This is a genomic window from Segatella buccae ATCC 33574 (genome assembly GCF_000184945.1).
Classification (GTDB): domain Bacteria; phylum Bacteroidota; class Bacteroidia; order Bacteroidales; family Bacteroidaceae; genus Prevotella; species Prevotella buccae.
The window spans coordinates 714,768-764,367 of sequence record NZ_GL586311.1 but is presented as its reverse complement, the minus strand read 5'-3'; the positions used below and the strand labels follow the sequence as shown (position 1 = coordinate 764,367).

The window sequence follows — 49,600 nt, the reverse complement described above, 5'->3', positions numbered from 1 at the left end:
GGAAGGTGAGTGTGGAAAAATTGCGTGTAAGCTTTTTTCGAATTCTTTAATAGTTCATGCTATATGTGTTGTTGGGTCTTGAGATGGCGTGTTCTGTGACTTTCCGGCCTTGTTTTTGTCCATGGACACCATGCGGACAATGGCAAAATTTAACGTTATAGCAATGTGAAAGTAACACTTCCTTTTTATAATAATGAGCCCGGTATGATGCCGGGCTTATTATTTTTCTCTCCTTTATCCTTGCTACATTTCCCCTTTAGTCTTACCTTTGCATCCATGCAGCGCAATCAGGCTACTCTTGACTTTGTGAGCAGCCACCGCACGGAAGATGTCCGGCAGTTGGCTTTTCTCGGCAACAGGTTTCCCGAGGTGGACATGCCGTGGGCACTCGACCAGATAGGCGGATGGCAGCGGGCCCGTCGCAAGTTGCCCTCGTGGGCGGCGCGGGAGGGCATCGTCTATCCGCCCCATCTCGCTATGGAGCAGTGCTCGAGCGAGGCCACGGCCCGTTATAAGCAGCAGTTGGCGGCCCGGCTCATCGGGGACGAGGGAAACGGGACGCTTGTCGACATCACGGGCGGTTTCGGAGTGGATTTCTCGTTCATGGCCCGTGCTTTTGCCAAGGCCGTCTATGTGGAGCGGCAGGCGCACCTTTGCGATATAGCCGAAAGCAATTTCAGATTGTTGGGAGTGGGGCAGGCCGAAGTGGTGAATGCCGACGGGGCTGACTATCTGGACGGGACGGGCCGTGTGAATGTGATTTTCGCCGACCCTGCCCGGCGCGACCGGCAGGGCTGCCGCACTTTTGCCATAGCCGACTGCACCCCCGATGTGGCTGCGCTGCGCCCCCGGCTGCTCGAAAAAGCCGACTTTGTGGTGGTGAAACTCTCGCCCATGCTCGACTGGCATAAGGCCGTGGACGACATGGGAGGGTGGACGACCGGGGGCGGCTCGGTGGCGGAGGTGCATATCGTGAGTGTGGCCAACGAGTGCAAGGAATTGCTGTTGGTGCTGTGCCGCGATGCCGAAGGGAGACGACCGGTGGTGTGCTGTGTCAATGACGGGGAGGCGTTTGCCTACGGGCCGGGGGACGAGCGGGAACCGATACTGCCCGTCGGGGCCGGTGATGTGAAGCCCGGGAACTTCCTCTACGAGCCTAACGCCTCGCTGATGAAAGCCGGTTGTTTTGACGAGGTGGCCGTGCGCCACGGCGTGCGGCCTGTGGGACGCGATGCTCACCTTTTCGTTTCGCCCTCCCTCAATGAGAGATTTCCCGGCAGGAAGTTCCGGATAGAAGCTCTCTCGTCGATGAACAAAACTGAAGTGAAGCGGGCTTTGTCGGGCATCGGGCAGGCCAATGTTGCCGTGAGGCACTTCCCCATGACGGCTGAGGCCCTCCGCAAGCGTCTGAAACTGAAAGACGGGGGCGACATTTATCTCTTCGCCACGACCTTGGGAGCGCGCGACCACACCTTAATAATATGCAAAAAAGTGCCTTAAATTTGTCATTCTCGCTTTTATTTACTATTTTTGCATGTTTTAAAGCAATATTTTCGAAATTAATGTCATCTGTAGAAATAAAAAAGGTTGTGACCGAAAAGGATCTCAAAACCTTCATCGAATTCCATTATGACCTCTATGCGGGCAATGCCTACGACGTGCCCAATCTCTATATCGACGACCGCAACACATTGAGCAAAGACAAGAATGCCGCCTTCGATTTTTGTGAGGCAGAATACTATCTGGCTTATCGTGACGGTCGTGTGGTCGGTCGTGTGGCAGCCATCATCAACCATCGCGCCAACGACACGTGGAACCGGAAGACAGTCCGTTTCGGTTGGATAGACTTCGTCGATGACAAAGAAGTTTCAGAAGCCCTGCTTGATGCCGTGGAGCAGTATGGCCGCAAGAGAGGGATGACCGAAGTGGTGGGCCCGTTGGGATTCACCGACATGGATCCCGAGGGTATGCTTGTGTGGGGATTCGACCAGTTGGGCACCATGCCCACCATCTACAACTACCCCTACTATCCTGAGCATATTGAGGCACTCAAGGGGTTTGAGGTGGATAACAAGTATGTGGAATTCAAACTTTTCGTGCCCGACACCGTGCCGGAAAAGTATGCCAAGATTTCGCAGATGATAGAAAAGCGGTACAATCTCCATGTGAAGAAGCTCACCAAGCGTGAAGTGTTTAAGGAGAAATACGGGCAGCGCATCTTCCAACTCATCAACGACACCTATAAAGACCTTTACGGCTATTCGGAGCTTTCGCCGCGACAGATAGACCAGTATGTGGGCATGTACCTGAAAATGATAGACTTGGAGCTCATCACCGTGATTGAAGACTGGGATGCCGACCACAAAATGGTGGGCATAGGCATCACGATGCCGTCGCTCTCACGGGCGTTGCAGAAATGCCACCGCGGGCGACTGTTCCCCCTCGGGTGGTGGCATCTGCTGCGTGCCATCAAGTTCCACAAGACCGAAATCGTCGATTTACTCCTCATAGGCATCCTGCCCGAATACCGCGCCAAGGGGGCCAATGCCCTGCTTTTCGCCGATCTCATTCCCCGCTACCAGAAATATGGATTCAAGTGGGGGGAGACACAAGTGGAGCTGGAAGGCAACTCCGGTGTGCAAGGCCAGTGGGAGGCACTTGAAACCGAGATGCACAAGCGCCGCCACTGCTATAAGAAAGTGATAGCCTGATACAGAGGAAAGAACCGAGTGGAGACGAAATGACAGAGACACAAAGTGGTGATATGGGTAAGATAGAAATCAAGCGTATAGCCGGTGGCAGGGAACTGAAGGCATTTGTCCGTTTCCGCAACGAGCTCTACCGCGATTGCGAATATGCCGTTCCCTACTTGATTTCCGAGGAACTGGCCACGTTGAGTGAAGACAAGAATGCCGCTTTCGAGTGCTGCGAAGCTGCCTATTTCATGGCTTTTCGCGACGGCAAGGCCGTGGGGCGCGTGGCAGGCATCATCAACCGGCGTGCCAACGAGCGTTGGAACTGCAAGTGGGTGCGCTTCGGGTGGTTCGATTTCATCGATGACGAGGAGGTGTCACAGGCTCTGATGGCCGCTGTGGAAGAGTGGGGCCGTCGAAAGGGCATGACCGAAGTGGTGGGCCCGTTGGGTTTCACCGACATGGATCGCGAGGGACTGCTCATTGAAGGCTTTGACCAGTTGGCCACGATGTATTCCAACTACAACCATGCCTACTATCCCCGGCACATCGAGCGCATGGGCGGTTTCGAGAAAGACAACGACTATCTGGAATATAAGGTGAAGGTGCCCGAGGTGATTCCCGAGAAGTTTGCAAAGACTTCGGCCCTCATCGAGAGCCGCTACAACCTGCATGTGCGCAAGCTTACCCGCGACGAACTGCTTCGTCAGGGATGCGGGCGACGCGTGTTCGAGATGGTGAACATCACTTATAGCGACCTTTATGGCTACTCAGAGTTGTCCGAACGGCAGATAGACCAGCTCGTGGACAGTTATATAAAGGTGGCGGATCTCAATCTCGTCACCGTGGTTGAAGACTGGAATACACCCGATCACCGCTTCGTCGGCTTCGGCATCACCTTCCCCTCTTTCTCCCATGCCCTCCGCCGCTGTGGTGGAAAGCTGTTTCCGCGTGGCTGGTGGGACTTGTTGCGTGTCATCAAGTGGCACAAGACCGACATCGTAGACCTGCTGCTCATCGGCGTTCTGCCCGACTATCGGGCCAAGGGGGCCAATGCCCTCATCTTCAACGACCTCATCGCCCGGTTCCAACGCTACGGATTCAAATGGGCCGAAGCCATGCAGCAGATGGAAACCAATCACGGAGTGCTCAGCCAATGGCAGTATCTGGAGGCTGTGCAGCACAAGAAGCACCGGTGTTACAGGAAGAGGCTGATACAAGGTGGTAGGTGTTAGGTGGTCAAGCCCCCTAAGTTAGGGGGCTGGGGGTCTGAACAAGTGGTCGTTGACAATCCTCTCCCTCAACATTTCCCACTCATACATCTGCATGGAACACATCTCTCAAGACCGATAAATGTGCCGGAAAACATCATTTAAGGCTTTGACAATAAGCCTTTTTATATTGAATGCGTCTTTGATAAAATAAAAACAACTTGCTATGCCAGTATCTAACGAAATAAACGAAAACGATAAATCGAAGGACCTAAAGCAATCCAAACCTGCCGGTTCAGACCCCCAACCCCCTAACTTAGGGGGCTCAATCAACCATGATACCCCCACATACACCGACGACAACATCCGTCACCTGTCGGATATGGAGCATGTGCGCACCCGGCCGGGCATGTATATCGGCCGTTTGGGCGACGGCTCGTTGCCCGAAGACGGCATTTACGTGCTGCTGAAAGAGGTCATCGACAACTCCATTGACGAGTTTAAAATGAATGCCGGCGACCGCATTGAAGTGGATATTGACGACAATCTCCGCGTCAGTGTGCGCGACTATGGGCGCGGTATCCCGCAAGGCAAACTCGTTGAGGCCGTGAGTATGCTCAACACCGGCGGCAAATACGACTCCAAGGCTTTCAAGAAGAGCGTGGGACTCAACGGCGTGGGTCTGAAGGCTGTCAACGCTTTGAGTGCGCGCTTTGAAGCTAAATCGTATCGTGACGGCACGGTGCGCGAACTCGTGTTCGAACGTGGAGTGCTGAAAGACGATGAAACCCATGAGACGAGCGACGAAAGCGGTACTTTCATCTTCTTCGAACCCGATGCCTTGCTCTTCAAAAACTATAAGTTCCACGACGACATCGTGGAGACCATGCTCCGCAACTACACCTATCTGAACACGGGGCTGACCATCATGTATAACGGTCGGCGTATTTTGAGCCGCCATGGACTGAAAGACCTGCTCACCGACAATATGACCGTGGACGGGCTCTACGACATCGTTCATGTGAAAGGTGAAGACATCGAGATAGCCTTCACCCACACCAACCAGTACGGGGAAGAATATCACAGCTTCGTCAACGGGCAGCACACCACGCAAGGAGGAACCCATCAAAGTGCATTTAAGGAGCACATCGCCAAGACCATCAAGGAGTTTTACGGCAAGTATGAGTATGGCGACATCCGCAACGGACTGGTGGCCGCCATTGCCCTCAACGTGGAGGAACCGGTGTTTGAGAGTCAGACGAAAATCAAGCTCGGCAGCACGCAGATGGCCCCCGACGGTGACTCCATCAACAAATATGTGGGTGATTTCATCAAGAAAGAAATAGACAACTATCTGCATATCCATCAGGATGTGGCCGAAGTTATCGAAAATAAAATCAAGGAGAGCGAGCGCGAGCGTAAGGCCATGGCCGGTGTGACCAAACTTGCGAGGGAACGGGCCAAGAAGGCCAACCTCCACAACCGCAAGCTCCGCGACTGCCGCATCCATTTTAGTGATGTCAAGAACGAGCGCAAGGAGGAGGCTTCCATCTTCATCACCGAGGGCGACTCGGCCAGCGGCAGCATCACCAAGAGCCGCGACGTGAACACGCAGGCGGTGTTCTCGCTTCGCGGGAAACCCCTCAATTCATTCGGACTCACCAAGAAAGTGGTTTACGAAAATGAAGAGTTCAACCTTCTGCAGGCCGCTCTCGACATAGAAGATGGGCTCGACACGCTGCGCTACAACAAGGTGATTGTGGCCACCGATGCCGATGTCGACGGCATGCACATCCGCCTGCTTATCATCACTTTCTTCCTCCAGTTCTTCCCCGAACTCATCAAGAAAGGTCACGTGTATGTGTTGCAAACTCCGCTTTTCCGCGTGCGCAACAAGCGAACCAAGGTAAAGGACAAGAAGGTGATAGAGGAAGCCGATGCCAAGCGCGACGGGAAGGAGAAGAAGAGTGATTTCATCACCCACTATTGTTACAGCGACGAAGAGCGCCAACAGGCCATCAAAGACCTCGGTCCCGACCCGGAAATCACCCGATTCAAAGGGTTGGGCGAGATTTCCCCCGACGAGTTTGCTCACTTCATCGGCCCCGACATGCGCTTGGAGCAGGTGACACTCCACAAGAACGACCAAGTGCAGAAGCTGCTGGAGTACTACATGGGCAAAAACACCATGGAGCGGCAGAACTTCATCATCGATAACCTCGTCATCGAGGAAGACATTCCTGAAGACTCCGCCGAGGTGTTCTGAATGGCCAAATCGCCCGGCCCCCGATGCCCGGGCACAGCATCAAGAAATCAAGAAGACAAATAGAAGAAAATGACAAACAGCAAGAATATATCTCCGAAGGTCATGGGGCTGATGCTCCTTGGCCTTTTTGTTTTTCTGCCGTCGCGGGCCCAGTTGCGCCTGAACTTCGACAAGAACAGTCCGATGCTCAAGTTGGGCATGGCCGAACGTGTGATCACCGACCGCTATGTCGACTCCGTGAGCGAGTCGCAACTGGTGGAAGACGCCATCCGGGGGATGCTCGAAAAGCTCGACCCGCACTCGTCCTATTCTACGGCCCGTGAGGCCAAGGCCATGAACGAACCGTTGCTGGGCGACTTTGAGGGCATCGGTGTGCAGTTCAACATGCTTGAAGACACGCTCGTGGTGATACAGCCTGTGCACAACGGGCCTTCCGAGAAGGTGGGTATCTTGGCCGGAGACCGCATCGTCTCGGTCAACGACACGGCCATCGCCGGCGTGAAGATGGCCCAGACCGACATCATGCGCCGCCTGCGGGGCAGGAAAGGCACGCGGGTGAGGTTGGGAATCGTGCGCCGGGGCGTAGCCGGCGTGACCGAATATACCGTCGTCCGGGCCAAGATACCCCTCCACACGGTCGATGCCTCCTACATGATTCGTCCCCGTGTGGGCTACATCCGCTTGGGCAGCTTCGGCATGACCACCTACAAGGAGATGATGGCCGCCGTCGACTCTCTTCGCGGACAGGGCATGAAGTCACTCGTCATCGATCTTCAGGAGAATGGCGGCGGCTTTCTCCAAGCCGCCACGCAAGTCACCAACGAGTTTCTCAGGCGCGACGCCATGATTGTCTACACGCAGGGACGCGCCCAAAAGAGACAGGAATTCAAGGCCGACGGCCACGGCCGTTTGCAGGGCGAGCGGGTCATCGTGCTTGTTAACGAATACACCGCTTCGGCTGCCGAAATCCTCTCCGGGGCTTTGCAAGACCACGACCGTGCGCTCGTCGTGGGCCGCCGCACCTTCGGCAAGGGTCTTGTGCAGGCTCCCATCCCCTTTCCCGACGGCAGTATGATGCGCCTCACAGTGGCTCACTACTATACGCCTTCGGGCCGTTGCATACAGAAACCATACGTTAAGGGTGCGCGTGAAGACTATGCTTTGGACATCGAACACCGGCTGAAACACGGCGAACTGACCAACCGCGACAGCATCCACTTCGCCGACTCGCTGAAATACTACACGCTCAAGCGTCATCGGGTGGTCTATGGTGGCGGAGGCATCATGCCCGATGAGTTCGTGCCGCTCGACACCATGAAGTTCACCCGGCTTCATCGGGCGTTGGTGGCACGCAACATCATCCTTTCTACAGCCCTAAATTATATCGACAGCCATCGTAAGGAGCTTCACGGCAAGTATGCCTCGTTTGAGGTTTTCGACAAGACCTATGATGTGCCCGCCTTTCTGCTCGACAGCATCTTGGCCGAGGGCGAGAGGCTGGGCGTGAAGCCGGCCGATGAGGCCGAGCGCACCCGCACCCTCACTTACCTGCGCTATCAGCTCAAGGCTTTTGTGGCGCGCGACCTGTGGGGCATGAACGGGTATTTCCGCATCTGGAACGAGCACAACGACATCGTGCGCCGGGCCTTGGAGTTGCTTTAGGCCCCTATGCCGCGATAGATATGCGCCCGACCGGCGAAGCATAGGCGCAATTCTCCCACCGCTCCTATGGCGAATCGCTTTGAGCCCTCTTGCTTGTCAGTTTATTTCATGCGGCATTTGCATTCGGGCCGAAAATTTTGTATTTTTGCATAAGCAAGGGAAGCGCGAGAGCGTTTCCCTTTTTTAGTTTCCATCCACTCACGGCCCCCAACCCCCAAAAGGGGGCTTTTCATCCTTGCTGTGGGAGGTCAATTCGGCCCAAACGGCTTTGCAAAAGGGGCTCTTTGAGCTTCTCGTTCGGCCCGAATGACCTTCTGACTGTGGCCGTTTTGCAAAGTCGTTTGGGCCGAATGAGAAAATTGATGGGGCGGATGGGGCGAATGAGGTGGATGGAATTAGGATGGGAAATGGGCGTGGAGAAAATGCGTGTAAGGCTTTTTCGAAAGATTTAATAGTTCGTGCTATACCCCGGCACGGCTCCCTTTTTCAGACTACCAAAGAGTTTCCCCTAAAGGAGGCTTGCTTTCCTGCGAGCAGGTGGGGTGGCAAAGCCCCCTTCAGGGGGTTGAGGGGTCTCTTAGAGAGTTTTGGGGTCTCTTAGTCTTCCCAAGCGCTGAAGGAGGGGTGGACTGATTGTTTGGACAGCTGGTCGTCCTCTTCCGAGTCGGACCCTTCACCTGTGGAGTGGCCTGCCTCCCCGGAAGAGTCGTTGAGCAAGTGGTTTTCGATTTTTATCTTCAGTTGCTGCGTTTCCGGTTTTATATATTTTATTTTCATGATAACTTCTTGTTTGATAGGGTTATTACTTGATTACATACTTCTTGCCGTTGTGGATATAGATGCCTTTGGTCGGCCTGCAGATGCGTATGCCTTGCAAATTGTAGAAGCCGCTGTCGGAGGGGGCGGAGGTGTTCTCGGCGTTGAGTGTGGAAAGGCCGGTAGTGCCACCGAACCACCCGAGCAGGTCTTCACCGTCGAAGAGCAGTTTCACACCCTGAGCGGCGGTCATGGTGGTGGATGCAACAGCGGATAAGTGGACTTTGGCGGCCGTGTTGTAGCCCAATCCGTCGAGGCTGGCATCGGGCTGAACGGATGCAGGAAGAGCCAGATAAGCCTTGCGGATGAGGCGGCCCGTGCCGTCAGACTGCTTAGTGCGGTAGAAACCGAGCTTCTTGGTTTCGCTGCCCGCAGGCTTCAAGTAGGCAAAGAAGTAGTTCCGGTGGGTCACTGTGCCACTGCCGTCTCTCGTCACGGGGCCGAGCGTGATGTCGGTCTCCTCGTGCATGAGATAGTTGTTGGCAGGAGCCGTGCCCGCCTGTTCGCTCTTTTCGAGTGAGAGGTTGGCAGCCGTAGTCACGCCGTCGGCATTGTTGATGGCATCGAAGTTAATGCCCTCGGTGGTTCCGTCGTACATCAGGAGCACCCCTGTTCCGGCCGGAATCACACCATCGGCGATAGACTTCAGGCTGACCGTCTTGCTCGTCGCATCATAGCTTTCGGCATAATAGGCCTTGAGCCCCTCTGGAATGATGCGTGGATAGTAGTCGCTGTAGGTGCGGATGAAATGGCCGTCCACGCAGGAGGTCTTTTGCGTTTGGAGGAGTTTGTAGACGGGACTACCCGTTCCCGACTCGTAGGTAGACACGTAGATGGCCTTATAGGTACTCTTGCCCAACGGGTCGTTGGCGGTGGAAGAGTTGGTGATGTCTGTTCCGTTGCCGTTGTAGAACTTCTCCTGAAAATCGGCCGGCGCATTGTTGTCCAGCGCAATGCCTGACGTGTACCATATCTTGCGCGCCGCATCGTAGGTCATCTCGGTGTAGTCGGTAATGCTTCCACCCTTGAAATAGACATGGGTGGCTTGCTGGCTCTTCGCAGAACGGATGATTACCTCCTTGCGCGGAGCACCTTCGTAGACGACTTGTCCCTGCTCGTTCAGCCCCAGCACATTGGCCTCTAAGGAGTAGGTGCCGCTTGTCCCGTTGTAAGGCACATTGGCTGTGCCACCGGCTTCCACCTTCTGCGTGGTGGTTGTGGGCAGAGCGTTATAGGCTACGTTTTCAGTTGTGCTGCCAAACCACTTGAAACCGGCCGAGAGTTTGTACTTCATGCCGCTCTTGAGTGTTGCCAGACCGGTGAAGTTATTGTTGTAGTTGTTGGGCTCGATGTTCGTATCCACCAAATAGTCGCCCGAAAACTGCCAGCCGTTTTCGCTTGAGAGAATGTACAGTACACGCACATCGGGGGTGTTCTTGATGCTCCATTTGGGATGGGAAGGGTCGCTCATGTCGAGCGTGAAGAGGTAGGAGCCGCCGTTCTGTGTGTTTCCTCTCGGCGACTTGTTCTCCTTCAGCAGCCACGACTTGTTTCCTCCCCAATAGACGGGTTGGTCAGTGAAGTCCTGATTGTCTACCACAAAGTCGCCGGAACCTTGCGTGGGGCGGAGGCATTTCTCCCAATCTGTGTTGCCGCCGGGATTGATGACAAAGTTCACGGCGTAGTCTCCATAGACATTCAGTGGGGCATTGATATAGATGGAATACACGTTTTCCTTCTCGAAAACGGGTTGCAGCTTGTAGGTGGTGTTCTTCAATGCCCAGTTGTTCCATTTGCCTACAAGGTAGTAAGCTTTAGAGTCGGCAGGTGTGGTAGGCGTTCCGCCACCGCCCTCGGCGTAGGTCAGCGTCAGCTTGCTATTGTTGATGTCGTTGGAAGCGGAGAAATCCAAAGTCACGGTGTAGGAACCGGTGGATTTCACATCGGCCAACGTGAAATGGGTGGCGTGCGTATTATAGTAAGAGGAGCAGTCATAGGCTGTTCCGAGGGTAACGGCTGTGACGGCTGCGGGCTTTATGTTCCACCTGTTAGTGCCGCTCTCGATGGCCAGTACATGGAATGTGGCCGGCTTGTTCTTGCCGAAGACGGCTGCCGGAATGGAAACTTTGGCCGACTTCCCGCTTATGATGAGCTTATAAAGAGTCTCGGGTTCGTTCCAATTCCCCACCACATAATAGTCGGTGGCCATCATCACGGTTGGCATCAGGAATGACGCCAACGCCAATAACAAAGTTGATAAAAATTGCTTCATGTCGTTTAAATTATTGTTTTAACTGTCTATTTAGGTTTCCTTGAGTTTCTTTCCGCTGCTAAAAAGGTCTGTTCCAATCCGGGGCAAAAGCCCCGCAACGTTTTTTCAATGCCTTGGTTGAAAGTATTGGAAAGGGGATGTTAACTGTTCATTTGAACATCAATGTTATTTCAGAATACCAGCCTGCCGTTGTGCAGGCCCTTGCGACAGACATTCTTTTCTGTCAGTTCTTGTTCGTTTATTCAGGCTGCGCCATTTATATCAAGCGTGTTTGCGATGGATTTTTCTATCGGTAACCGCTTTTCCTGCTGTTTAATATAATTGCAAATATACTACTGTTTTTCATGCAAACAACTCAATTTGTTTGCTTTATGGCACTTTTCGTGATGCAATCGTTTGCATTTTCACACTTCAATATGTGTTCAAAAATCACCCTGAATGCTTTCTTCCAGACTATCTGTCAATGCGACTCTCTCAGCCGTTTGCGACAGAAAATAGAAAGCAGGGGTAACAGAAAGCCGCACCCCTTGGGAGAGGAGTGCGGCTTTTGGTTGAATGGCAGGGTGAGAACGGGAAACTATTCGTCGTCCCACACGCTGCTGTATTTGCGGATGACGGTCCAGAGATTCTCCACCTCGTTGCGGTCGTTTTCGTCTTCGGTGTAGCATTCAATCGCCTTGGCGTCGTTGTGATTCAACGAACTCCCAAGGTGCAAAACCTCCATTATACCCCCTACGCCAGACAGGGCGACTGTATCGGAGCAGGGCCTTAAATATTCTTTTTTCATGGCAAATCCTCCTTTATTTTACAATGATCTTAACATGATTCACTAGGTAGATCCCCGCAGACACATAGAGTGTGCGACTCTCACCGGCCTTGAGGCGCAGCGTGCCCACAGACATGCCTGCGGCGTTGGCCACCTTGACCTCGGTGTCGGTCGTCACAGTCACCGTGATAAATCCCTTGCCGGCCGTGACAGCCATGTCGGGGGTGAGTTCCGTGTCGGCAATGCCGGTGATGCCGCCGGTGTTTTCACCATAGACCACATCCAGCGCCTGCAACGCCTTGGCACCTGAACCGGCCACCTTGTAGGTGAAATAGCTGCGGAACGGATAGCTGTAGAGATGTTCCGACCACAAATTTTTGGTGCTGAGATACATGTTGCGGGCAAAATAGAAGATGTTGGCAGTCTTGTCGAGCTTTATGCCCGAGTAGGTGGCATTGTTCAAGAAACGATAGCTTGTGCCGGCAATGGTGCCTGTGGCGGTCTCCCCTTCATGCACATAAGGAGCGGCCAGCACCGGAGTTGCCACGATGTCGGAGCCATATTGCGTGGCCACAAACGACAGTTTGCCGGCCGTGACAGCCTCTTCCTCAAAGTGGGTCACCTCTACCATGTAAGGCCGGTTGGCTTCGGTAGCAGTGCCGGATACGGGCAGGAAGTGGGCATTGGCCCTATAGTCGGATGACGAGGAAGTCTCGGGCTGCGGCAGACTCAGGCAGTTGGCGGGCTGCATGACATTGAGTTTGAAAGCGCATTTGCCACCGGCATTGGTGTGCAACCCGTTATCTACATCGAGCGTGAAGGGCAACATGAGCGTGGCACTGGTCACCTGTCCGTTGGGGGCCACGGTGATCTGTCGCTCATAAGTGGCATAGTTGGCCTGATCCACTTGTATGTCGAAGGGAGCGAAGAACGGTTGGCGGTCGGTGATGACGATGTTCTTGCAGGCTTTGAACGTGCCGCTGCCGAGCTTGTAGGCAAAGTTGTCCTTGTCGGAAGTGACATTCTTGGGCAGATAGACGAGCGCGTTGGGAGCGAGCATGGCCTTGAGTCGGCCCAGTCCGTCGGGCTCTGTGGCTGTGGCACTCTCGTAGATGAGTGTCGACAGGGCCCCTGCATTGACATAGAGCAGCTGCGACGGAGCCACAGCCGTACCGCCATCGGTGAGAGCCGACAGTGCGTCGCGGATTTGCCGGGCTGTGAGATAGCCTTCTGTTGCCACTCCGCCATCGCTTGTAGAGAGGTCTACGCCATACATCGGCTTGTCCACATCTTCCGTCCCTGTGGCCAAGTCGTGGAAGAGCGTGTGGTCGTAGATTTTCCTGAGTCCTACCACAGGCGTGTATTCTTTCTGCACCAAGTCTACCGTCATTGTGTAGAAAGCATAGTAGCGGTGCTGCGTAGCGGTGGTGGGTGCGATGTTATAGCGTGTCTCGTCGGCCGTGAACACATAGCAAGTGCGCTCGTGGTCGGCTCCCGACGGATTGATGCTCACGGGCGCGAAAGTGGCGCCGGCAGCCGCATAGGCATTGAGCGAGAAAGGAAACTCCTTGAGCGAGTTGTCTCCGGCGGAAATATTGGTGTTGGCCAGTTCGTCGGCATTGTTGAATCGGAAGGCTCCCGTGCCCGATACCTCCACACGCACTTTCTCCTCGTAGGGATTGTTTTCCACGATGTCTTTCTTGCCGTAAAGGTCATCGAGACCTCCGGTGACGGTCTTGTCATAGTAGACCGAGCGCACGAAGCTGTAGCGCGAAAGACTCTGCGAGCCGGCATTGCCATAATAGGTGTTGTCGGCATACTTGCTGCGCAGATTCTCGAAAGTGAGCAGGCAGTTGAAGTGGGCAAAAGCATCGGGGACGAAGAAGCTGAATTTTCCGCCGCCTATCATGAAGTCATCGGTGGTAGACTGCCTGCGGAGTGACGCTCCGTCGGGCCCGTTGCACACGACATCCATGCTCTCCACGTAGGGGTTGAGATGCTCCATGGTGAGTTCCAGCCGGATACCTGCATTGACGGAGGCACTCGGAGGAGCCTTGATGGCAAACTTCACGGCATCGTTGTTGAGGTCGGTGAGTTCAACGGTTCCTTCCGCCCCACCGCTTGCCACGTTGACTGCGTGTTCCACGGTCTTACCGTCGCGGCCATACACTTTCAGCGTGTAGCCGTTGGCATCGGCGGCCCGGTAGTGTATCACGGCCTTGGTGATGCGGTAGCCCAAAGGCAGTTCTACGGCATGGCCGTCTTTGACCGAAGTGGGCGACTCCACGTAGTAGGTGCCGGGCTTCAGCCGATAGTAGGCATCGGCGGGGGTGACGACGGCAGTGATGCCCTTGTTGCCCACGGCCTTGCCGTAGTTGCCGTCGGCCACACAGGCCTCCTCATAGAGTGCCACGTAGGCCTCAAGGTCTTTCACGCTCTCATAGTCATAACTGTAATAGGTGGTGGAACCTTTGGAACGGGGCTTGATGGTGCCGAGGTCGAACTTGCTCGTCTTGAAGGGAACCTCCACCCAGCTCACACCCTCCGTGGAAGCAGCCGAAGGCATCACGGGCACTGTGAACGCTCCCTCGGATGTGAACGTGATTTCGATAGACTCAAAGGAGATGCCTGCAAAGTCGGTGCTGGTGAAGTTGCCGTCGAGCCGGAAGTAGAGCAGGTTGCCCATGTCGTCGGCCCGGCGTTCGAGTACAAACTCGCGGTCGCCCGTGTCTCCCGTCCCGAAGTTGACCTGCTTCTTCACGGTGGTGAAATCAGACCCCATTTCGCTCATCTTCCATTCGGGCCCGGCGTGTTTGATGGTGTAGCTCCCCAGCGTGACACCCTCCAAATTGTTTTTCATCACTATCTTGTAGCCCGTAAACCGGAAGCCCTTGGGCAGCGTGATGACATTGAAGCTGGACCGCTTCATGCACACGTTGATCATCTTGCCGTTGTAGTACTTGAGGTTGCAGGCGTGTGTCTTGGGAATGCCGGCAGCCGTGAGGGCCCCGTCGTCGGAGGTGATGAGGCTCAGCGGCAGCTGGTCGTGTCGCCAGAGGGAGTTGAATCCGCTTTCGAATCCCCATTCGGCCCCGTCGGTCAGGGCAGCAATCAGCTTGCCCGTTCTGGGTCCGATGGTCACGTTTTGCGCCGTGGCAGGCATCGGGAACAGCCCTAACAAGAGGAGTGCCAATGTCGCGAGCACTCCGCGTCTATTAGAAATAAAATTTTTCATAATGTTAAATTTTACGTGATAATTGTCCCAAACTTTGAGTTGTAATCGAGAGATAGAAAGAGTGTCATACCCCGCAGGGCGCTTTCGTGGCTATTGGTTATTTCTTTTACAGCCCCAACGTGCAGAGGGGGCAGCTATGAAGAGAGCCGGCATTCGGTGTCCCGAGAGTGGTAGGGGCAAAGCGGCCGTCATGGTTTCCATGCGTCCGAAGCGTTCTGTCGTTCTGTGCTTTTAGCTCCTGCCAGACTTGTTGAGGTTTAAGTCGGTGCCCTCCAAGGGCCTGATATACTTTGAGTCGGTTATGTCATCTTATTCGCAAATATAGTAAAAATATCCATGCGTGACACTCTGTTTAAGAATTATTAAGAGTTTGTCGGCCAAAAATAGTCAAATGAAGGCCGGGCGTATGATTCCCCCCAAGGGGGACAGGGCCGGAAGGGGACAGGCAGTCCGGGGCGTAAGGGGGCTGTGCCGGATGTCCGCTTTTTTCCTATCGCATTTGCATTCGGCCCGAAAATCTCGTATCTTTGCATGAGCAAGGGAAGCACTTCGGTGTTTCCCTTTTTTAGTTCTCCAATCCACCAACGAACCCTCCACCCCCTAAAGAGTGCTTTTTCAGCCCAAACGACCTTGTAAAACGGCCTCTTTGAGCTTCTCGTTCAGCCCGAATGAGCTTCCAAGTGTGGCCGTTTTGCAAATTCGTTTGGGCTTGGCGGGAAATTTGATGGGGCAGATAGGGCTGATGAGGCGGATTGGATTAGGATGGGAGATGGGGGTGGAAAAAATGCGTGTAAGCCTTTTTCTAAAGATTTAATAGTTTGTGCTATATGATGGTTTTATGGGGAGGGACCGGAGGTGAAAACCAATCCATCGATTCTGGAGATGAAGATGAAGGTCCTATCAATGGCGATGCCAAGGCCTCTAACTCTTGGAAGGGCTGGGAAGACTGACCACCCGACATAGTTGGCAACGCATGGCGTGGCTCTCCGGGTAAGTCACCGGAAGGGCCGTCAGCCTACCGTTTGGCATCTCTCGCATACTTGAGAGTATGCGAGAGATGCCTTTCTTTTTCTTGAAAATGATGTGTTTTCTTCCTTTTTCAGCCCATTTGGCACTTCTTTTCCTGCTACACACCATCCACTCTTTTTAATTTTTGTTAAACGTATAAAGTGTTGTTATACAGTTGTTTATGATTTTTCGTGCGGAAAAGACATCCACTTTTCCGCTTCTCCCCCTTTCTTTTAGTCGGCATTTTTTCTATATTTGCATCACAATCAACAATCTATTGGCAGGCCGCGCGTCTAATACCGCCAACTAACAACTTAAATATCATTCTTATGAAAAAAGACAAGTTAATCGTCTTGTTACTGACCTTATTGGTTTCAATGACTTCTTTCGCCCAAAAGACCAACTGTTCGGGCGATGTGGTCGATGCAGCCGGTGAGCCCGTTATCGGTGCCTCCATTGTGGAGAAAGGCACGAGCAACGGGGCTGTTACCGACCTCGACGGCAAATTCTCCGTATCAGTGACTCCCGGTGCCACGCTCGTCGTCTCTTACGTGGGCTATGCCACCCGGGAGATGAAAGCTGCTCCAAATCTACACATTGTACTACAGGAAGACTCCAAACTCATCGACGAGGTGGTGATTGTGGGCTATGGCGTGCAGAAAAAGAGCGTCGTCACAGCCTCCATTGCCAAGGTGGGCGCGGACGATCTGCAACTCACAGCCCCCACGCGCATGGATAACGCCCTGAAGGGACTCGCCGCCGGCGTCACCGTCACCTCGGCCTCCGGCCAGCCCGGAGCCGCTGCCCGGGTCAGAGTGCGCGGTGTGGGCACCATCAACAACTCCGATCCGCTCTTCATCGTCGACGGAATGCCCGTGGAAGGCAACATTGACTACATCAACCCCAGCGACATCGAGAGCATGGAAGTGCTCAAAGACGCCGCCTCGGGTGCCATCTACGGTGCACGGGCGGCCAATGGTGTGATCATCGTCACCACCAAGCGCGGGCGGTTGGGCAAGGTTTCGGTGAACTACAACTTCTCCTACGGTTGGCAGAAGGCGTGGAAGCGCCGCGATGTGCTCGATGCCACGGCCTATGCACTGATGATGAACGAAGGAGCCGTGAACTCGGGCATGGCCCCTGTCTATGCCGACCCCTATTCCTACGGCAAGGGGACGGACTGGCAGAATGCCGTGTTCAACGACAATGCCCCAGTGGCAAACCATGAAGTGAATGTCAGCGGAGCCACTGAAAAACTCAACTACTATCTCGCTTTCGGTTATAACAACCAGGAGGGAATCGTGGGCGGCAACTACAACAAGTCCAACTATCGCCGTCTCACGCTGCGGAGCAACACCAATTACACCATCTTCGACGACTCCAAGGAGCGTGCGTGGCTCAACAAGCTCGACGTGCAGGTGAATCTCTCTTACGCCCGCATTAAGAGCACCTCCATTGAGGCCAATTCGCAGTGGGGCTCCGTGCTGGGCAGTGCGCTGATGCTCTCACCACTGTTGCCCGTCTCCATTCCCGCTTCCGATGCAGCTGCGCAGGCTGCCGAGATAGCCCGTATGCAGGAGGCGACAAAGGTGACCGACCCGAAGACCAACGAGGTGACGGGCTACAACTACAAGCCTGTCTATGGGCCCAACGGCGAACTCTTCTACACACCGGGAGCCGACTATCACGAGATGAACAATCCGGTGGCCATGCTCAACCTGCCCAGTGCCCCCACGTGGGTACACAAGTTTGTGGCCAACTTCGCCGCCACGCTCAACATCGGCTGGGGGCTCAGCTACCGGCTTTCCTATGGTGGCGACATCAACTTCAACGGCATAGACACCGGCTACACCCCCTACTACTATCTGTCGGGCAATAATCTGGCCACCAAATCGTCGGTTACGGCCCAAAGCAACCGCGCTTCCATCTGGCAGGTGGAGAATGTGCTCACGTGGACGAGGCTGTTTGGCAAGCATGACATCAACGTGGTGCTCGGCCAGACAGCCAAGCAGTCTACCGGCTGGTATCTCGGCGGCAGCCGCAGCTATCCCGTCAGTGCCCGAAAGCCCTACATCGACTTTGCCACGGGGCTTGCAGTCGACAACGACATGAATGTGTGGGGAGGCCCCAACGATGAAGCCACGCTCGCCTCGCTCTTTGCCCGGGCAAGCTACAACTACGATGAGCGCTACATGGCCCAGTTTACCGTGCGCCGCGACGGGTCGAGCCGCTTCGGTGCCAACAACCACTATGCCACCTTCCCCTCGTTCTCGCTGGGATGGAATGTGACCAACGAGCCTTATCTCAGGAATGTCCGGCCCGACTGGCTCACCAACTTGAAGGTGCGCTTCTCTTGGGGAAAGAACGGTAACGAAAACATCGGTAACTTCCGCTATGCCGTCTACACCGAGGGCAACCACAACGTGTTGTTCGGTCGCAACAACACCGAGATTATCGGTACGCAGGCCGGCGGCCTTGCCAATCCCGACCTGAAGTGGGAGGAGAGCGTGCAGACCGACTTCGGACTGGACTTCGGATTTTTCCAAAACGCTCTTACCTTCACCGTCGACTGGTATAAGAAAGTGACCAACGGCATGTTGATGGAAGTGCCCGTGCCGCAATATGTGGGCTCCGCCCGCCCCATCGGCAATGTGGGAAAGATGGAAAACACCGGTGTGGAACTCGAGGCCGGCTATAAGTTCCGCGTGGCCGATGCCCGCTTCCACGTGAAAGGCAACGCCGCCTATCTGCGCAACAAGCTCGTCAATTTGGGCAACGACACGGGCTATCAGAACTATGACCACTTGCAAGGCGTGGGAACCATCACCCGCGCACAGAACGGACAGCCCTTCCCCTTCTTCTATGGCTACAAGACCAACGGCGTGTTCCAGAACATGGCCGAAGTGAAGGCATACGTCAATGCCGAAGGAACGATGATTCAGCCCAACGCCGTGCCCGGCGACGTGCGCTTTGTTGATGTAAATGGCGACGGTAAAATCAGTCAGGAAGGCGACATGACCAAGATTGGAAAAGGTATGCCCGACTGGACCTTCGGACTCACGTTGTCGGCCGACTGGCGCGGTTTCGATTTCTCGATGATGTGGCAGGGCGTGACGGGATGTGATGTCTTCGACGCCACCACGCGCACTGACATCTCCGTGTCCAACCTGCCCTCGTGGATGCTCGGCCGCTGGACGGGTGAGGGCACTTCCAACCACTATCCCCGCTACTGCACCGTGGACACGCACAATAACTGGCTGTCGTCCGACCTCTATGTGCACGACGCCTCCTATCTGCGCCTGAAAAACCTGCAGTTGGGCTACACACTGCCGCGCACGCTCACCCACAAGCTTTTTGTCGACCGCCTGCGCGTCTTCCTTTCGGCTGAAAATCTGATCACATGGACCAAGTATCACGGTTTCGATCCTGAAATATCGCCGTCAGTTTCTCCCTCATCGACTACGGGAACTCCCACCGGCACCTCACTCGGTGTAGACTACGGTGTCTATCCCCAAGCCCGTGTGTGGACAGTCGGAGTGAATGTCGGTTTCTGACCCAAGTGCAACCATCATTAGGAATATAACCCAAAAGAAGATTGATTATGAAAACGAACATATTATATAAGTTAGGTATTGCAGCTTTGCTCGCTGCTCTCCTTGTGCTGACAGGCTGCAAAGATTCCTTTTTGGAGGTGGAACCCGGCAAGAAGATGACACTGACAGAGTATTTCTCCACCGACGAACACATCTACGAAGCCGTGGCGGCAACCTATCATCCCATGCGCCTTTTCGACTGGAACGGTGCCACCTATAACCCCATCAACATTTGTAGCGAGGTGATGACCGACAACTTCTGGGCCGGCGGAGCCGACCTCAACGACTACACCTATTGGCACTACATGGAAGATTTCAAGGCCGACCCGCTCCACACGCTCGAAGGAATATGGAAACAGTGCTATCTGGGGGTGAAGAACGCCAACGACGTGCTATCGTATGTAGAGACCGGAAAGGACAAAATCACTGCCGAACACCAGAAGCTCTACACCGAGGAGGCGATGGTGTTGCGGGCGTTCTATTACTGCCAGCTGTGGAAGTTCTACGGCTACATCCCCGTCTACATGAAGAATCTGACCTCTCCCTACACCTGCGAGCAATCAGCTCCCGATGCGGCCTACGATGCCATCATCACCTCTCTGGAAGAAGCCATCGCCATTGGTGCGCTGCCCATGCAGTGGGACGATGCCAATCTCGGGCGGGTGAACCGCGCCACGGCCTACATGCTCTATGCCGAAATGGTGATGTATCAGAACGACGAAAGCCGCTATTCCAAGGCGCTGGAATACATGCGGCAGATCATCAGCAGCGGGCAGTTTGCCCTTCATGACGACTATGCCGCCCTTTGGACGAAAGAAGGGGAATGGACGAAGGAAAGTATTTTCGAAATCAACTACACCGACGGCCCCAATGGCAAGCGTGCCTACGGCGGCGGAGTGGGCAATGTGGGAGGCACATGGCTGCCCCGGCTCATCAGTCCCGAGGGCGGTGTGGCTGCCGACGGTGTAGATAACGGGTGGGGAGCCGCACCGGTCAGAACGGATGCCTACGACAAGTTTGCTTCCGGCGATGCCCGTCGCGATGCCACCTGCTATCGTCCTGCTTCGGGTTCCTACAAACCCCGCTATGAGGATACGGGCATCTGGCTCAGCAAGTACATTGCCCGCAGTGCCAACTTGCAGAACATAGCCGGTGCCACCGACGGCAACTATGCCAACAATCTGCGCATCTACCGCTATGCCGAGACCTTGCTCAATGCTGCCGAACTGCTTGTCCGCACCAACGGGTCGGCTGCCGATGCACAGCAATATCTCAACCTCGTGCATCACCGTTCGGGCCTCACCGACAACAAGGCGGCCACCATCGACAACATCATTGCCGAGCGCGACCTTGAGTTTATGGGCGAGGGTAAGCGCTATTGGGATCTCGTGCGCACGGGCAAGGCTGCTTCCGTGCTCGTCCCCGATGCCGACGGCTACCGCAAGAATACTTGGAGCGAGGCTCGCAAGTATGTACCCATCCCGCAGGCCGAAATCGATGCTGCCGGTGGTGGACTCGTTCAGCACAATTATTAACCCTTTCAATCAAGATAAGTATGATGAACAAGATATTCAAAAACACCTGTGGCGCACTGTTGGCAGCATTGGCCTTTGCCGCCTGCTCGCCCGAAGAGTTTGCCGGTCCCGACCAGAGCGGGGTGCCCTCCATCATGGATGCCAAGGCCACAGCTGCCGTCGACCAGACCACCAATGCCGTGACCTTCACGCTCGACAATGCCGCGAGCTATCCCGTGTGGCTGCTTCCGAGCGGCAAGAAGACCACCTATTCCACCGTCAACGGTCAGACGGTGATTTTCTCCGTGGCCGGTGACTATAAGATTCCCTACCGCATAGGCAACCGCAACGGCATCAGTGCAGGTACCGACACACTGTCGTTCCACATTGACAACTCGATAGTCAACTTCGACCAGTACTACAATCTCTTGGCCGGAGGGTCGGAGAAGTCGGGCAAGAGCAAGGAGTGGCGCATCGCCAACACGCTCGCCGGGCATCTCGGTTGCGGACCGCTGGGCACTACGGGCACCGGCTGGTATAGTGCGCAGCCCAACGAGAAGGCCGCCATGGGGCTCTACGACGACCGCCTGACCTTCACCACGGAGAGTGGCTACACCTACGATCCCGGCAAGGGGGGCACAGTGTATGTGAACAAAGGGGCCACCTTCGGCACCAATCCCGGCAACGGCAACGACTACACGGCCAATGTGGAGCAGCAAACGGCCGACTATCACTTCGAGGTGGAAGGCACCGCACTCTACTTGGTGTTGCCGGCCAAGACGCTCTTTCCCTATCTCTCGGCCGACGCGCAGTATGACCGTCCGCGCTTCCGCATTGAGAACATCACTGCCACGCAGCTCGATCTCGTCTATGACAACGAAGCCGCCAACATCTCGTGGCACTTCATCCTGACCGCCGGCAGCGAAGGCTTCCAAGGCTTCAATGCCGACAGCGACTGCAATCTGTGGAAAAACAGCAAGTTCACCCATACCTTCTATTACGCTCCCGGATGGTCGCAGATAGCCGACCCCACCGTGAAGGCCGACGGCAACAGCTACACTATCAGCTTGCCCACAGCCACCACGCAGCAATGGCAGGCCCAAGTGTTCTTCCACACCGACATGGCCACCAACAGTGCCAACAGCTATGACTTCTCGGCCAAGTTCATCTCCAACACCAATCACGATAACGTGACCGTGAAACTGTTCAAGGAGGGCGACGACAACACGTTCTTCTTCACCGAGACCATCAAGCTGAAAGCCTACGAGCCCTACGTGTTCTATAAGAGCAACATGAAGGGAATCGACATAGACAAGGTGACACTGGTACTCGATTTCGGCGGCAATGCCGAGAACACGGAGGTCACCGTGAGCCGCATCGACTTGCAAGAGCATGGCTGTGACGGCATCGAGGCTCCTGCGGAAGACGACAAGACGGTCTACACCTACGACGCGCCGTCCAATCTCTGGAAGGCCGGCGTAGACGACAAGGGCACGGCCGGCTTCACCACCCGTTACTTCTATGCCCCCGGCTGGAAGCAGATAGCCGACCCCGAACTGGTGTTCGACAATGGCAAATTCTCCTACACATTGCCCGAAGCCACCACGGATCGTTGGCAGGCGCAGTGCTTCATCACAACGACCATCCCCGCCGAGGCCGAGACATCCTACGACTTCAGTTGCACCATCAACACCGACAAGTCAGGCACCTTCATGGTGAAACTCACCGACACGGCTTCCGATGCCAACTTCCTGTTTGCCAAAGAGGTGACTGTGAAGGCCTACGAGGAGTGCGTGCTCAAAGTGCCGGCCGTGGTGCTGCCTAATGGTGCTGCGCCCGCCCTCGAACTGGTGTTGGACTTTGGCGGCAACGAGGCCGACACGCATGTCTCCGTCGGCAAAATCATTTTGCAGAAGACGGCCAAATGACGGGATGATGGCTTGAACAGAGGGAGTTGACCTAAAGACGTTGGTGCAACGCCCTGACTCCCTCTGAACTTTTTAAACGCTAAGGTATATAGATATTGAAAAAATGAAAAAGTACATGTTATTAAGTCTGTTTCTTTCCGCACTGCTGTCTTTCTCCGCTTGCGGCGGCAGTGACAACGATGGTGGAGCGGCGCCCTCTGCAGAGGGCATAACGGTCAGTCCGGCCTCCGTGAGCGTGACCGACAAGGAAACCGAGCAGCGCATCAGCATCACCGCACCCAAGGACTGGAACGCCTATGCCGATGAGGCTTGCAGCAGTTGGGTGACTGTCACCACCTCCGGCACCGCCAAAACTACGGGCACGATAGCCTTGAAGATAACTGCCAATACCTCCTGCGAAGCCCGTTCGGGGCATGTGGTGGTGATGTCGGGCTCTTCGCGGGTGTCCATCCCCGTGACCCAAGCGGCTGCTGAGGCTTCAGAAACGCCCGACTCGCTCAAGGGCCCAGAGGGCTATCGGCTTGTGTGGCACGACGAGTTTGACGCTCCGAGCCTCTCTGCCGACTGGAAGATAGAAAACTGGCCGGCCGGAAAAGTCAACAACGAACTGCAAATTTATCCCGGGACGGCAGAGATAGACGGGCAGAAGCTCATCGCCGTAGACAATGGTGTGCTCTCTGTCACGGCTCGCAAGATAGGCGGGAAGATCTACTCCGGCCGACTCTATGCCCTGCCCGCCAAGGGTTGGAAGTATGGCTACATGGAGGCAAAAATGCGACTGCCCAAGGGCAAAGGCACGTGGCCGGCCTTCTGGATGATGCCTGTAGACTTCAAGTCGTGGCCCGCCGACGGCGAGATAGATATCATGGAGCATGTGGGATTCAATGAGAATGTGGTTCACAGCACCATCCATTGCACCAAGTACAACAACACCGGCACAGCCATCGAGAGCGCACGGCGCATGGTGGCCGGTGCCACGACGGGCTTCCACATCTATGCCATGGAGTGGACGGCCGACCATATAACGTTTTTTGTGGATGGGGAGACACTGCTCACCTACCGCAACGACGGTACGGGCCGCGATGCCTGGCCCTTCGACAAGGCCTTCTACATCATCTTCAATCTGGCCTGGGGTGGTGACTGGGGCGGTCAGCAGGGAGTCGACGAGACGGCTCTGCCGGCCACAATGGCCGTCGACTACGTGCGTGTCTATCAGAAATAAGGTGGCCAGGAATCCTTATATCATCAACCATTAAACCGAAATTGACATGAAAAAATCAGTGCTTTCCCTCTCTTTGGCCTGTCTGTCGCTGTTGGCCACGGCCCGGACGGAACCCATGAATACATTTGTAGACAATCTCCTCTCGAAGATGACGCTGGAGGAGAAGATAGGACAGCTCAACCTACTGCCCGGCGGCGACATCACCACGGGGGCGGTGATGAAGAGTCCGCTGGCCGACTTGGCGGCTAATGGCCGGCTCGGAGCCGTGCTCAACGTGAAGGGCGTGGACAAGATCAGGGCCCTTCAGGAAGTGGCTGTCAAGAAAAGCCGATTGGGCATACCACTGCTCTTCGGGCAGGATGTCATACACGGCTATCAGACGGTGTTCCCCATTCCGCTCGCCCAGTCGTGCAGCTGGGATCTCGAAGCCATCGAACAAGGGGCCCGGATAGCCGCCCGGGAGGCATCGGCACAGGGCATCAACTGGGTGTACAGCCCCATGGTAGACATCGCCCTCGACCCCCGGTGGGGCCGCATAGCCGAGGGCAACGGCGAAGACCCGTTTCTCGGCAGCCGCATCGGAGAAGCCATGATTCGCGGTTTTCAAGGCAACTACGGCCGGGAGAATGTGATGGCCTGCGTGAAGCATTATGCCCTCTACGGGGCAGCCGAAGCCGGGCGCGACTACAACACGGTGGACATGAGCCGCCAGCGCATGTTCAACCAATATTTTCCGCCTTTCAAGGCAGCTGCCGAGGCCGGAGCGGGTTCGTTCATGTCTTCCTTCAACGTGGTAGACGGCATTCCCGCCACGGGCAACCGCTGGCTGCTGACCGATGTGCTGCGCGACCGGTGGCACTACGACGGCTTTCTCGTGACCGACTATGGGGCCATCGGCGAAATGGTGGCCCACGGTGTGGGCGACCTGAAGGCGGCTTCCGTGCAGGCACTCCATGCAGGCACGGATATGGATATGTGTTCTGATGCTTTCGCCAAGACTCTTGCCGAGGCCGTGAAAGCCGGCAAGGTGGGCGTGGAAGAGATAGACAGGGCCTGTCGGAGGGTGCTTGAGGCGAAATACAAGCTCGGACTTTTCACCGATCCCTACCGTTTTTGCGATGCCCGGCGGGCCAAGACCGAGCTCTACACGGCCGAGCACCGTGCCGCCGCCCGACAGATGGCGGCCGAGACTTTCGTGCTCCTGAAAAACGACCGGATGCCCGGTGCAGCCTCCAACGGAGAGGACAGCCGACTGCTGCCTTTGAAGAAAGAGGGCACGATAGCCCTCATCGGGCCGTTGGGCGACACGCGCAGCAATGTGGTGGGCTGTTGGTCTACGGGCGACACCCCCGACCGTTACAGCACTTTGCGCGAGGGCATGGAGCGTGCCGTGGCCGACAAGGCCCGCATCGTCTATGCACAGGGGTGCAACATCTACGATGATGAGGCTGTGCAGGAGGCCGGTACGTTTGGCCGGCCCATTCCCCGGGTAGACAAGCAGGCAGCGCGGGCAGAGGCATTGCGCCTGGCCGGTGAGGCCGATGTCATCGTTTGTGCCATGGGCGAACTGGCCGAGATGAGCGGCGAGTGCGCTTCCCGCTCCGATCTTTCGCTGCCCGACGCGCAAGCCGACCTGCTGCGCCGCCTCGTGGCACTTGGCAAACCGCTCGTGTTGCTCCACTTCTCGGGCCGTCCCACGGTGCTTGCGTGGGAAAACGAGCACGTGCCTGCCATCATGAATGTGTGGTTTGGTGGTTCGGAGTTGGCCGATGCCATCCCCGATGTGCTGTTCGGCGACAAGGTGCCTTCGGGCAAACTCACCGTCACCATGCCGCGGTCGCTCGGTCAGGTGCCCCTCTACTACAACCATCTGCCCACGGGGCGGCCCGTGCGAGAGGGCGAGCAGGCGTTTCGGAAATACAGAAGTAACTATCTCGACGTGCGCAACGATCCGCTCTATCCTTTCGGGTTCGGGTTGAGTTACACCACTTTCCGTTACAGCGACGTGGCGTTGAGCAGTACCACGATGGGCCCGACAGGCAGCGTGGAGGCCTCGGTGACGGTGACGAACATCGGTGGCTGCGATGCCGACGAAATCGTGCAACTATACATCCACGACCGTGTGGCCTCGCTCTCCCGTCCGGTAAAAGAGCTCAAAGGCTTCCGTCGCATCCGTCTCAAGGCCGGCGAGAGCCGCCGGGTGAATTTCACCATCACTCCCTCGCTGCTCACTTTCTACAACAACGATCTGCGCGAGGTGCTCGACCCCGGCGATTTCGATGTGATGATCGGGCCCAACAGCCGCGATGTGAAGGCCGCCGTCCTGAAAGTGGAATAGTGAAAAGTGGAGCCGGTCCGACCTTTTGTCCGACCTTGACGGGAGTCTCCGATTTTGTCAAATAAACTACTGCTTTTCGGACCCTGTGCTTGAGCTATACTCATCGAACATGCCTCCGGGTGAAAATACGCGAATTTTGGCGGTACTTTTAAATCGTTGAGAGTCAGCTGTTTGAATATTTTTGACGCATTCAAGAGTCCGAAAAGGGGTCTGAAAGAGGCCGAATGAGCTAACAGAACAGCCACAGTTGCATCGCAACTGTGGCTGTTTGAGTTTCCAACTGTGGCCCTTTCACGTATATAGCACGAACTATTAAATCTTTGGAAAAAGGCTTACACGACATTTCTCCAAGTCCATTTTCCCATCTCTTCTCATTCGGCTTATTCGTCAAATTTGCCCCATCTATTTTCTCACTCGGCCCAAACGACATTGCGAAACGGCCACACTTGGAGGCTCGTCCGGCCCGAATGACAACCTCAGAAGGGCCCTTTTGAGAGGTCATTCAGGCCGGAAAAGCCCCCCTTTAGGAGGTTGGGGGGCTTGTTGAGAGCTTTTTATAAAAAAAAGGAAACGCTCTCGCGCTTCCCTTGCTCATGCAAAGATACACAAATCTTGGCCCGAATGCAAATGCCGCATGAAAAAGGCGGACAGTTTTTCGGAGTGTCCGCCTTGGGTGGCGCAGACTTAAAAAAGCGATGCTTTCTTTTTGCGTTTTATCTGATTTTCAGTATCTTTGTCGGAAAAAGCAGTGACCATGAAACTCTATATCGCGACCACACTCTTGCTTCTCTGTCAGTTGGCGGCCCGGGCGGAGGTGCAGCCCCCCAATCTCGACTCCATGTACAACTGTCTGGACGATGCCATTGCTCATGCCGATGTGTATTTTGCCCGCAAGGAGCTGCGCATAGCGGCGTTGCGCTCCAAGCTGAAGGCGGCCCGGAACGTGGAGGCGCGCTACCGCATTTCGCACAGGCTTTATGAGGAGTACAAGCCATTTGTCAGCGATTCGGCCATTTACTTCCTCAACGAATGTGTGGCTTTGGCCCGGAAAGCGGGGCGGCAGGAACGGGTGGGGGAGTGCCTGTCGCTCTTGTCCTTGTGCTGTTCTTCCACAGGACTCTACGATGAATCCCGCTCGTTTCTGGCGCGGGTGGACACGGCCGTCCTCAACCGGAGGGGGCTGGCGGCCTACTATCACGCCTGCTATAACCTGAACAACGAGTTGGCCTACTATTCTTCCATCCGTCCGATGAAAAAGGTCTATCAGGCCGAGACGGCCCGATATGAGAAACGGCTGCTCTCCTGCGTGTCGGAAAACGAGGATGTGGCGCTGTTGGTGCGCGAATTGCGGCTCATGTCGGAGGGCAGGCGGAGAGAGGCGATGGCACTCAACACGAAGTGGCTGAAGCTGGTGGAGAAGGGCTCTCACCGCTATGCCCTCGTGGCGCTCTACCGCTATCTGGAGTATAAGGCAGCCGAGGACACCACACACATGATGTATTGGTTGGCGGAGTCGGCCTTGGCCGATGTGCGCAACGGTGTGATGGATCAAGGTTCGATGTGGGAAATGGCTAACCAGCTGATGTTGCAGGGCGACGTGGACAGGAGCTATCGCTACATCTCGTTTACCAGCGGCTGCGCCAACCGTTACGGGTCGCGGCAGCGCAGTTGGCAGATTTCGCCCCTGATGTCGGCCATTGCCGACAATTACAAGCGGGCCAGCGAGTCGAAAAACCATCAGCTGACGCTCATGCTCGTGGTCATCAGCGTGCTGGCGGTGGTCATCTTGTTTATCCTCTTCTATGTGAACAGGCAGCGCAAGAAGCTTGCCGTGGCGCGGAAGCACCTGAGCCGCAAGAACAGGCAGCTCTCCGTGAGCAACGGGAAGCTGTCGGCAGCCAACGAACAGCTGAGTATGCTCAACTTGCAACTGTCGGAGAGCAATAGCGTGAAAGAAGAATACGTGGGGCGGTTCATGCGATTGTGCTCGCTCAACATCGACAAGATGGATGCCTTCCGCAAGCAGGTGAACCGGATGGTGAAGAATCGCGACTATGAAAATCTGTATCAAGTGACGCGCAGCAGGAAAAGTCAGGAGATGGAACTTGATGCGTTCTACGAGGATTTCGACAAGGCCTTTCTTCATCTGTTCCCCAACTTCGTGGGCGATTTTAACTCGCTGTTGAGGCCCGAAGAGCAGATAGAAGTGCCCGAGAAGGGGCGCATGACCACCACGCTACGCATCTTCGCTCTCATTCGGCTGGGCATTGACGACAGCGGCAAGATAGCCGAGTTTCTCCATTATTCGGTCAACACCATTTATAACTATCGGGCCCGCACGAAAAATGGGGCCATTGCCGACCGCGAACACTTCGAGCGGCATGTCAAAGAATTGGGACTGCCGCGGTCGTGAGGGGGGATTGCTTAGGAGTTAAGGGGGGATGTTTTAGGAGTTAGAGGGAGTTAAGGAGTTAAAGGGAGTTAAGACAGCGGCTTTATCCCTCAATTTTCATATCTTTGAGGTGCAAAACTATTGTCTTAACTCCCTTTAACTCCTTAACTCCCCTTAACTCCTAAAATCTTTCCAACAGCGCAAGTGCCTTGTTTTCGTGGGCTTCCATGATTTCGCGTTCGCCCGGCCCTTTGTCATTGATGCCGCACAGGTGGAGGATGCCGTGGATGATCACGCGGTGCAGTTCTTCGTTGTAGTCTTTTCCAAACTTCTCGGCGTTGGTGCGCACGGTGTCGAGCGAGATCACGAGGTCACCGCTGATGGTGTCGCCCTCGTCGTAGTCGAAGGTGATGATGTCGGTGTAGTAGTCGTGGCCGAGATATTCGTTGTTCACCTCGAGCATCTTCTCGTCGTCGACGAACATATAGCCTATTTCGCCCACTTTACGCCCGAAGGTGGCCGCCACGGCCTTGATCCAGGCACTGACGGTGCGCTTTCTGATGTTCGGCATCTTCACGCCGTCTGCATTGTATGTAATCATAAAAACGTTATCTGTTATTCCTTGTTACCTATTTCTTTATTATTTCCGGCTTCGGGCAGAAACTCGGAGACATCGTGGCCGAAGAACTCCAGTTCGCGCACCAAGCTGCTGCTGACACAAGCCAGATGAGGTTCGCTGAACAGCAGGAGCGTTTCCACCCCGCCCAGACGCCGGTTGATATCGGCCTGGTCGCGCTCATATTCGAAGTCTTTGGCCGAACGCACGCCACGCACGATGAACGTTGCCTCCTCGCGGCGGGCCAAATCGATGGTCAGGTCGCTGTAGGCCACGACCTTCACTCGCCCGTCACCGGCATAGAGATTGGCAATAGCCCGCACCCGTTGGTCCACATCGCTCTCCGTGTGTTTGAGCTTGCTCACGGCCACGCCGATGACCAGCCGGTCGAAAAGCGGCAGGGCGCGGTCTACGATGGACCGGTGACCGATGGTAAACGGGTCGAATGTACCCGTGAAAAGGCCTGTTTTCATCATTGAAGTAATGCTTTGACTCGGCAAAAGTAGAGATTTAAATTGAAACCTCCAAGGGTTTAAACTGAAAAGTTGGCAGACACGGAAAATGAATTCTATACAAATAAAAGGCGTGTTAAAGTTTGCCGGTTCACGCTTTTTTCGTATCTTAGCACCGGTTTATATCTTTATGCCTATGCAAGACGACGACTTCGACAAGCGGCCAAGCTCAAAATATTATCTTCTTTTATTGCTGTTCTCCCTGCTGTTGGGGTCATGCGGGCAGGGTGGAAAGGAACAACTCGCCCGCGGGGAGCGCGACTCGCTGCGCAAGGAGATGAGCCGCTATTCGCTGATGGGATATGCACTGCGCGACTCAAGCCAGTATCTTGCAGCTTCGGAGATGCACCAGCGTGAGCTCTCTTTGGCCCAGCAACTTGACGACACGCTGATGGTGCTCAACTCGCTCAACTCTTTGGGGGCCAATTATCGTCGTATGGGCATCTTCAACGAGGCACTCGACTATTACGGGCAGGTGCTGGTGATGATTCAAGGGGCGCGTTCGAAGGGCGATTCACGCTACCGCAAGTGTCAGGCAGTGGCCTACAACGGGTTGGGTAATGTCTACACCATGATGGGCAACTATGCCGATGCCGACAGTGTGTTGCGCATAGCGCTCGCCATTGAGACGGAACTGGGCAGCGAGAACGGGATGAATGTGGACAACGCCAACCTTGGACGCGTATTCGAATTGCGCGGCCAGCTCGACTCGGCATGGAACTACTACAACCGCGCTTTCTATCACAGCAAGCGCTACGGTTCGGCGTTGAGCCTGGCCTACAGCCATGTCAACTTCGGCCGTGTCTACGAGAAGCGGCACCAATATGCGAAAGCCATCAAAGAGTTCAACCTCGCCTTCGGACTCATCGACGGCAAGAAAGATCTCTGGTTGTGGTTGCAGCCTTGCATAGCCTTGGCACGCATACACATGCTTACAGGCGACCTGACCACCTCGGAAGGTTATCTGAGCGATGCGCTGAGGGTGGCCAAAAGCATCAACTCTACGGAATATCTGGTCGAGATATACGGGCTTTACTCGGAACTCTACCAGAAACGCGGAGACTATGAGAAGGCGCTGGACAACTTCACGCTCTCAACGAACTATGAAGACAGTCTGGTGGACATGAAAAAACTGTTCCAACTGCAAAACCAGCGCATCAATTATGCCCGCAAGCAAAAGGACATGGAAATGCTTCAGATGCACGTAGACTTGCAATCGGAACGCCAGTCGAAGGGGCTCATCATCACCATCCTCTTTCTGGCTCTCGCTGTCACGGGCAGCCTGCTGGCCACCTATTGGTATATCGCAGGGGCACGGCGACGGACGGCCGAGACGCTACGGAAGTTGAGTGTGGCGCGTGACCACTTCTTCACCAACATCACCCACGAGTTCCGCACGCCCCTCACCATCATCCAAGGCATCGGGGAAGAACTGGCCGAGACCGACTTCTCCGGCTCTGAATCCACCGGCGAGTTGGAGAAAGCCATCCATCACAAGGCTTCTATCATCGTCAGACAAGGTAACAGTCTGCTGTTGCTCATCAACCAGATACTCGACATAGCCAAGCTCCAAACGGCCGTCTCCACGGCCCCCCAATGGCGGCACGGCGACATCGTGGGCTTCATCGGCATGGCTTGTGAGAGTTTTCAGGAACTGGCTTCGCGCAAAGGCATCACCATCGACTACCGCCCTGCGCAGCCCTCCTTGCCCATGGACATCATTCCCGACTATCTGCACAAGGTGGTGGGCAACCTGCTCTCCAACGCCATCAAGTTTTCTTTCAACGACAGCCGCATCATCCTCACCACGGATGTTGCCGACGAGCGGCTTGTGCTGCGGATCAGCGATGAGGGCATCGGTATGACCGAGGAGCAGAAAGCCCGGGTCTTCGAACCTTTCTACCAAGCCGATACCGAGAGCCGCAACATCGGTACGGGTGTGGGACTATCGCTCTTGAGGCTGGCCGTCACGGCGATGGACGGCACGGTGAACGTGGAGAGCGAACCCGGCAGGGGCACCACTTTTGAGGTGAAGATGCCTTTGCGTCATGCCGGTGGTGAGTGGGAGCCTATGGGATATGACGGTTATGGGTACTTCCTCGGCTCCGCAGGCGCGGAGGAAGAGCAACCACCGCAAGACGACAGCCTTGACGACGACTCGGCTACGCGTGTGCTTATCGTGGAAGACTCGGCTGCGGTGGCCGAATACATCGGGCAACAGCTGGGCGGCGAATACCGTCTGTTCTATGCCGCCGACGGCGAATCGGGATGGGAGAAGGCCCTGCAACTGGTGCCCGACATCATTATCACCGATGTGATGATGCCCCGTTTGGACGGCTGTTCGCTCTGTCGGCGCATCCGCCGGTCAGACTTGCTCGGTCATGTGCCCGTGGTGATGGTCACAGCCAAGGTGACCCACGAAGACAAGATGCAGGGACTTGAGGCCGGAGCCGACGCTTATCTGGAGAAGCCTTTCCACGGAGACGAACTGAACCGGCGTGTGGAACGGTTGCTCGAACAGCAGCAACTCATGCGCAAGAAACTGCTTGCGGAATTGGAAAACTCACCGGTGGAGAAAATGGAGCAAGAGGGACAGGAAGAACAACAGGCCGAAGAGCGGAAAGGCGAGGCGCTGAGTGCGGTCAACAAACAATATCTTGAGCGTTTCACCCGCGAGGTGGAAACCCAGCTCAAAGGCGGAAAAGTGGATGTAAGCCGGTTGGCCGAGGCTATGTTTGTGAGCCGGGCGCAACTCAATCGCAAGATTCGTGCCATTACGGGGCAGACCACCACGGGCTACATCGCCGACCTGCGTGTCAACAAGGCCAAGCTGTTGCTCAAAGAACATCCCGAGATGAGCATCTCCGAGGTGGCCTATCATTGCGGCATCGAAGACACTCCCTATTTCATCACGCTCTTCAAGCGCAAAACCGGACAGACGCCGGGAGCGTGGAGGGAAACGGTGAGTGAAGAGTGAGTTCGCTCTTTTAGTTTCCAAACAGGTCCGGTTCCATGATGTTGCCGGCGTAGGAATTGCGCCCCAAGTGTTCGTAGGCCAGCCGTGTAGCCATTCGGCCGCGGGGCGTGCGTTTGATGAATCCCTCCATGATGAGAAACGGTTCGTAGACTTCTTCCACCGTGCCGCTGTCTTCCCCGATGGCCGTGGCGATGGTGGATACCCCCACCGGGCCGCCACGAAACTTGTCGATGATGGTGAGCAGTATCTTGTTGTCGATTTCGTCGAGCCCGTATTGGTCGATGTTGAGTGCTTGCAGCGCCATTTTCGCTATCACGGTGTCAATGGTGCCGTTGCCCTTCACCTGTGCGAAGTCGCGCACCCTCCGCAACAGCGAATTGGCTATGCGGGGTGTTCCCCGCGAGCGTCGTGAGATTTCGATGGCCGCTTCATCGTCGATGGGCACCCGCAGCAGGTAGGCCGATCGCTTGATGATGCGCATGAGGGTTTCGGGCGCATAGTATTCCAAGTGCATGTTGATGCCGAAACGGGCGCGTAGCGGAGCCGTGAGCATGCCGCTGCGGGTGGTCGCCCCCACCAGCGTGAAGGGGTTGAGGTCTATCTGTATGCTCCTTGCCGAGGGCCCCTTGTCGATCATGATGTCTATCCGGTAGTCCTCCATTGCCGAGTAGAGATATTCTTCCACCACGGGCGAGAGGCGGTGAATCTCGTCAATGAACAGCACGTCGTTGGGTTCCAGCGAGGTCAGTATGCCCGCCAGGTCGCCCGGTTTGTCGAGCACAGGGCCCGAAGTGATCTTGAATCCCACGCCCAGTTCGTTGGCGATGATGTTGCTCAGCGTCGTCTTGCCCAGTCCCGGCGGTCCGTAGAGCAGGGTGTGGTCGAGCGGTTCGCCGCGAAACTTGGCCGCCTCGACGAATATCTCAAGGTTTTCCACCACCTTCTGCTGACCGTTGAAATCCTGAAAATGCACCGGTCGCAGTGCATTTTCAAACTCCTTTTCGGCCGACGACAGCGTCTCCTGCCTTATGTCGAAATCATCGTTCATGCTTTTTCCTCTTATTCTTTAGGCCTACAAAGTTAAGCCAAACTCTCGGATTATCAAAGCAAAAGCCCGTTTTTTCTTTCTCTTGCACAGTCGTGCGGCCCTTCCGTGGCCGGGGGTATGCACCCCTTTGCCCCCACGACTTTGTGGAACGGATAGCTGCAGAAGGTTGCCCGAATGTTCTCCGGATCCCCGCCGGGGCATATAGTGCGAAACATTAAAAGAAATGAAAATACACAACATGGAATGTGCGGGCAGCCGAATGGCGGAAACTGTGAGCTGCCTTGAAACGGCAAGAAAAGTGAAAACTCTCTCCCGCCGCAGCCCTTTCATCTTGCAAAAGGGCCACACTTGGAAGCTCATTCGGGCCGGATGACAACCTTGGAAAGGCCCTTTTGCAACACCGTTTGGGCCGAATGGCATTCCATAGCAGGAGAAAGCCCCCTTTAGGGGGAGTGGGGACTAAAAAAGGGAAACGCTCTCGCGCTTCCCTTGCTCATGCAAAGATACAAAATCTTCGGGCCGAATGCAAATCCTGCATGAAAAGGATTGACACCCCCTTTTTGTTTTTCCATCCTTGTCCGGCTGCCGGTATGTTTCCTTACTCCTCCTTCTGCTGCTGTCCTCCCCGCTTCATGTAGTCTCGCGGTGACATGCCGTAGAAGTTCTTGAAGATGGTGGAGAATGACGTGGCGTTGGGGAATCCGCAGGCCACCAGCACTTCCGTGATGTTCTGGTTGGGTGTTTGCAGCAGGCGGGCAGCCTGTCGGAGCCTGATGTTGCGGATGAAAGCGTGGGGGGTCTGGTTGGTCAGCTCTTTCATCTTGCGGTGCAGATGCACACGGCTGATGCCGGCTTCGGTGGAAATCATGTCTATGCTGAGGTCGGGATTGCTGAGGTTTTTGTTGATGACGGCCATGATGCGTTCCATGAGTTTGTCATCGGGCGACTCCACTTTCACGTGCAACACTTTCCCCTCTTGCGTCTCGCTGCCGTTGAACTTGTTGCGCAACAGTTCGCGTTGGTGCAGCAGATTGGTGATGGTGCGGTGCAGGATGTCCATGTTGAAAGGTTTGACGATGTAGGCATCTGCCCCGGTTTCGAGTCCTTCAAGGCGGTCTTCGTCACGGCTCTTGGCCGTGAGCAGAATCACGGGAATGTGATTGGTGTTGACGTTCGACTTGAGACGTGCGCAGAGCGTGTTGCCGTCCATCACCGGCATCATGATGTCGCTCACTACGAGTGACGGCATTTCCTTGAATACCGTGTTGAGAGCCTCTTGGCCGTTGGGGCAGAGCGTCACGCGGAAGTCCTTTTCCAGTTCCGCCTTCAGGTATTGGGCTATCTCGTCATCGTCTTCAGCGACGATGATGTGTTGTCGCTTGCGGTTGGAGAGCCGGTCGTTGAGAGCGTTCGGGTTGGGAGTCTCCTCCGGTCCCGGTGATCCGGGAAGCGGCTGTTCTGCTTCATTGTCCATCGCCTCGACAGCCTGCTCCACCATCTCCTCGGGCTTGAGGTGGGCATTGCCCAGCGGTATGGTCACGACGAACTCGCAGCCACGGCCGTCGGGCAGGTTGCGGGCTTCGATGCTTCCGTAGTGCAGTTCCACGAGCGAACGGGTGAGGTCGAGCCCTATGCCCGTGCCGATGTTACGGTCGTTGGTCTCCGACGGCATCTGGTAGAAGCGTTCGAAGATGCGTTCGAGCTTGTCTTCGGGGATGGTGGCCCCGTCATCGCTCACGGCTATCCGGGCCTGCGTGTCGTCGTGGGAGAGCCGTATGTCGATGTTGCCGCCGGCATTGCAGAATTTGAAGGCATTGGAGAGCAGGTTCATCAGCACCTTGTCGAAGTTGCCGCGGTCTATCCATACGGGTAGCGTCTCGGCATCGTGACTGAACCGGAGATTGATGTTGCGGGTCTTCGTCTGGTGGAGAAAGAGCGTGTAGATGTCTCTGATGAAGGCCACAAGGTCGGTCTCCCGCATCTGCAAGCCCATCTGCCCTTTGTCTATCTTGCGCAAGTCCATCATCTGGTTGATGAGTGAGAGAATGCGCTCGGCATTGCGCCGTATGGTCTCGTAGACGCTTCGACGGTGTGCATCGGTGTCTTCCTTGATGAGTTGTTGCAGGGGCGAGACGATGAGCGTCATGGGCGTGCGTATCTCGTGGCTGATGTTCATGAAGAAGCGCAGCTTGGCCTCGCCCAGTTCTTCGGCATGGATGTGTTCCTGAAGGCGCAGGCGGTCTTCCTCCTTGCGGCGGCGGTATTGCAAATAGAGCCATACGAGAACGGCCAAGAGGAGCAGATAGACGCAATAGGCGGGTGTGGAGCGATACCACGGGGCTGCCACCACCACGGTAAATGTCTTCTCCTCGGAGGGCGCATTGTTGAGAATGGCCTTCACGCGAAACCGGTAGGTGCCCGGCGAGAGATGAGAGAAGGCTATCTCGTTGCTTCCCGGGCTGAGCCGTGTCCACTTGTCGCCGTTGATGCTGTAGAGGTACACGATGTTGTCGGGGTCATCGTAGGTGAGCGTGGAGAGGTGTATGCTGAAGGAGTTGTCCTCATAGTCCATGTCGAAACGGTCGGAGTCGGGCCTTACGCTCACCTCGTTGCTGCCCACGGTGAGGCCTGTGATCTTCACCGTGGCTTTCCATTTCTGCGGCCGGATGTGTGCAGGGTCAAACCACGTGAGACCACCCGTGCCTCCGAAGAGAAGCTGCCGTCCGTCGGACGAGAGGCAGGATGCACCGTCGGCAAACTCATTGCTCTGTAGTCCCTTGTCCACATAGAAACAGGCCACGCGTCCCGTTGCGAGATTGAGGCACCCCAGTCCGTGGTCGGTGGCTATCCACACGTTGCCCCGGCTGTCGGTCTCCACACCTGCCACACCATTGTCGGGCAGTCCGTCGGCCGTGGTAAAGACGCGGCAGGTGTGCCGTCTCGTGTCGTAAACGAACAGACCGTCGTTGGTACCCAGATATACTTTGCCGTCGCGGCCTTCCCTCACCACACGCGAAAAAGTGCCGTAGTTGGGGCAGTTGGAACCGAAGACCGACAGCCAGCTGCCTTTTTCGAGGTCGAGACAGCCGATCCCCACGGAGGTGGCCACATAGATGCGGTGACCGTCGCGCGACACGGCTATTTTGCCTACGTAGTCGTTTACGAGACTGTTCATGCGCCGGTCGGTCTCGGCCCCGGCTTTCATGCGATAGTCCACCCGTTTCTGCGTTACTGGGTCAAGACACATGAGCCCCTGTCCCATGGTCCCCATCCATAGGCGGCCCCGCCGGTCTGCGGCGATGGAGAACACACTTAGCGGCCCGTTCACTCCCAGTTTGCAGGCGTGGTAGGCATCGTTGTCGGCCGTTACCCATCCACATCCCTCTTCGTAGGAGCCTAACCAGATGCGCCCCAAATGGTCTTCGGCGATGGAGAGGATGGTACCCGGCACGGTGGTGTAGTGGCGCACGAGGCGGTGCTGCGCGTCAAGCAGGTAGAGGCCGTCTTTGTCGGTGCCCACCCAGAGGTGTCTCCGGCTGTCAGTGAACACGCTCGTCACGCAGTTGTTGCCTATTACGTTGGCTGGGCCCAGCCGGGGTCCCATGTAGCCGAAGCCCGATTTGGCAGCCGGTTGCATGAACACACCCTTCTGAAGCATGCCCAGCCACGTGTTGCCGTTGCGGTCTTCGGTGATGGAATAGACCTTGGCGTGATCCAGTTGGGTGTCCCGGCTGTAATAGGGGTTGGCGGTGAGCCGGCCGTTGTGTGGTTCGTAGATATAGACTCCGGTTCCGTCGCATCCCAGCATCAGCCGGTTGGTTCTGTCGGCATAGAGCTTGGCGATGGGCAACCGGCCGGCTGTGGCAGCGCGTTCAAACTGTCCTGTGTGGGCATTCAGCCTCCACAGTCCTTGTCCGAAGGTCCCCACCCAAATGTTGCCCTGCCTGTCGGTGCAGATGTCGCGCAGCGAATGGCGCATGGTTTGGTCGGAAAAATAGTGGCCTGTCACCTTACCACCGTTCAGACAGTAGAGGCCGCCGTGGCTGGTGACAGCCCATAGCCGCTGTTGGCGGTCTTCCATGATGCGCCGCAGATAGAGCAGATCCGCCGGCAGTCGGCTGATGGTGCGGGCCGTGTTGTCGGCTCCCAGTCTCATCAGTCCGTAGCCCGAGGTGCATATCAGCACTTCGCCATTGCGCCGCTGCTGTATGTCGTTGATATAGGTGTGGATGCTTGTGCCCTTCGGGCCGATGAGCCGAAGGCTGTCGAAGCCCTCGCCGTTGTATCGCTGCACGGTGAGATTGCTCCCGATGAAGAAGTTGCCGTCGCGGTCTTGGAACATACAGTTCAAGTAGTTGCTCGTGAGTCCGCTCCTCCGGTCTTCCTTCTTATAGGTCTTGAATCGGTAGCCGTCGTAGCGGTTGAGGCCGTTGCGGGTGGTTATCCAGATGAAGCCGTCGCGGTCTTGGAACACCTGGCTCACGAAACTGTTAGACAGCTGGTGGTCGGCCGTATAGAGTTTGCCGGTCTGTGGCCGGGCATGGAGCGATGAAAGAAACGTAAGTATCAGTAGATAGTATTTCATGATTGTTTCGGTTGCATTTGTTCGGACTGCCTGCAAAGATACCAATAAAATCCCGTTCCATCCCGTTTTCAGGCCATAAAAATAGGAATAATGAGACAACCGGCAAGCATTGTGAGACAAACGGGAGACAAGGATGTTACGAAAGGACAACTATTTGAAACATGAGAAACAACACGGAAAGCGCAAAATGATTATCTTTGCAATCGAAGTTTAACCATCGCTAAATCATGATACAGAACAATCGATTCCGCAGGTGGCTCGTAGCGGGTGCCCTGCTGTGTGTGTCGGTGTTGGCAGGCGAGGCGGCTGCCGCCCCCGATCCCGACTTTTACATCTTCCTCTGCTTTGGCCAGTCCAACATGGAAGGCAATGCCAAGATTGAGCCCGAAGACCTCACGGGCATTGATCCGCGCTTCCGGATGATGGCAGCCGTCGATGATGTCCGTCTCGGGCGCAAGCAGGGGCAGTGGTACACGGCCCTGCCGCCACTCTGCAGGGAGAACACCGGACTCACGCCCGCCGACTATTTCGGCCGCACGATGGTGGAGCATCTGCCCTCCAATGTGCGAGTGGGTGTCATCAATGTGGCTGTGGGCGGATGCCACATCGAGACATTCATGCGCGACTCCGTGGACAATTATGTCAAGACCCGAGCCCCGCAGTGGATGAAGGGGATGCTCAAAGCCTATGGAGACAATCCCTACAAGCGGCTCGTGGAACTGGGCCGCAAGGCCCAGAAGGAGGGTGTCATCAAGGGTATACTGCTCCATCAGGGCGAGTCCAACACCGGCGACCGCCGTTGGCCCGACAAGGTGGCCTTCGTCTACCACCAGCTCATTGCCGACCTTGGGCTCAAGTCGGAAGACGTGCCGCTCTTGGCCGGCGAAGTGGTGAGGGCCGGCGGGCGTGGCCGCTGCATCGCCATGAATCCCATCATCGACGCTTTGCCCGAAACGATACACACGGCCCACGTCATTTCCTCCGAAGGATGCACCTCCGGCCCCGACGACTTGCACTTCGATGCCGGGGGCTATCGCGAACTTGGCCGGCGCTATGCCTACAAGATGCTGTCGCTTCTGGGGCATCCCGTGTTCACTCCCGTCGTGGTGCCTGCCGATGCCGTGACGGCCTCTACGGCCATTCCCGGTAACGATTTCCCCAAGGTCGATGCGCAGCACCGGGCCTATTTCCGGCTCCGTGCACCGCAAGCCAACCGCGTGCAGCTTGATATCTGTGGCAAGAAGTGTGACATGCAGCGCGACGAACAAGGCGTGTGGACCGTAGCCAGCGACCCGCTCGTGGTGGGCTTCCACTACTATTTCTTCCTCGTAGATGGCGTGCAGGTGGTCGATCCGGCCAGCGACACCTTCTTCGGTTGCTGCCGACAGTCTGGCGGCATAGAGATACCCGAAGGCCCCGAGGGCGACTACTACCGTCCGCAGCAGGGCGTAGCCAAAGGGCAGGTGCGCTCCATGCAGTATTATGCCGCCTCTACAGGCGAGTGGCGGCGTGCGATGGTCTACACCCCCGCAGCCTATGAACGGGGAGGGAAGCGCTACCCCGTGCTCTATTTGCAACATGGCATGGGTGAGGACGAGACGGGTTGGAGCCGGCAGGGGCTCATGCAGAATATCATGGACAATCTCATTGCCCGGGGTGAAGCCGTGCCGATGATTGTCGTGATGGAGAGCGGCGACGTGAAAGCACCATTCAAAGGCGGCCCCAATGAGGCGGGCCGGAGTGCCTACGGAGCTTCGTTCTACAAGGTGCTGCTGGAGGATCTCATACCCGCGGTGGACAAAACCTTCCGCACCAAGACCGATCGTGACCACCGGGCCATGGCCGGACTCTCATGGGGAGGGCACCAGACATTCGATGTGGTGTTCAATCATCTTGACAAGTTTTCTTATGCCGGTGCTTTCAGCGGTGCCATCTTCGGCCTTGACATCGCCAAGACCTATAACGGCATCTTCTCCCGTCCGGCCGAGGTGAACGGGCGGTTGCACTGTCTCTTCCTCGGTTCGGGCAGTGAGGAGAACATGGGCACGGCCCGACTCATCGATGACTTGACCCGCGCCGGCATCAAGGTGACGGGCTATGTGTCGCCCGGCACCCATCACGAGTGGCTCACTTGGCGGCGCTGTCTCCGGGAGTTTGTGCCCCTTTTGTTCAAATAAAGTCCTGTCGGTGGACCTTGGGTGCGGTGTCAAAAGCCTGCCCCGATGGTCCGCCGGCTGTTTTTAAAAGATTCATCCCCCATATTTATCTACATGAAAACAAGCATTTATCTTCTCCTGCTTCTGTTGTTTTCCCTGCAGCTGTCGGCTGCCGACCGTTTTGTGAACTTTGACTCCGGTGACGTGCTGCTCAACGACGGGGGTGGCGTGAGCATCTGTCTGGATGCCCGCGACCTGAAAGGCGTGGCCATAGCCGCCCGCAATCTTGCCGCCGATATCCGTAAAGTGTGTGGTGCAGAGGCTGTTGTGGGCACTGACGAGCGTGCCGGCATCCTCATCGGGACACTCGGCCACTCGACAGCCATCGACCGACTGGTGAAGCGCAGGTTGCTCGACGGCGGTCTGCTTCGTGGCAGGCGCGAGAAATACATCATCACCCTTGTGGGCCGGCAGCTCGTCATTGCGGGCAGCGACCGGCGGGGCACCATCTACGGCATCTACGAACTCTCCCGCCAGATGGGTGTCTCGCCGTGGTATGACTGGGCCGATGTGCCCGTGGCCCGCCACGACCGCATCTACATCTCCCGTGGCATCTACACCGACGGCGAACCGGCTGTGCGCTATCGTGGGCTCTTTCTCAATGACGAGGCTCCCTGTCTCACTTCGTGGGTGAAGCACACCTACGGCACCGATTATGGCGACCACCGATTCTATGCCCGCGTGTTTGAACTCATCCTGCGCCTCAAGGGCAACATGCTGTGGCCTGCCATGTGGGGCTGGGCCTTCTATGCCGACGACCCGGAAAACAGTCACACAGCCGACGAGATGGGCGTCATCATGGGCACTTCCCACCACGAACCCATGGCACGCAACCATCAGGAGTGGGCGCGCCGGCGCAAAGACTACGGGGCGTGGAACTATCAGACCAACCAGACCGTGCTTGATCGCTTCTTCCGGGAGGGCATCGAGCGCATGAAGGGGACGGAAGATATCGTGACCATCGGTATGCGCGGCGACGGTGACGAGGCCATGAGCGAGGAGGCCGACACCCGGCTCATGCAACGCATCGTGGAGAATCAGCGGCGAATCATCGCCGACGTGACCCGCCGGCCGGCCAAGGAGACACCGCAGGTGTGGGCGTTGTATAAAGAGGTGTTGGATTACTACGACAAGGGGATGCGCGTGCCCGACGACGTGACGATGCTCCTCTGCGACGACAACTGGGGCAACGTGCGCCGTGTGCCTGCCGCCAAAGAGCGCAACCGGGCCGGAGGCTGGGGACTGTACTACCATGTGGACTATGTGGGTGCGCCCCGCAACAGCAAGTGGCTCAACGTTACACCCACGCAGAATATGTGGGAACAGTTGCAGTTGGCCTACAACTACGGCATCGACCGCCTGTGGATACTCAACGTGGGCGATCTCAAACCGATGGAATATCCCATCTCCCTCTTCATGGACATGGCGTGGAATCCCCGTCGCTACGATGCAGCCACGCTCACCGACCACACGCTCGGCTTCTGCCGTGAGCAGTTTGGCGAGGAGCAGGCTCCCGAGGCGGCCCGCATCCTCAATCTTGTGGGCAAGTACAACGGGCGCATCACGGCCGAGATGCTCGACGCTTCGACCTACAATGTGGCCACGGGCGAATGGCGGCGGGTGGCCGACGACTACATGCGCCTTGAGGCCGAGGCCCTGCGGCAGTATCTCTCGCTGCGTCCCGAGCTGCGCGATGCCTACCGGGAGTTGGTGCTCTTCCCTTTGCAGGCCATGTCGAATGTCTATCAGATGTACTATGCCCAAGCCATGAACCACTTCCTGTATGAGCGCAACGACCCCGATGCCAACCTCTGGGCCGACCGTGTGGGCGAGGCTTTCCGTCGCGACTCGCTGCTCTGCGCGGCCTACAACCACGACATAGCGGGTGGAAAATGGAACGGTATGATGACCCAGAAGCACATCGGTTATACTTCATGGAACGACGATTTTCCGCGTGACAAGATGCCCGAGGTGCATCGCGTGGAGACCGATGGACGGCCCGGCGGATTTGTCTTCGAGGCCCGCGACAGCGTGGTGGCGATGGAGGCCGAGCACTTATTTGCCTGCCTGCCGTCTTCCGGGGCCCGATGGACGGTGATACCCTACATGGGGCGCACCCGCAGCGGACTCACGCTGATGCCCAACACTGCCCCTGTGGCCGGTGCTTCGCTCTCTTACCGTTTCTCGTTGGGCGCGCTCCGGCCCTCGGAAGTGAACGTGCGTGTGATGGTGAAATCCACGCTCGACTTCCTCAACCGTGGCGGATTGCGCTATACGGTGTCGCTCGACGGCGGTCAGGAACGCGAAGTGAACTTCAACGCCCGGCTCAACGAGCGCAAGGAGAATATCTACACGGTCTACTATCCCACGGTGGCCCGCCGTGTGGTGGAGTCGGTGGTCACACTCCCCGTGCCCCCCTCTCCCGACGGCTGTCACACACTCACCATCCGTCCGCTCGATCCTGCCATCGTGTTTGAGAAAGTTTTGGTCGATGCCGGAGGCTATAAGCCCGGTTATCTCATGATGGAGGAGTCGCCGTGCAGGAGGTGATAGGTGTTAGGTGTTGGATGTTGATGATGTCTTTGTCCTGCTGTAAGGACAGGTGGTGGGTGATGGGTGGTAGGTGTGAATGGAGTGTCTAAAGCCCCCCAAGTCAAGGGGGCAGGATAAAGCCCCGTGTCGGATATATAGCACAAACTATTAAAGGTTTCGAAAAAGCCTTACACGCGATTTTTCCACACCTATCTTCCCAATCAATCTCATCCGCCTTATCCACCCAATCCGTCCCATCAATTTTCCCGCCAAGCCCAAACGACCTTGCAAAACGGCCACACTTGGAAGCTCACTCGGGCCGGATGACAACCTCAAAGAGGCCCTTTTGCAAAGCCATTCGGGCCGAACAATCTCCCATAGCAGGAATGAAAAGCCCCCTTCAGGGGGTTGGGGGTCTGTTGGTGGATTGGAAACTAAAAAAGGGAAACACTTGCGTGCTTCCCTTGCTCATGCAAAGGTACGACTTTTTCTGTCCGTTTGCAAATGTCTGATAAATTGTTATGACATATTTCCAGCTCCCTGCCACTCTATGAAATAACCAAAAGACGAGTTGAAGAAATCCCAATCAGGGAATAAAGAATAAATGGTATGAAAAGAGAAATCAAGATTTTTATGGCCTTGCTGCTCTGCGCCATGTTTCCGCTGGCAGGACAGGCCGGCTGTCGGATTGTGCATGAGGTGATGCCCTGTAAGTTGTTGCCCGGTATCGCCGAACGTGAATATACCGTATGTCTGCCCGATGGCTACGACCGGTCGACCGATAGCTACCCCATACTCTATCTGCTTCATGGGGGCGGTTGCTCCAATACCGATTGGGCCGTGTATGGCCGTTTGCAGACGGTGGTAGACAGTCTGGTGGCTGCGTGCCGGATGCAGAAGACGATCATTGTGTGTCCGGAGGCCAATAAAGACAAAATGATATGGTTTGACGAACCGGAATGGCCTTTCGAAGATTATATGTTCAACGAATTGATACCATATATCGAAAACCGATACCGGGTGGCCCGGGAAGCCGGCAAACGCTCCGTGGCCGGATTTTCGATGGGAGGTGGCGGAGCTGTGGGCTATGGGCTGTGCCATCCGGAGATGTTCAATGTGGTCTATGCCATGAGTGCCTACCTGCGCCGGCAGCCGTTGGATTTTCTGAAAAACGACCCGTTGGGCGAATGGCGGCAGCACAATGTGGAGCGTCACAATCCCATCAGGATGGTCGATGGGGGCGACGGAAAAGATGTGGAGCGTTGGCGTAGCGTGAAATGGTATGTCGACTGCGGCGACCAAGACTTCACTCTCGAAGACAACATGGACTTTGTGAAGGCACTCAGAGCCCGGCACATCGGTTGTGAGACGCGTGTGAAAGCAGGCGGCCACAACTGGGACTATTGGGGGCCGTCGCTCGTCAATGCCCTGATCTATATTTCCGAACAAACCGCCCGTCGTTTTCCCAACCCCATGTTGTGGGCCGATGTGCCCGACCCTGATGTCATCAGAGTGGGCGAGTGGTTCTACATGGTGAGTACGACGATGCACCTCATGCCCGGTGCACCGGTGATGCGCTCACGCGACTTGGTGGACTGGGAAACCGTGAGCTATGTCTTCGACCGGCTCACCGACTCGCCTAAATATGACATGCAGGGTGGAACGGTTTATGGAAGAGGCCAATGGGCCACATCCCTGAAATATCACAAGGGGCGTTTTTATGCCCTCTTTGCCCCCAACGACAATCCCGGCGGCGACACCTATATCTATACCACTGAAGACCCCACGGGCCGGTGGACCCTCGTCTCGCGCCTCCGTCATTTCCACGATGCATCCCTCTTCTTCGATGACGACGACCGTGCCTATGTGGTCTATGGCACCGGACAGATGTGCGAACTGACTCCCGATCTGTGCCTTATGAAGCCGGGGAGCGATTGCACGCTTTTCCGGCGGGAGCCCGACGAGACGGGGCTGCTCGAAGGCAGCCGCATGGTGAAACGCGACGGGAAGTATTATCTGCTCATGGTTTCATGGCCGCTGGGCAGGCCCCGGCGGCAGGTGTGCTATCGCGCCGACAGCATCAATGGGCCTTACGAGAAGCGCACAATCCTTGAAACCGAGTTTGGCGGTTTCTCCTACGTGGGGCAGGGCACTATCGTCGACGCCCCCGATGGGCGTTGGTATGGGGTCATATTCCAAGACCGTGGCGGAGTGGGGCGTGTGCTCACGCTCATGCCGTGCCGATGGGAAGACGGGTGGCCCATTCTCGGCGACCGTTTCGGGCATATCCCCACACTGATGGACAGACCTGTGATGGGTGGCGGAAAGCATGGCATCGTGCAGAGTGATGACTTCGAGGGGCCTCATCTGAAGCGTGTGTGGCAATGGAATCATAATCCGGTGGACGAGGCATGGAGTCTCACCGAGCGCAAGGGATGGCTTCGGTTGAAAACCTCGCGCCCGGCCGGAAACCTCTTTGAGGCTCCCAACACTCTTTCGCAGCGCATGGAGGGGCCGCTTTGTTCGGCAACGGTGGCCCTCGACATCACCCATCTTAAAGATGGCGACCGGGCCGGACTGGCTGCCTTCAACGGCGACTCGGGTGTGCTCACTCTCTTGCGCAGTGGAAAGAAGACTGTGTTCGTCATGAGTGAGGCCTCTGTGTCGCTCTCCGATCGTGAGAAAGCTGTCACCGATGTGCAGGAAAAGGAAGTGGAGCGTGTGCCTGTCAGACGGAACAAGGTGTATCTGCGCATAGATGCTGACTTCCGTCCGGGTCGTGATATGGCCATGTTCTACTATTCTCTTGACAACCGCACTTGGCACCGGATAGGCCGCGACTACCAGATGCGTTTCGACTATCGGCGCTTCTTCATGGGCACCCGACTGGCTTTGTTCTGCTATGCCACCCGCCAGACAGGCGGATATGTGGATATTGATGCCTTCGATTATAAGAGAAACTGACCCGGAGGGATGCAAAAGAGAAGACCGCCAAACTGTCTCAAGAGGTTTGGCGGTCTTTTGGATGATGTCCTGTTTGTCCTGATGTTGTCTTGCTTCGGTCCTATTTTAGCTGCGTGCCATCCTTGAATGCTTTGCCCACTTCGTGCTCTATCTCCAGATAGGTGTTGTTGAATGGGTCGAAGACGATGGGACGGAGGGCATGGGGATTCACCTTGCCGCGCTCGTCGAGGATGCACTCGTCGGCACTCACGTTTACGATTTCGCCCGTGAGCAGTTCGCGTTCCTCATCGTAGGAGATGAGGCGGCACTCCAAGGCCAGCGGCAGTTCGTCGATGAGAGGGGCATCGACAAACTCGGAGGGAGTAGCGTGGAAGCCCGCACGGGCGAATTTGTCGGGCACCTTGTGGCCCGAGACGATGCCCACATAGTCGCAGGCCACTACTTGCGGGGCTGTGCCCATGCTCACTGTGAAAGCTCCGCGACTGCGCAGATCTTCCACAGTCTTGTGCCGTCTGTCGAGGCACATTGTAATTTCCGTATGGTTAGTGATGCCCGCCCAGGCTGCATTCATGGCTGAGGGCACACCGTCTGCTCCGTAAGCGGCAATGATAAATACCGGTTGCGGATAGCTCAAAGGCTTTGCTCCAAGATTTTTTCTCATGATGGTTGGTTTTAATGAATGTTGAAAAGTTTGGATAATGGGTGGCCGGTGTCTTGTGACGATTGGCCGCAAACGGGCCGGAGCCCGTGTCTACAGGTTCTGGACATACTGCTTGGGAGTCACGTTCATCTTGCGCTTGAACATCTCCCGGAAGTTTTTGGCATCCTTGAAACCGCACTGTTCGCGCACGGTGTCGATGTTGGTGGCTCCCCGGTTGAACAGTTCCACGGCCTTGTAGATTTTATAGTCGTTGATAAATTCGATGAGCGACATGCCCGTCATGGCTTTGATCTTCTTGTAGAGTGATGAGTGGCTCATGGCCAGACTGTCGGCAATGTAGTCTATGTTGAAGTTCTCGTTGCGCAGATTGTCGTCGATCACTTCCCTGCAGCGCAACAGGAATATCTGTTCCTCCTTCGTGTAGGTGTTCTTTGTCTGTGCGATGGAAGCCGTCAGCTCGGCCGTGTTGCTCTGCGCCACGAGCCGGTCGATGCGTTTCCGCAGCAGCCGCAGCGATATGGGCTTGGTGAGATAGGCGTCGGCACCTTGGTCGAAGGCCTCTATCATGTCTTCCTCCGAGGTTTTGGCGGTGAAGATGATGACCTTGATGTGGGCCAGTTTCTTGTCGCTTTTCAGCATGTGGAGAAACTCCATGCCGTCCATGTTGGGCATCATCAGGTCGCAGACGATGATGTCGGGCAGCGTGCGGGCAGCCTCTTCGAGTCCTTGTCGGCCATCGTAGGCCTTGATCACCTTAAAGTCGGCTGCCAGATTGCGCTCCAGCAACTCCACCGTGTCGTGTTCGTCGTCGATGACGAGGATGGTGTGTGGAGCCGTCGGATTGGCTATCCGCAGTGTCTGTCGGCCTGTTTCGCCCGTCTCGTCCACTGCCGTCTGTGCCTCGCCCGATAGCCCTTTGGGTATGTGGAAGACGAAGCGCGCCCCTTTCTCCATCTCACTCTCCACACGGATGCTGCCCCCGTGGAGTTCCACCAGTTCTTTCACGGTAGAGAGTCCGATGCCGTCGCCCCGGTTTTGTCTCTCGCCCCGCTCCGTGCGGAAGAAGTTCTGAAAGATGGTTTCGTGCATTTTCTCCAATATGCCGATACCGTTGTCCGTCACGCTGAAGACCACCCTGTCGGGCTCGTCGGCTATGGCCAGTTCCACGTTGCCCCCTTCGCGGGTATATTTGAAGGCATTGGAGACCAGATTGGTGAGGATTGTCTCCAGCTTGTCAAGGTCGAATTCCAACTCTATGGGAGCGTTTGTCGTGCGGAACGCATAGCTGATGCGCTTCTGTGCGCAGAGGTTATGATAGTCTTCGGTGAGGTTTCGGCAAAATTCCACCACATCTTTATGCTGCAAGTTCAGCTTCGTTTCGTTCGCCTCCAGTTTCCGGATGTCAATAATACGGCTGATGAGATTGTTCAGTTTCTGCGAGTTGCGGTACATGGAATCAAGAAACGAGCCCGGCACCGTCACGGGCGACTGCTTCTGCTCCTTGAGTTCCTCTATCTGGGCCCCTATGAGAAACACCGGTGTGCGCAGTTCGTGCGTGATACGGGTGTAGAAGTTCATCTTTGCCTCGTTGAGTTTCTGCATGGTGCTGCGCTGTACATCCACTATCTGTATGCGGTGCTTGACGTCCAGTTCGTGCAGATAGAGCCAGAGGGCGGCGTATACCACACCTGCCAACAGCAAGGCCCAGAGCAGATAGGCCCACCACGTGGCATACCAAGGCGGGGTGATGACGACATCCAATTCCGTGGCCCGACCCCACTGGCCGTTTACATCGGTGCAGCGCACATGGAAGGTATAGTGTCCCGGCGGCACGTTTGTGTAGGCCGCTTCGCGCTTGTCGCCCAGTTCGCGCCAGCGGTTTTCGAGCCCTTCGAGGCGACAGGAGAACTGCACCCGATGGGGCGACTCGTAGTCGGGCACGGCAAAATGGATGGTGAAAAAGTTCTGGTGGTGCTTCAATTCCACGCTTCGGATGGAGTCGCCGTAGAGGTTGAAATGTTCGCCACTGCCGTTAAGCAGGTCGAGTGACAGCAGACTTGCACCCCGATAGGGCTGTTGGTAAAACACTTTTGAGGGCTTGAACATCAGCAGGCCTTTCGTGCTGCCCATGTAGATGGTGCCGTCGGCGAGCAGTCCTGTGCCGTAGGTGAAGGTGTTGGGTATATCCTCGTCGCTCCCGAAGCGCACAAAAGTCTGCTTGCGTGGATCAAACTTGAACAGTCCGTTCGCTGTCCCCATCCACAAGATGCCCTGTACGTCTTCCACGAGTGTCATGAGGTCACCGTTGGTCAGTCCTTGTTTTTCACCGTAGTGGATGGTCTTGTGCGCCTTCTCGTCCAGACAGTAGGTGCCGTTTTGCGTCACAGCAAACCACACCCGCCCGTGGGAGTCGAGCCGGAGGTATCTCACCTCATTGCCCGGCAGGCGCACCTGTCCGAAGTCGGCAGTGTAATGGGCAGCCACGCGCAGTGTGCGCTTGTCTATTTTGTAGATGCCCCGGTGGTTAGTCCCCACCCATATATGCCGCCCGTCGTCTTGCAGGGCCGAGCATT

The 49,600-nt window shown here is 56.1% G+C and carries 24 protein-coding genes (1 of these 24 running past the window's edge); 15 read left to right on the top strand and 9 right to left on the bottom strand.

The features are described 5' to 3' along the window. Nucleotides 1–276 precede the first annotated feature (276 nt). The 5 genes from HMPREF6485_RS02825 to HMPREF6485_RS02805 all read left to right on the top strand — a co-directional run bounded on the left by HMPREF6485_RS02825 (nucleotide 277) and on the right by HMPREF6485_RS02805 (nucleotide 7,832). On the top strand, nucleotides 277–1,500 hold the full coding sequence (locus tag HMPREF6485_RS02825; RefSeq protein WP_044125766.1) for a class I SAM-dependent methyltransferase: 1,224 nt from the start codon (nucleotides 277–279) through the stop codon (nucleotides 1,498–1,500). A 62-nt stretch (nucleotides 1,501–1,562) separates the two neighbouring features. Continuing rightward, nucleotides 1,563–2,711: a hypothetical protein gene (locus tag HMPREF6485_RS02820; RefSeq protein ID WP_044125764.1), complete on the top strand. Its 1,149-nt coding sequence runs from the start codon at nucleotides 1,563–1,565 to the stop codon at nucleotides 2,709–2,711. Nucleotides 2,712–2,740: 29 nt separating this feature from the next. Continuing rightward, complete coding sequence (locus HMPREF6485_RS02815) at nucleotides 2,741–3,928, top strand: hypothetical protein (RefSeq protein WP_004344536.1); 1,188 nt, start codon at nucleotides 2,741–2,743, stop codon at nucleotides 3,926–3,928. A gap of 358 nt (nucleotides 3,929–4,286) precedes the next feature. After that, nucleotides 4,287–6,170 (top strand): DNA topoisomerase IV subunit B, encoded by a 1,884-nt coding sequence (locus HMPREF6485_RS02810; RefSeq protein ID WP_044125762.1) that lies wholly within the window; start codon nucleotides 4,287–4,289, stop codon nucleotides 6,168–6,170. A gap of 69 nt (nucleotides 6,171–6,239) precedes the next feature. After that, nucleotides 6,240–7,832: a S41 family peptidase gene (locus HMPREF6485_RS02805; RefSeq protein ID WP_004344532.1), complete on the top strand. Its 1,593-nt coding sequence runs from the start codon at nucleotides 6,240–6,242 to the stop codon at nucleotides 7,830–7,832. A gap of 597 nt (nucleotides 7,833–8,429) precedes the next feature. On the opposite strand, the gene HMPREF6485_RS02795 is transcribed toward HMPREF6485_RS02805, so the two are convergent. The 3 genes from HMPREF6485_RS02795 to HMPREF6485_RS02780 form a co-directional block, all read right to left on the bottom strand. Then, the gene (locus HMPREF6485_RS02795) at nucleotides 8,430–8,609 is read right to left on the bottom strand and encodes a hypothetical protein (protein WP_004344528.1); all 180 of its coding nucleotides are present in this window, start codon (nucleotides 8,607–8,609) and stop codon (nucleotides 8,430–8,432) included. A gap of 25 nt (nucleotides 8,610–8,634) precedes the next feature. Further along, the gene (locus HMPREF6485_RS02790) at nucleotides 8,635–10,920 is read right to left on the bottom strand and encodes a hypothetical protein (protein ID WP_004344526.1); all 2,286 of its coding nucleotides are present in this window, start codon (nucleotides 10,918–10,920) and stop codon (nucleotides 8,635–8,637) included. A gap of 800 nt (nucleotides 10,921–11,720) precedes the next feature. Then, entirely contained in the window at nucleotides 11,721–14,921 is a 3,201-nt protein-coding gene (locus HMPREF6485_RS02780; RefSeq protein ID WP_004344522.1) for a hypothetical protein, read from the bottom strand. Nucleotides 14,922–16,258: 1,337 nt separating this feature from the next. On the opposite strand from HMPREF6485_RS02780, the gene HMPREF6485_RS02770 reads away from it, so the two are divergent. The 6 genes from HMPREF6485_RS02770 to HMPREF6485_RS02740 all read left to right on the top strand — a co-directional run bounded on the left by HMPREF6485_RS02770 (nucleotide 16,259) and on the right by HMPREF6485_RS02740 (nucleotide 28,937). After that, on the top strand, nucleotides 16,259–19,483 hold the full coding sequence (locus HMPREF6485_RS02770) for a SusC/RagA family TonB-linked outer membrane protein (RefSeq protein WP_004344518.1): 3,225 nt from the start codon (nucleotides 16,259–16,261) through the stop codon (nucleotides 19,481–19,483). 47 nt (nucleotides 19,484–19,530) lie between these two features. Next, entirely contained in the window at nucleotides 19,531–21,057 is a 1,527-nt protein-coding gene (locus tag HMPREF6485_RS02765) for a RagB/SusD family nutrient uptake outer membrane protein (RefSeq protein ID WP_004344516.1), read from the top strand. Between the two features lie 20 nt (nucleotides 21,058–21,077). After that, nucleotides 21,078–22,964: a hypothetical protein gene (locus HMPREF6485_RS02760; protein WP_004344515.1), complete on the top strand. Its 1,887-nt coding sequence runs from the start codon at nucleotides 21,078–21,080 to the stop codon at nucleotides 22,962–22,964. Nucleotides 22,965–23,067: 103 nt separating this feature from the next. Then, nucleotides 23,068–24,186 carry a family 16 glycosylhydrolase gene (locus tag HMPREF6485_RS02755; protein ID WP_004344513.1) on the top strand — a complete coding sequence of 373 codons (1,119 nt, stop codon included), beginning with the start codon at nucleotides 23,068–23,070 and terminating at the stop codon, nucleotides 24,184–24,186. A gap of 46 nt (nucleotides 24,187–24,232) precedes the next feature. Next, nucleotides 24,233–26,524: a beta-glucosidase BglX gene (bglX, locus tag HMPREF6485_RS02750; protein WP_004344512.1), complete on the top strand. Its 2,292-nt coding sequence runs from the start codon at nucleotides 24,233–24,235 to the stop codon at nucleotides 26,522–26,524. Nucleotides 26,525–27,278: 754 nt separating this feature from the next. After that, nucleotides 27,279–28,937 carry a DUF6377 domain-containing protein gene (locus HMPREF6485_RS02740; protein WP_004344510.1) on the top strand — a complete coding sequence of 553 codons (1,659 nt, stop codon included), beginning with the start codon at nucleotides 27,279–27,281 and terminating at the stop codon, nucleotides 28,935–28,937. Nucleotides 28,938–29,097: 160 nt separating this feature from the next. On the opposite strand, the gene ybeY is transcribed toward HMPREF6485_RS02740, so the two are convergent. Beyond that, nucleotides 29,098–29,517, bottom strand: a complete 420-nt coding sequence (gene ybeY, locus HMPREF6485_RS02735; RefSeq protein ID WP_004344509.1) for an rRNA maturation RNase YbeY — start codon at nucleotides 29,515–29,517, stop codon at nucleotides 29,098–29,100. Nucleotides 29,518–29,531: 14 nt separating this feature from the next. Continuing rightward, nucleotides 29,532–30,008 carry a pantetheine-phosphate adenylyltransferase gene (gene coaD, locus HMPREF6485_RS02730; protein WP_004344508.1) on the bottom strand — a complete coding sequence of 159 codons (477 nt, stop codon included), beginning with the start codon at nucleotides 30,006–30,008 and terminating at the stop codon, nucleotides 29,532–29,534. Nucleotides 30,009–30,180: 172 nt separating this feature from the next. Between coaD and HMPREF6485_RS02725 the strand changes: the two genes are divergently transcribed. Then, nucleotides 30,181–33,021 (top strand): hybrid sensor histidine kinase/response regulator transcription factor, encoded by a 2,841-nt coding sequence (locus HMPREF6485_RS02725; protein ID WP_248622220.1) that lies wholly within the window; start codon nucleotides 30,181–30,183, stop codon nucleotides 33,019–33,021. A 10-nt stretch (nucleotides 33,022–33,031) separates the two neighbouring features. On the opposite strand, the gene ruvB is transcribed toward HMPREF6485_RS02725, so the two are convergent. Beyond that, on the bottom strand, nucleotides 33,032–34,069 hold the full coding sequence (gene ruvB / locus HMPREF6485_RS02720; protein WP_004344506.1) for a Holliday junction branch migration DNA helicase RuvB: 1,038 nt from the start codon (nucleotides 34,067–34,069) through the stop codon (nucleotides 33,032–33,034). A 598-nt stretch (nucleotides 34,070–34,667) separates the two neighbouring features. Continuing rightward, complete coding sequence (locus tag HMPREF6485_RS02715; RefSeq protein WP_004344503.1) at nucleotides 34,668–38,654, bottom strand: hybrid sensor histidine kinase/response regulator transcription factor; 3,987 nt, start codon at nucleotides 38,652–38,654, stop codon at nucleotides 34,668–34,670. 227 nt (nucleotides 38,655–38,881) lie between these two features. On the opposite strand from HMPREF6485_RS02715, the gene HMPREF6485_RS02710 reads away from it, so the two are divergent. The 3 genes from HMPREF6485_RS02710 to HMPREF6485_RS14475 all read left to right on the top strand — a co-directional run bounded on the left by HMPREF6485_RS02710 (nucleotide 38,882) and on the right by HMPREF6485_RS14475 (nucleotide 46,366). Then, a complete protein-coding gene (locus tag HMPREF6485_RS02710; RefSeq protein WP_004344502.1) occupies nucleotides 38,882–40,831 on the top strand; it encodes a sialate O-acetylesterase in 1,950 nt (649 codons plus the stop codon). 45 nt (nucleotides 40,832–40,876) lie between these two features. Continuing rightward, on the top strand, nucleotides 40,877–43,420 hold the full coding sequence (locus tag HMPREF6485_RS02705; protein ID WP_004344501.1) for a glycosyl hydrolase 115 family protein: 2,544 nt from the start codon (nucleotides 40,877–40,879) through the stop codon (nucleotides 43,418–43,420). A 591-nt stretch (nucleotides 43,421–44,011) separates the two neighbouring features. Continuing rightward, nucleotides 44,012–46,366, top strand: a complete 2,355-nt coding sequence (locus HMPREF6485_RS14475; RefSeq protein WP_004344498.1) for a family 43 glycosylhydrolase — start codon at nucleotides 44,012–44,014, stop codon at nucleotides 46,364–46,366. A gap of 100 nt (nucleotides 46,367–46,466) precedes the next feature. Here HMPREF6485_RS14475 and HMPREF6485_RS02690 read toward each other — a convergent pair whose 3' ends face one another. Together HMPREF6485_RS02690 and HMPREF6485_RS02685 are read right to left on the bottom strand one after the other, a co-directional pair. After that, nucleotides 46,467–47,027 carry a flavin reductase family protein gene (locus HMPREF6485_RS02690; protein ID WP_004344497.1) on the bottom strand — a complete coding sequence of 187 codons (561 nt, stop codon included), beginning with the start codon at nucleotides 47,025–47,027 and terminating at the stop codon, nucleotides 46,467–46,469. Between the two features lie 90 nt (nucleotides 47,028–47,117). After that, nucleotides 47,118–49,600: the 3' portion of a hybrid sensor histidine kinase/response regulator transcription factor gene (locus HMPREF6485_RS02685; protein WP_004344496.1), read on the bottom strand. 1,414 nt of this gene lie beyond the right edge of the window; the window shows 2,483 of its 3,897 coding nt (coding positions 1,415–3,897); its start codon lies beyond the right edge, outside the window; its stop codon occupies nucleotides 47,118–47,120.

Coding starts and splice junctions, on each gene's coding strand:
- HMPREF6485_RS02825 (WP_044125766.1), top strand. CDS start 277: ATGCAGCGCAATCAGGCTACTCTTGACTTTGTGAGCAGCCACCGCACG.
- HMPREF6485_RS02820 (WP_044125764.1), top strand. CDS start 1,563: ATGTCATCTGTAGAAATAAAAAAGGTTGTGACCGAAAAGGATCTCAAA.
- HMPREF6485_RS02815 (WP_004344536.1), top strand. CDS start 2,741: ATGACAGAGACACAAAGTGGTGATATGGGTAAGATAGAAATCAAGCGT.
- HMPREF6485_RS02810 (WP_044125762.1), top strand. CDS start 4,287: ATGGAGCATGTGCGCACCCGGCCGGGCATGTATATCGGCCGTTTGGGC.
- HMPREF6485_RS02805 (WP_004344532.1), top strand. CDS start 6,240: ATGACAAACAGCAAGAATATATCTCCGAAGGTCATGGGGCTGATGCTC.
- HMPREF6485_RS02795 (WP_004344528.1), bottom strand. CDS start 8,609: ATGAAAATAAAATATATAAAACCGGAAACGCAGCAACTGAAGATAAAA.
- HMPREF6485_RS02790 (WP_004344526.1), bottom strand. CDS start 10,920: ATGAAGCAATTTTTATCAACTTTGTTATTGGCGTTGGCGTCATTCCTG.
- HMPREF6485_RS02780 (WP_004344522.1), bottom strand. CDS start 14,921: ATGAAAAATTTTATTTCTAATAGACGCGGAGTGCTCGCGACATTGGCA.
- HMPREF6485_RS02770 (WP_004344518.1), top strand. CDS start 16,259: ATGAAAAAAGACAAGTTAATCGTCTTGTTACTGACCTTATTGGTTTCA.
- HMPREF6485_RS02765 (WP_004344516.1), top strand. CDS start 19,531: ATGAAAACGAACATATTATATAAGTTAGGTATTGCAGCTTTGCTCGCT.
- HMPREF6485_RS02760 (WP_004344515.1), top strand. CDS start 21,078: ATGATGAACAAGATATTCAAAAACACCTGTGGCGCACTGTTGGCAGCA.
- HMPREF6485_RS02755 (WP_004344513.1), top strand. CDS start 23,068: ATGAAAAAGTACATGTTATTAAGTCTGTTTCTTTCCGCACTGCTGTCT.
- bglX (WP_004344512.1), top strand. CDS start 24,233: ATGAAAAAATCAGTGCTTTCCCTCTCTTTGGCCTGTCTGTCGCTGTTG.
- HMPREF6485_RS02740 (WP_004344510.1), top strand. CDS start 27,279: ATGAAACTCTATATCGCGACCACACTCTTGCTTCTCTGTCAGTTGGCG.
- ybeY (WP_004344509.1), bottom strand. CDS start 29,517: ATGATTACATACAATGCAGACGGCGTGAAGATGCCGAACATCAGAAAG.
- coaD (WP_004344508.1), bottom strand. CDS start 30,008: ATGATGAAAACAGGCCTTTTCACGGGTACATTCGACCCGTTTACCATC.
- HMPREF6485_RS02725 (WP_248622220.1), top strand. CDS start 30,181: ATGCAAGACGACGACTTCGACAAGCGGCCAAGCTCAAAATATTATCTT.
- ruvB (WP_004344506.1), bottom strand. CDS start 34,069: ATGAACGATGATTTCGACATAAGGCAGGAGACGCTGTCGTCGGCCGAA.
- HMPREF6485_RS02715 (WP_004344503.1), bottom strand. CDS start 38,654: ATGAAATACTATCTACTGATACTTACGTTTCTTTCATCGCTCCATGCC.
- HMPREF6485_RS02710 (WP_004344502.1), top strand. CDS start 38,882: ATGATACAGAACAATCGATTCCGCAGGTGGCTCGTAGCGGGTGCCCTG.
- HMPREF6485_RS02705 (WP_004344501.1), top strand. CDS start 40,877: ATGGTCCGCCGGCTGTTTTTAAAAGATTCATCCCCCATATTTATCTAC.
- HMPREF6485_RS14475 (WP_004344498.1), top strand. CDS start 44,012: ATGAAAAGAGAAATCAAGATTTTTATGGCCTTGCTGCTCTGCGCCATG.
- HMPREF6485_RS02690 (WP_004344497.1), bottom strand. CDS start 47,027: ATGAGAAAAAATCTTGGAGCAAAGCCTTTGAGCTATCCGCAACCGGTA.